Source organism: Actinomyces radicidentis, from assembly GCF_001553565.1.
In the GTDB taxonomy this organism is placed as follows: Bacteria; Actinomycetota; Actinomycetes; order Actinomycetales; family Actinomycetaceae; genus Actinomyces; species Actinomyces radicidentis.
Window position 1 is genome coordinate 977,177 of the sequence record NZ_CP014228.1, and the last position, 57,671, is coordinate 1,034,847.

The following is a 57,671-nucleotide window of genomic DNA, read 5'->3' on the forward strand; positions in this document are numbered from 1 at the left end:
TGCGCCGTCGTCTCGCCCGCAGCGGAGTAGACGGTGATGCGGATGCCAGGGCGCTCGGGGATCTCGAGGTTGACGAAGGACAGGGCGAGCTCGCCGACCTGCTCGTGCCGGATGCCGCGGTCCCCGGAGCCCTGGTAGTGGACCTCGTAGGTGTCCCACGCGCGGCGGAACTCCTCGCTGGCCCCGTGGAGCTCGGCGATGACGGCGCTGACGGCGTCGTCCTCGGGGTAGCGGGCGCGGGAGGCCCGCAGGTACTGGACGCCCTCGTCGGCGGCGCTGCGCCAGTCGGTGTAGAAGTCGTGGGCGCGAGGGTCGGTGAAGATGAAGCGCAGGGTGTTGCCGCCGCCGGGCTCCTCGAGGACGGGGGCGTAGAGGGCGCGTCCGAGCGGGTTGATGGCGACGACGTCGCAGGCCGTGTTGAGGACGTAGGCGGGTGACGCGGTCAGCTGGTCGAGGACGCCGGAGAGCTGGCCCGCCAGCGAGCCGAGGTCGGCCTCGCCCTCCCGGGGCCCGGTCTCGCCGACGACGGTGACGAGGCTGGCGACGTAGGCGCGCTGCTCGTCGGTCAGGTGGAGGGCGGAGACGACGCCGTCGAGGATGGCGGCCGAGATGGTGCCGACGCGGCCGCGCTCGAGGCGCGTGTAGTAGGTCTCGGAGATCGCGGCGAGCTCGGCGACCTCCTCGCGGCGCAGACCGGGGACGCGGCGCAGCGACGCGCCGGCGGCCAGGGGCGTGTCGGCGACGTCGACCTGGGCGCGGCGGGTGCGCAGAAAGGCACCGAGCTCGGCGCGGGGGTCCACGGGTGCTCCTCGCCCGGGCCGCTCAGGCCCGCTCGGGGATGGCGCGGTAGGCGCGGAAGGGGGCCTCGTCGCGGACGGCGGACTCGAAGACGTGGGGGCGCACGCGCACGCCGTGGACCTTGCGGTGGGCGATGGCGCGCAGGACGTCGCGGTACTGGGCGGCGCGGTGCATGCGGCCGGCGGAGTCGTTGACGGAGACCCGGTGGGTGATGTCGCAGGGCACCTCGATGACGGCGAGGCCGGCGACGAGCACGTCGATGGACAGGCCGACCTCGACGCCCCATCCGGGGGCGAGCGGGGCCGCGGCCTCGTAGGCGGCTCGGGTGAGGCAGCGCTGGCCGGACAGGGGCGCGACGGGCGCCCAGCCGGTGGCGGTGGCGATGGCGGCGCGGGCGGCGCGAACGACCCTCCCGCGGCCTCCGGCGCCGGCCTGCTTGGGCGGTGCGGCGATGGACATGTCGGCGACGCCGTCGAGGACGGGCGGGACGAGCTCGGCGCAGGCGGAGGCGGAGTCGCCGAGGTCGGCGTCGATGAAGAGGAGGAGCCGGGAGGGGCCGTCCACGTAGTCGCGCATGCCGACGACGCTGGCGCCGGTCTCCATGGCGGAGGCCTTGCCGCGGCTCACGGAGTGGCGGACGGTGACGGCGCCGGCGGCGCGGGCGTGGTCCTGGGTGCCGTCGGTGGAGCCGTCGTCGACGACGACGACGAGGTCGACGCGCGGGATGGCGCGGCAGGCGCGGACGGTGGCGCCGATGCGCTCGGCCTCGTCCTTGGCCGGGATGATGACGGCGACCTTCTGCTCGGAGGCCCGCGCCTGCTCCCGACCGGGCTTCCGGTCTCCGCTCTGGGGGGTGTCCGAAGCGTTCACCCGCCCAGGGTAATCACACAACCGGTCCACGTGACCGTGCCGGGCGGGGGTATTGCGGGTGCGTTCGGCCTTTCACCCGGATCAGTCGCGCGACGGCACCGCGTCGGCGTCGAGGGGCTCGTCGAGGAGACGGGTGACGGAGGCGTTGACGCCGAGCTCGGCGTCGACGGCGGCCGCCTCGGCCGCGCGGCGGGCGCTGGCCCGGATCGCGAGGCGCTCGGCGACGAAGGCGACGGCGACGACGGTCGCGATGATGATGAAGCAGATGGCGCCGCCGCGGGCGGAGGCGTCGGCGAAGGCGGCGGTCCCCTGCTGGGTGCCGGCCTGGTGCATGGCGAGGACCGTGGACAGGACCGTCATGGACATGGCGCCGAGGAACTGCTGGCAGGTGTTCATCAGAGCGGTGCCGTCGGCGGTGAGCGAGCGCTCGACACCGGACATGCCGAGCGTCTGCGTGTTCGTGTAGGTCAGGCCGAAGCCGAGCATGAAGGCGAACTACAGGCCGGCCATGAGCGCGGTCGTGAGGCCGGTACCGATGACGGCGAGGCCGACGGTCGCGGCGAGCGCGACGGTGCAGCCGATGGTGATCGGGACGGCGGGGCCGAAGCGGTCATAGAGGTTGCCGGCCACGGGGGCGAGGACGGCGCCGATGGCGGCGCCCGGCAGCACGAGCAGGCCGGCGGTCATGGTGCCGGTGCCGAGCGCGAGCTGGGAGAGGTTCGGGATGAGGTAGCCCAGGCCCAGGGCCACGAACTGGAAGGCGCAGAACGCGAGCAGGCCCTGGCGGTAGATCGGCGAGTAGAGCACCGACAGGTGGATGACCGGGTTGTCGCTGCGGCGCTCGAGGAGGAGGAAGACGAGGCCGGCGACGACGCCCGCGACGAGCAGCCCGACGGCGGTGGCGACGTCGGCGGTGGAGGCGGTACCGGCGGCGAGGAGGGCGCCGCCGCGCTCGAGGCCGAGGACGAGGCCGATGAAGCCGACGGCGAGGAGCGTGACGTGCCCGAGGTTGACGGAGACCTTCTCGGTCGGGGTCGCCTGCTCGATGGAGCGCACGCCCACGACGAGGGAGGCGAGCACGAAGGGCAGGATGATCGCGAAGACGGCGCGCCAGCTCGTCACCTGGCCGATGATGCCGCCGACGAGCGGGCCGACCGCCGGGGCGACGCCCAGCGTGAGGCCACCGACCCCCATGAGGGCGCCGAGCTTCGTGCGGGGCGCCTGGGTCAGGATGATCGTGAACATGAGCGGCGTGATGATGCCGGTGCCGACGCCCTGGAGGAGTCGGCCGACGAGCAGCACGGGCAAGACCGGGGCGCACATGGCGATGACGGCACCGGCGGCCACCGCGGTGACGGCGGTGAGGAAGAGGGCCTTGGTGCGGAAGCGCCGCTGGAGGAAGCTCGACAGCGGCATGATGATCGAGACGACGAGCAGGTATCCGCTGGTGAGCCACTGGACGTCGGAGGTGCCGACGTGGAAGGCGCTCATGAGGGCCGGGAAGAGCACGGAGACGACGGTCTCGAGGAAGAGGCCGAGGAAGGCCAGGACGGCGGTGGCGAAGATCGAGCCCTTGAGGGCGGGGCTGACGACGTCGGCGTCGCGGGGGTCGGTGGGGACGGGGGCGTGGGACACGCTGGGTTCTACCTTTCAGGGCACACCGACCAGCGCTTGCCCGCGCGAGGGGTCGGGTCGCCCGCCGCGCGTCATACGTCGGTGTGCGATCGCGCGGGTGACGTGACGGGGAGGGACCCTCGTCCCATAAGCGAGATCGGCTGTGGGATCGCACTCAGCGGGGTCGGGGAGGGACGGGTCGGCCCCTGACCTGCGCGGGAGCTGGCACGGAGGTTTTCACGAGGAATGGCGCGGAAAATTGCGGAGCCGCGCGCGACGCGCCGTGTGAATGGCAGGTTAACCGCGCCGTTGCTGGGCTTCGGGCCGCAGGATCCCGCACGCATGACTTAGGTCACCCGCGTGAGGCGCGGATCATGTCATCGTTGGGCGTGAGGACCCGTCAAAGGCGCCGGGCTCCTCCCCCTGCTTCTCGCGCCTCAGACCTCGGGGTGGCGCAGCGCGCGGGCCTCGTGCTCGCGCCAGTGGGCCAGCGTCGCCGCCGGGCCGATGGGGCCGAGGCCGATCGAGGACTCCGGGTCGTCGAACACGGGCACTCCGATGAGCGCGTCCGGCACGAACTCCCGACCCATGGACACGACCATCCGCAGGTCGCGCAGGACGCCGAGCCCCTCGCGCGGGTCCCCGCCCACGGCGATGAGGTCCGCGTCGAAGCCCTCAGCGAGGACGCCGGTGACGCCCGCCAGGCCGATGCCCGCGGCGGCGCGCGACGTGGCGGCGAGGATGACCTCGTTGCGCGGGATCCCGACCCACTCGAGGGCCTCGAGGCCGCCGACGTAGGCGCGGTGCGGGACGCCCGGGATGCCGGCGTCGTGCCCGGCCACGATCTTGACGCCGTGCTCCCACAGCTGGCGGGCGGGCGGGGCGAAGGAGTCGTCGCGGCGCAGCATGCGCGGCATGTCCGCGGTAACGGTGGCGTCGACGTAGACGCCCGCCTCGGCCATCTCGTCGGCGAGGCGCGGGTCGAACTGGGACCGGCCGGCAGCGGTGATGAAGGAGGCGTGGGCGACATAGTCGACGCCGGCGCGCACGGCGTTGGCGATGCCGTCGACGCCGTGGGCGTGCGCGGCCGTCCACTTGCCCAGGCGGTGGGCCTCCCCGAAGAGGGCCTCGAGCTCGGCCTGGCTGAACTGGGCGTTCCACGGGGCGGAGCCGCCGGTCATGAAGCCGCCGGTGGACATGACCTTGACGGTCTCCACCCCCATCTTGTGGTGGAGGCGGACCTGGTGGCGGATGTCGTCGAGGGAGTCGACCTCGGCGCCGGCGTGGAAGGAGTGCCCGCCCGTCGTCGTGATCTGGGGGCCGGCGGGGACGACGCGCGGGCCGCGGACGTCGCCGTTGCGGATGGCGTCGCGCACGGCGACGTCGACGTAGTGGCGGGCGCCGAGGCTCTGGACGCTCGTGACGCCGACGGAGAGGAGCTCGCGGGCGGCGCGGGTCGCGTTGAGGGTGAGGCGGGCGACCTCGTGCGCGCCGTAGTCGGGGTACTCGAGGGCCGTGCCGGAGGTGGGCAGGTGGTCGTGGGTCTCGATGAGGCCCGGCATGAGGGTGGTGCCGGGCAGGTCGACGCGGGGGACGTCGTCGGCCAGGAGGTCGGCGCGCTCGCGCAGGTGGGTCTCGGCCTCGGCGGCGGTGCCGACGAAGAGGATGCGGTGGCGGCGCAGCAGAACCGCTCCCCCGGCGCCGGCCATCCGCGCGTCGTCGTCGGGGGCGTCGCCGACGACCTCGAGGGAGCCGGCGGCGTCGCCGCGGCGGCCGGTGAGGACGCGGTCGGCGGTGAGGAGGACGGTGCCGCGTCCGTCGAGGCGCTCGCCGCCGGTGGTGGCGGGGGTGATCCAGCCGGTGGTCTCGCCGGGGGCGGGGCGGGTGAGGTCGGCGGGGGTCTGGGCGGTCACGGGGGTCCTTCCGGCGCGGGGCGGGCGGCGGGCGCGGCTCGCGGGCCCGGGGTTCTGGGGCCAGTGTCCCGCAGCGGGCGACGACCACGGGCGGCGGGCCAGTGTGCGATCCGCCGCGCCGGCTGACCGCGAGCGCGGCGCTTCCGCACTGAGGTCGGCCCTCGGAGCACCGCGGTCGGCGCGAAAGGCCCGCGCTCGACGGACGCTGATCCCGGGCGCACCCTGCCGGGCCGGGGCGCCCCGAGGGGCTCAGGCCCGCTTCATCGGGCCGGTGCCGGGGAAGCCGCGCAGATCGCGCTCGCGCTCGTCCTCGGTGAGCTCGCGCAGGACCCTCCCCGGCACCCCGGCGACGAGGCTGCGCGGCGGGACGTCGCGGTTGACGAGCGCGCCGGAGGCGATGACGCTCCCCTCGCCGATCATGACGCCCGGCAGGACGGTGACGTTGGCGCCGAGCCAGCAGTCGTCGCCGATGGTGATGGGCGCGGAGTACTGGGCCCAGGTGCGGCGCACCGCGGCGTCGAGCGGGCGGCCCGCGGTCGTGAGGGTGACGTGGGGTCCGAGGAGGACGCGGTCGCCGATGGTGAGGGTGGCGTCGTCGATGATCGTGGTGCCCGTGTTGAACCAGCACTCGTCGCCGATGCTCGTATGGCCCTGGTAGGCGAGGTAGATCGGGGCCTCGAGCCAGGAGTCGCCGAAGGAGGCGAAGAGCTCGCGGGCGATGGCGGTGCGGCCGTCGGCGTCGGCGGCGGAGGTGGCGTTGAAGCGCTCGGCGAGGACCTTGCCGCGGGTGCGCTGGGCGTCGAGGTCCTCCAGGCCGGGACCGAAGTCGACGTAGAGCTCGCCGGAGCCGAGGCGGCGGCGGGTCTCGGCGTCGTCGAACTGGAAGTCGACGGTCCGGGGCTCGGCTGCGGAGGCGGGGCGGGACGCGTCATCGGGCGTGGTGCTCACGCACCCATGCTCGCAGACGCCGGACGGGGCGGGGCCGAGGCGGCCAGGCACCGGGGGACGCGGGCACCGGCCGGATCCCGCCGCGCCCGCACGACCCCCGCAGCGGGGAGCGCGGGAACGGCGGCTCGGCGTCGCGGACCCCGTGCACTCCGCTTCACCCCCGCACTCTTATGGTCCCCACAGGCTCGTCGGGGGCGTCCTCCCAGAGACGGCGAGTTACCTGGGTCCTGCCGCTGGACGGACGGACCGCGAGGGTTGGGGAACCCGATGACCGGCCCGGTCCGAGGGAGCACGGGTCTTAGGGAGCCCGCTGCTCCCGTTCCGGCGAAGGAGGCAGGTGCTCTTCCTGGTCTGGGAGCCCGGGAGCGCGCCGACCTCATCGACGAAGGTCCTCGGGCCGGGTGGGACAACCCAGCCCGGGGGCCTCGTCCTTCGTTTGGGGGGGGGCTCAGACAGCGCGAACTGTCCAGAACTCGTCAGTTCTGGCTAGCCCCTTGCCCCTGCCGGAAGGGCATCCGCGGAACTCCACGGTTCACCGCGGCCACCGCCCGGCGGCCGCACCGAAAGTGACGAGTCCTGGACAGTGCGCCCGATTCCCCACCCGGACCACGCCCACCTCACACCGGCAACCCTCTTGACCTTGACGCCAACGTCAAGCCCTAGCGTCGACGCGAACGGATCGTCCACCGAGGAGCACCCGTGAGTCACGTCGTCATCCTGTCCGCCAGCCCCACCGCGCCGTCGCGCACCGACGTCCTGGCCGCGTGCGTGGCCGAGCAGCTCGAGGCCGCCGGGCACACGACGCGCACGATCACCCTGCGCGACCTGTCCGCCGAGCCTCTGCTGCGCGCCCGGGCGAGCGACCCGGCGATCGCCGAGGCCCTCGAGGCGGTGACCTCGACGGAGGCCGTCGTGGTCGCCTCGCCGACCTTCAAGGCCTCCTACTCGGGGCTGCTCAAGGTCTTCGTCGACCTGCTGCCCATGGACACGCTCATCGGCACGCCCGTGCTGCCGCTGCTCCAGGGCGGGTCGGCGGCGCACGTCCTGGCGCTGGCGACCGGCCTCAAGCCACTGCTGGCGACCATCGGCGCGACGCACATCGCCGCCGCGCGATTCGCCCTCTCCTCCGGGATCCGCCCGGCGGCGCCCACGGCTACACGGACTACCCGACCGCGCGCTGAGGTCGGCCGCCCGCGACCGAGCGGCTGCCTCGGTCAGCGGGCCGCCGGGACCTCCCGCCGCCCAGGGATGGTCGGTTCTCGCACTTTCAGAGGTCTTTCTGCGCCGCAGCCGCGACAGGTTCCGCAGAATTCCGCGGATCACCGCCGGGGCGAGCGCCTGAGGTGGTTCAGAAAGTGCGAGAACCGACCACGCTGCCGACGCCCAGCAGCCCGGCCAGACCCCGCGCCTCAGCCGTCGAGTCTCCGAGCCCTCTGGCCGCGCCCCGCACGCCCACCGCGGCGCGCACGCCCGCGCCCGGGCAGCCGCGGCCGGCGGCGCACCACCGGGCCGGGCCGGGCCTGCGCGGCGGCGAGGGCGTCGTCGTCGAGGAGCCGGGACCGCACGCGCAGGTAGGAGGGCAGGAGGAGGGCGACGGCGCCGGCCCAGGCGAGGGGGGAGGCGGCGGCCACTCCCATGAAGCCGATGATCCCGCCGAGCCAGACGGCGGCGAGGACGCGCAGGACGAGCTCGACCGAGCCGGACCAGAAGGGGGCGCGCATGCGGCCGAGGCCCTGGAGGGCGCCGCGGGCGACGAAGAGGACGCCGAGGATCCAGTAGGTCAGCGCCCACAGCTCGACGGCGTGGGCGGACAGGTCGACGACGGTGGGGTCGGCGTCGCCGATGGAGAGGTGGACGAGGGGCCTGTTGGCCAGGACGAGCAGAATGCCGAGGATGACGGCCTCGGTGATGACCATGCGGAAGGCCTGGCTGACACCGGCGCGGACGCGCGCGAGGTCGCGGGCGCCCCAGTTCTGGGCGACGTAGGTGGAGACGGCCACCTCCATGCCGATGAGGAAGGTGACGGCGAGGCCGTCGACGCGGGAGGCGGTGGTGAAGGCGGCGACGGACTCGGAGCCGAGGGTGTTGAGCCGGATCTGGACGGCGACGCCGCCGAGGGCGGTGATGGAGGCCTGGAAGCCGAGGGGGACGCCAAGGCCGAGGTGGTGGCTGAGCTGCTCGCGGGTGACGCGCCAGTCGTCACGGCTCAGGTGGAAGATCGGGAAGCGTCTGCTGATCCACCACAGGCACAGGAGGGCGGAGACGGTCTGGGCGGCGGCGGTCGCGAATCCGGCGCCGGCGACGCCCATGCGGAGGGCGCCGATGAGCACGAAGTCCAGGACGATGTTGAGGGCGGCGGAGACGGCGAGGAAGTAGAGCGGGGTGCGGGAGTCGCCGACGGCTCGGAGGATCACCGAGAGGTAGTTGAAGGCGATGACGGCGACCATGAACAGGAAGCTGATGAAGCCGAAGGTGGCGGCGTCGTCCATGAGCTCGGCCGGGGTGCGCAGGAGCGTGAGGAGGTGCCGGATGAGGAGGGTGCCGATGAGGGTGAGGATGACGGTGAGGCCGAGGCTGATCCAGGCGCCGACGCCGACGGAGCGTCGGACGGCGGCCTCGTCCTTGGCGCCGTAGGCCTGGGCGATGGGGATGGCGAGGCCGGCGGTCATGCCCCAGGAGAAGCCGGTGATGAGCCAGACGAGGACGCCGGTGGCGCCGACGGCGGCGAGCGGGAGGACGCCGACGAAGCGGCCGACGACGACGGTGTCGGCGAGCTGGTAGCCCTGCTGGACCATGTTGCCCAGGACCAGGGGGATGGAGAAGGCGAGGATGGCGCGCCAGGGCGAGCCCTGGGTGAGCGTGTTGGGCATGGTTCCTGTGAGAGACGGGTGCGGGGTGCGGTCGGCCGACGACGGCGGTGGCGTCAGTGCGGCGGGGCTGATTTTACGGGGCGGTCGGTTCGGCGGGTAAAGGGCCGACGAGGTGTGCCGGGACATGCGGCGGGACGAAGGCTGACGGCGACTCAGCGGGAGATCTGGGCGCGCCTCCACTGGCATCCGAATTTCCAGGTCATCATGTGCCTCCACCCTCAAGGAAGAAGGACCTCATGCCCGCAGAACTCGACGCCGTCGCCAGTTGGATCTTCCAGGCGGAGTGCCCGATCCCGAATGACGTCGGCCCGCTCCTGGTCCAGGGAGAGCGCCCCGTCACCGCCTACAAGACCTTCCGCGACTCGGCGATCTTCACGGACCGTCGACTCATCGTCCGCGACGCGCAGGGGATCACCGGCAAGAAGGTGGAGCTCTACTCGCTTCCGTACTCCGCCATCAACATGTGGTCGAGCGAGAACGCGGGCACGTTCGACCTCGACGCCGAGCTCGAGCTGTGGACGCGCGCCGGCCACATCAAGATCAAGCTCGGCCGAGGCGTCGACGTGCGCCGGCTCGACCTGCTCATCTCGACGATGGTCCTCGGCCGCGTCTGAACAGCCGGCGCCGTACAGGCACCTCTCGCCACCACCGACCACCACATGGCCGCTTCACAGGTTCACCCCGGGCGACCTCCCAGGGGCGGTGGCTTACATAGTTCCTGCCGCCGGACGGAACAGGCAGCGAGGGTTGGGGAACCCGATGACCTGTCCAGACCGAGAGGGCACGGGTCCTAGGGAGCTCGGGCTCCTCGCTCTGGCGAAGGAGACAGGCACCTGCCGGGTCTGGGAGCCCCGCAGCGAGTCGCCCCGACGACGAAGGCCCGCGGGCCCGGAGAGACAACCGGGCACGCGGGCCGCGTCATGTCTGAGGCAGTACCGACTCATCCCCTGATGCTGTCAGGGCGCGAGGAGGTAGCGGCGGTTCTTGCTCTGCGGTGGCGCGGTCGCCTGGATGAGTCCCGCCGCGACGAGGTCGCGGAGGACTGGACGGAGGGCCGACACCGACTTTCCCGTCAGTTCGGCGATCTCACGGACGGAACGCGGGACGACGGCGTCGAGCACCGCGAGGACGGAGTGCTGCGCGCTCGTCATCACGATCGTCCGCTCGAGGTCCGCGAGAACGTACGGTCCGTCGTTGATCCCGATCAGGAGCCCGTCACCGAGCAGACGGCCGAGGACGTCTCGGCAGTCGTCTGAGTCGAGCCCGAGGTTGCTGCGCAGATCTGCGACCGTGACGTGGCCCGTCGTCTTCGCGAGGGCGAGCGCCGACCGCTCCTCTGGCCTCCGGTCAACGTCGCCGGGCAGACCCTCGAGCCAGGTCTCCATCTCGGGGTCGAGGAGTCCGAAGCGGTCCAGCCGCACGATCACGTGACCGATGGTCGAGGAGGCGTAGCTCGGAGCCGGGAGCCCATGCTGGCGCATCGCGTGGATCATCCGTGGGATACCGGATCCCTGCGTCTCGGCCAGGCTTGAGCGGCTACCAGGGATCCGGGCGTCCCCGAGGAGCTTTGCGAGGACCTCGTTGCGCTTCGCGGAGCGCCCCTCGGCGACGTTGTCCTTGGTGCGGTCACCCCAGAAGCCGCCTGGGTTGATGACCTCGACACGGTCGGGGTAGACGTCGACGGCGACCTGCTGCCCGCGCACGGCAGCGGAGTAGTCCCTGTGCATGACGGCGTTGACGATGGCTTCGCGGAGGACCTCCGCGGGGATCTCTGGGACGTCCGTACCTCCGAGCCCGTCGACGACGCGCCGGGTGCGCAGGTTCTTGAGGACCGTGTCGACGGCGTCGCGGACGGCGACCGGGAGGGGGCCGTCGCAGACGCGGCGGTCGAGGAACCGTGTGGTGCCATCGAGGGACTTCTCCGCACCCGGGTGCACGGTGACGTCGATGGTGAGCTGGGGATAGTCCTGCTGCGGATAGGCGGCGAGGGCGAGGCATCCCGCGAGGGTGAGTCGGTGGTCCTCCGCCAGGACGTTGAGGCGACGGAGGGCACCGGTGCGGTCTGTCGGCGCGATGCCGTCGAGCGCCCGGGAGGAGCGTTCTCTGAGCGCGCTCACGAGGTCGGCGACGAGTGCCTCGTCCAGGTCGTCGGCGGTGAGGCTCGGGACGGTGCCCCGGTCCGTGTCGTCTGGCTGAAGGCGGCTGGACAGAAGGTAGATCTCGTAGGCGGTGAGGTGCCTGTCCGCGTCGCCGACGCGGGTGTAGCTGCCGGCGGTGACGCCCTGGGCGAGGACGTAGCAGGGCAGGTGGACGCCGGGCTTCTCCCTGAGCGGGTGGATGCGGAGGAGGACGACGTCGGCGCCGTCGACATGCCGTCGTTCAAGGTCGACGTCTGGGAGGGGCTGCACCTTGGGGTGCGCCCCTGGGGCCTCGTCGAGGCCTGAGCGCACCTCGTCGAGGATCTTGGTGGCGTCGAAGCCCTCGGCGGGAGCGAAGTGGTCCTTCTCGGCGAGGCCGAGGATGACGAGGCCGCCCTCCGTGTTGGCGAATGCCGACACTGAGGGCCAGAGGTCCTTGGGCACCTTGGTCGCGGCGGACTTGACCTCGACGAGGTGGTCGTCAGCGCCTTGGCGCCGCAACCGGCGCACGATCTCCTCGAGCTCACTATCAGTCACGCACTCACTATATGTCAGTGACGGAGTCACTTTCTACAGTGACTGCATCACTTCATATAGTGAGGCGTAAGTAATGTTCAGTGACTCCGGAGTGACGAGAATGCCCGCAGCAGCCGCCGCCGCCGGCAACGGCTGAGCGCACACGCTCTTCACAGGTTCGCCCCGGGTGACCTCTCAGGGGCGGTGGCTTACATAGTTCCTGCCGCCGGACGGAACAGGCAGCGAGGGTTGGGGAACCCGATGAGCTGTCCAGACCGAGAGGGCACGGGTCCTAGGGAGCCCGGGTTCCTCGCTCTGGCGAAGGAGGCAGGCACCTGCCGGGTTTGGGAGCTTCGCAGCCAGTCGCCCCGACGACGAAGGCCCGCGGGCCCGGAGAGACAACCGGGCACGCGGGCTTCGTCATGCCTAGCGACCGTCAGTGCACGCTCGCCGCTGCGAACACCTCAGCCGGCATCGGCACGCGTAACTGCCAGTCGAACTCGATGGGCCGGCTGCCCTCATGGCGGAGGTAGTCAACGGACCCAAGGCAGAGGTACGGCGCCGCGGTCCCCATGTCACTGCGCTTCTCATCGCGCACGAAGAGCAGGACCTCGCTTTCCCGCTCCCGGTGATGGATGTACCGCTGCCCGACAGGCGAGTCCGCAGCGGTCGTGGACTGGGACTCCCAGTGGAAGACCTCCGGTGAGATCGCGACGTCGTGGTACATGGTCGTCGGCGAGTAGTTCTTCTCGTTCTTCTTGAGGGTCACGAGGAAGACGTCGGTCTGAAGCGACTCACTGAAGAACACTCCCTCACGGAGGGAGTCCGGCCGGCGATCGAAGCCTGCGTAGTGCATGCCGACGACAATCTCCTCGCGCGAGTAGTGCGCGTGCGCACGAAGCACCTCACGACCAAGTCGACCAGCGATAGGGACCGAGACACGTTCGATCTGACTTTCCGCTACGTCGAGGACGTCGAGGAACTCCATGCAGGCGCCAGGCTCTTCGCGCAGGGCAGCCAGCGCCTCCTCGACTGTCGTGAACCCGCCACCCGACGGCCAGATGGAGAAGACCAGCATCAGCACCAACGTCTGCTCCTCAGGAGTCAACGACTCGTAGGGCGGGAGCGATCCATCGAGGGCAGCACGGTAGATCCGGAGCCGCTCAGGATCATCGACGCACGCCAGAGCACGGGAGCGATGAATGATGTCGCGATGCCGCGGTCCCTCCTCAACGGTGACGACGTCGGCGTCACGCTGCACGTCGAACCACGACCACTTCGCGTTCTTCAGCACCACAGACAGGTCCCACTGCGTCTCCTCCAGGAAGCGCACCAGCGTAGGCCGTCCACTCCGCTCCACCATCGTTCGAAGCTCAGCGACGACCGTCGCGCGCCTGGGCGAGATCTGTTCCTTGAGGTTCGCGAGGACTGCCTGCTGCGAAGCCTCGTCGAGCTCGATCTCCGTGCCGGGCGGCAGATACGAGAAGCCATGGCGAACACCGTCGTCCAGTGCGCGACGCGAGGCCCCGGTCAGCGCGCGGTACTTCGCCTCAAACTTGAACCTCGTGTTCTGCAAACCGACAAAGTCGAGGGCAGTCAGCACGGCCTTGTCGGCCGCCTTCCGCAGGCCCCGCCCCAACTGCTGGAGGAAGATCGTCGCGGACTCCGTGGGACGGAGGAAGAGAACGGTGTCGATTTCAGGCAGGTCGACGCCTTCGTTGTAGAGGTCCACTGTGAAGATCGCGGCCAGCTCGTGCCGACCAAGCCGCGCGAGCGCATCCTCACGAACAGCATCAGGCGACTGCCCCGTGACGGCGATAGCAGGAAGGCCTGCCGCAGTGAAGACCTCGGCCATGTACGCGGCGTGCTGGACGCTGACGCAGAAACCGAGCGCTCGCATCTGCCGAGGGTTAAGGATCTTCTGGCGCACCTGTTCGAGAATCAGGCCACTGCGGGCACGATTGTTGACGTAGAGCTGCGTCAGTTCACGCTCGTCATACCGCCCTCGCGACCAGGTCAGCCTCCGCAGGTCAGTGTTGTCAGAGATTGCGAAGTAGTGGAAGGGCGTGAGGAGGTCGGCCTCAAGGGCATCCCAGAGACGGATCTCCGCGGCAGTGTGCCCGTCGAAGAACTCGTCACGGACATTGATGCCATCGGTGCGCTCAGGCGTCGCCGTCATACCGACGAGTTCGGCAGGAAGGAAGTAGTCGAGGATTCGCCGATAGGTCGCGGCCTCGGCATGATGGAACTCGTCGACGACGATGATCGAGAACTGCGTCGGATCGAACTGGTCTAGGTTGCGCGACAGCGTCTGGACCGTCGCGAAGACATGGTTCCAGTGCGTCGGCTTGAAGCCGTTGACGTACTTCTCACCGAAGCTTCCCTCCTTGAGGACAGCGCGGAAGGTGGCCCGAGCGTGGTTGAGGATCTCCTCACGGTGGGCGAGGAAGAGAAACGTCGGCTGCGAACCCCCATTGGCCCGGACCGCGTTGCGGTAGTCGAAGGCCGCGATGACCGTCTTGCCGGTTCCCGTCGCCGCCACGATCAGATTGCGATGCCGGCCGTGCAGCGTCCGCTCGACCTCGAGCTGCTCCAGCACCTTCACCTGGTGCGGGTACGGCTCCACATCGAGACCAGACACCGAGGCGACACCGCTGTCGGTCCGCCCCCGATTGCGACCACGTGCGAGCGCGGCGTCGACCTTCGCAGCGTCACGCTCAGGGTCGTAGTCGACGTAACTCGGATCGTTCCAGTAGGACTCGAAGGTGCGCTCAAACTTGGTGAGGAGCGAGCCGGTCTGCTGCTTCGAAAGCCGGACATTCCACTCGACGCCGTCGAGCATCGCCGGCACCGAGAGGTTCGAGGAGCCGACGTAGGCCGTGTTCCATCCGCTCGCGCGGTGGAAGTACCACGACTTGGCGTGGAGTCGCGTGCGATCGACGTCGTACTGAATCTTGACCTCGGCACCGAACTCGCGGACAAGCCGGTCGAGGGCAGGACGCTCCGTAGCGCCGATGTACGTCGTCGTGATGACTCGGAACCTGCCACCGCGGCGCTTGAGAGCGCGAAGTTCCTCGTCGAGGAGTCGTAGGCCGCTCCACTTCACGAAGGCGCAGAGCAGGTCGACGGAATCGGCCGAGGCAAGTTCCGCGCGGATCTCGCTCGCCAGGGACGGGTCATGCCGCGCATTCGTCAACAAGGCAGCGTCGTTGAGCGGGGTCTGCGGGCGCGTCCTCACGTACGACTCGTCAATGACGGCGCGCGTGGGCGTGACGGCAAGGACCTCGGAAGGCTTGCCTGCTGGCACTTCCCCAGGCTCACCGATGACCTCGAGGATCCGGCGGACCGACTCAACGCGCGCCTCATCCTTGAGACCGTCCAGATGACGGGCCACGAGCGTACCGACATGCCGCGAGAGCCGTTCGGGCACCTCGGCGTCGTCGATCTGGGCCACCAGCGGCGTGACGTCGTCGCCATACCGAGCGAGTTCGCGCTCCAGGGCGGTGGTGAGCACTCGCTGTGTCACGCCAATGGGAACGCCACTGGCCGAATTGCTCGTCATGCCGGGCAAGCTACCAGCGAGCTACGACGCGATTGGGAGGCTCAAGCCATGACCTCCTTCCTCCAGAAGCCACTGCTCGACCCCACCCGGCGCGCGATGCTCGACCGCGCTCGGGAACTCTCACGAATGCTCGAGGACGCGTGGAACCCCGCGCCGATCCAGGATGACGTGACCCTCCTGGCCGCGGATCTTCTCGATGCACACGCGGACACGGGGATCGAACTCGATTCCTGGCCGCGCGCTCTGGAGGTCGTGAACAATGCGGTGCTCGCGGACACCCGCGCCGCTCGTCTGCTTCCAACCAGCCTTCGCACGCAGGCCGGCTTCACCATCCTCGGCACCTGGGCGGACTCCCCACCCAGCCTCTCGCCGTCGTCGCCGGACGCCAGGCCGTCGACACCGCCGTCGGCGTTTGGCAGCGGCAGGTCAGCGCCGCCAACGCAGCCGAAGCGGCGCGGATCGCCCTCACCTGAACGCACACCGGCCGCCGTCGGAGCTCCCGATCCGACGGCGGCCGTTCGTGCGGCGCTGCACCACTGACCCGGCGTACCACCCGGGGGTCTTACGGTCTGCCGGTCAGACGATGCTGGCCCGGTAGATCTCCTCGACGGAGGCGTCGAGCGTGGCGTGGAACTCCTCGTCGCTCTGCTGGTCGGTGAGCCCCTCGAGCAGGGCGCGCGAGAAGCTGGCGATGAGCCCGGGGTTGCGGGCGAGGCGCGCGTTGGCGTCGTCGCGCTCGTAGCCGCCGGACAGGGCGACGATCCGCACCACGTGCGGGTTCTCCATGAGCTCGGAGTAGAAGCCGTCGACGCTCGGGATCGTCAGCTTGAGCATGACGTTGAAACCCTCGGGCAGGGCGTGCAGGTGGCGGGTGATCTCCTCCAGGAGCAGCCGCTCAGCCTCCTCCTTGTGCGGCGCGTGGATGTCGACCTCGGGCTCGATGATCGGCACGAGCCCCGCGGCCACCACCTTCCACGCGAGCTCGAACTGCTGGTCGACGACGGCGCGCACGCCAGCGGGGTCGGCGTCGAGGATGACGGAACGCTCCTTCGTCCCGAAGATCCCCTTGCCGCGGGCCTCCTCCAGGGTGAGGGCGAGCCCCGGGATGGGCTTCATGAGGCGTGCGTGGTCGCGCTCCTCCTCGAGGCCCTTGTCGATCTTGAGGAAGGGGACGACGCCCTTCTCCTCCCACAGGTACTCGGCGGTGGGCCGGCCCTCGACGCGGCTGTTCATGGTCCGCTCGAAGAGGATGGCGCCGAGGATCCGGTCCTTGGTGAAGGCCGGGTCGGTGATGACGCGGGTGCGCATGGCGTGCACGAGGTCGAACATCTCGGACTCGCTGGAGTACCGGTCCTCGCCGACGCCGTAGGCCGCGAGTGCCTTGGGGGTGGAGCCGCCCGACTGGTCGAGGGCCGCGATGAAACCCTTCCCGTTCCGCATCCGCTCGAGCTGCTGCTCGTTCATGGTCGCTCCTTCACTGTGACGGCCGCGGGTCTCCCCCGCGGGGGCCGGACTGGCCGGCCCGTCACCCACGAGTATAGATGCGAACGGTTCTCATTTGGCAAGTTTGGGACGACTCCACCCGATCGAGGCCCGGCCCGACGGCGTCGTCCCCGTCAGCCGTCACCACCTTCGACATGCACCCAGGGAGCCGTGACTGAGACGTCAAATCACTGCAGATGTTACATTCGGAAGCAACATCTGCAGTGTCACGAGACGCACCGAGAGGAGAGTTCATGAAGACCGCAAACACCCTCCGCCTTCTCACCGAGTACACGCCGAGCCAGCGCGGCCTCATCTCGGCCGCCCAAGCGGACCGGCTCGGCATCGACCGCGTCACCCTCACGCGTCTCACAAAGGGCGGCACCCTCACCCGCGTCAGGCGGGGCGTCTACGCGCTCCCCGAGTCCGACCTGGACTCCCACCAGGAGATCCGCGCAGCATGGATCGCCACTGATCCCAGCCGCTTCGCCGACGAGCGCGCGGAAATGAGTGACTCGCCCGTGGCTGCGCTCAGCACCGCCGCACTCATCCACGGCACGGGGAACCTTGTCCCTCAGCAGCACATCTTCATCTCGTCGCAACGGAAGCAGAGCCGTCAGTCCGACATCCGCTACCTCCAGCGGGACCTCGACCCGGAGGACCGCAGCGTCGTCGACGGCATCACCACCACCGGCGTCACCCGCACCATCGCCGACCTCGCCGCCGCCCGACTGGACGGCGACCACCTCGCCGACGTCGTGCGCGATGCCGCGGCGAAGGACCTCGCGCCGTCTGAGGCACTGGCCGCCGCGCTCGAGGTCGACGCGCATGCTTACGGCTTCGCCGACGGCGGCGCGGCTCTCACCAAGTTTCTTGCGTCGTCCTACCCCGGACTGCCCGCAGCGATCGAGTCCCTGACACGAGCTGCTCGCATCTGGGAGGCCTACGAGCCGACCATCAAGGCGGCAGTGCGCACTCTCGAGTCCAGCCAGTTGCAGCAGGTTTCGAAGACAGCTGCAACCGCTGCCGCCAGATCAGTGGCCGGGCTGCCCAGGTACGACCTGCGCCCACTCACGGACGCGTTGTCACAGATTCGGGTGTCTCCCGTGGTCCTCCCTGAGCAGACCCGGAAGAGTCTCACAGAGCTCGCCCAGACCGTCGCCCGCATGCAGGCCCCGCCCCCGGGAGTGAGCACCGACCCGCCCATCCAATCTGAGGAGTAGCCGTGACAAGTTCACCGCCGCGCAGCACAGTCGCGCTCCGTTCATCTCTCAACGCGCGCCTCAAGGCCGAGGCCCGCCGTCGCGGTCGCACACCCCAGGCCACTCGTCTCCAGTACTGCTTCGAGGTGCTCTACAAGCGGCTCTTTCACGACGGTGACAACGGCTGGATGCTGCTGGGTGGCAACGCCCTCATCATCAGGACAGCGGGAGGACGATTCACCCAGGACATCGACCTCGCTCGCACAGCCTCCTGGGACAGCCTCGACTCGCTCCGTGACGAACTCAGCCACCTGATCACCCAGCCGGTCGAGAACGACCAATTCACCTTCGAACTCCTGAGTCTGCAGCCCAGGAGCGAGCCGGACTCCTTCGGTTACGGCGCCCGGACTGCCAAGGCCAAGATCGCGATGCGCCTTGGTGCCGACGTCTTCGAGACCATCTCCCTCGACCTCACGACCGGCCGGCACGTCGACGGCCCAGTCGACCTCGTCCCACCGGTACCTGTCATCGACGACCCCACGCTCGCCGACCTCCCAAGGATCCCGGTCGTCCCGATCGAGAACCACCTCGCCGACAAGGTCTGCGCGATGTACGAGCTCCACGGAGAGACGGGCACCCCGTCCACCCGCTACCGCGACCTCGCCGACGTCGTCCGCATCATTGCTCGACTCGAGCTCGACGCCGGAAGACTCGGCACCCTCCTCAACCACGAGGCCGCCCGCCGGCAGACGGAGCTCCCAACCACCCTGCGACTCCCCTCCCCCGAGTGGGCGCGCCGCTACGGGACGAACGCCGACGACGTCGTCGGCATCGACGACGACCTGCGGGACCTGGAGTCCTCCCTCGTCTTCGCCGGCGGCTGCCTCAACGAGATCCTAGACGGCACGCGAAGCACTGGGCGGTGGAACCCGATCCAGCACGCGTGGCAGGACTGAGTCGCACACCCCCGAACACGGCGGTGCCCGCCGTCGGACCTCCGACGGCGGGCACCGCTCCCGCTCCGGGCACTGCTCGGAGCACCGCCCGAGCCCGCACCGCTCAGCGCACCGCGCTCACGGCGTCACCAGACCGCCGTTGACGTTGAGGGTCTCCCCCACGACGTAGCTCGACTCGCTCGACGCGAGGAACACGAAGGCCGTCGCCAGCTCGGTCGGCTGACCGGCGCGCCCCAGCGGCGTCTTGTGCCCGAAGGTGGGGTGCTTCTTGGGCGGCTGACCGCCCGAGACCTGCAGCGGCGTCCAGATCGGGCCGGGCGCGACCGCGTTGACGCGGATGCCCTCCGGAGCGAGCTGCGCGGCGAGCCCCTTGGTGAAGTTGTTGATCGCCGCCTTCGTCGAGGCGTAGTCGATGAGGCTCTCCGAGGGGTCGTAGGCCTGGATCGACGTGCAGTTGACGATCGCCGAGCCCGCCGGCAGGTGCTTGACGGCCGCCCGGGTCACACGGAACATCGCGAGGATGTTGACGTCGTAGACCTCCTCGAGCTGCTCGTCCGTGATCGCCTCGAGCCCGCCCTCCTGGGCCACCTGGCGGCCGGCGTTGTTGACGAGGACGTCGAGCCCGCCTAGCTCGGCCACGGCCCGCTCGACGAGCTCCTTGCAGAACGCCTTGTCCCGCAGGTCGCCCGGGATGAGGACGACCCTGCGGCCCGTGTCGGCGACGGCGTCGCGGACGGCCTCGGCGTCGGACTGCTCCTCGGGCAGGTAGTTGAGGACGACGTCGGCGCCCTCGCGGGCGAAGGCGATCGCGGTGGCGCCGCCGATGCCGGAGTCGCCGCCGGTGATGAGCGCCTTGCGGCCCTGGAGGCGGCCGGTGCCGCGGTAGGACTCGGCGCCGAGGTCGGCGCGGGGCTCGAGCTCGGAGTCGAGGCCCGGGACCGGCTGCTCCTGCGGCTCGGGGCTGATGGCGGGGTAGCGGGTGACGGGGTTCTGGAAGACCAGCTGGTCAGTGGTCTCGCGGTCGGTGTCCTGGGAGCTCACGGGCCTCTCCTTCGTTCGGGAACGGCGTCCGTCATCGGTCGACGACGGCGCGGTGTGCTCCCCACGCTAGGGCCGCCGGCCCCGGCCCGCCCGCTGAGCCGCCCGATGCCGCTGGCAGCGGAAACCGGCCCCGAACAGGCACGACGGTGCCCGCCGTCGGGACTCCGACGACGGGCACCGCCCATGCTCAGCGCGCCTCAGCGCGCAGCGCTCAGAGGTTCACCTGACGGGAGATGATGCCGGCCTTCGCGCGGCGGGCGGCCGCGTCCAGCGGGGCGTCGTCGGCGAGGGCGGCGTCGAGACGCTCGCCCAGCCTCTGCAGGGGCTTGGTGAGCTCCTCGGCCTCGGTGCCGCGGTTGAGCTCCCACACGGGGATGGCGAGGCCCAGCGCGCGGAAGGCGCCGATGAAGTCCGCGCCCTCCTCGAGCGCCGACTCGCGGGCGGCGTGGACCTTCGCGAAGGCGTTGAAGAAGGAGTCCTCGTCCTCGCCGCGCACCCAGCGGACGAACTCCTTGCCGTTCATGCGGCACCAGTAGGCGTGCTCGACGCCCGGGACGGGGACGGTCGGGGCGATCTCGTCCTTGGCGTCCTCGATGGCCCTGACGGCGTTCGCGTCGTCCTTCTGGTCCTCGGAGAGCCAGAAGTCGAAGGACTCCCGCACGCTGACCTGCGGCTCGAAGTCGGGGTCGAGGACGTCCTGGAGGCGCTCGCCGGGCTCGGGCAGGCCCTCCATCATGAGGCCCTTGCCCTCCTCGAGCTCGAGGGTGGAGAGGAGCGCGGCGGCGACGTCGCGGCTGGCGTCGCCGGAGTGCATCGTCGTCTGCAGCGCGACGAGGACCTCGCCGTCGGCGCGCTTCATGCCCTGCGCGAGCTCGGGCAGGAGCGTGACGATCTGGACCTCCTGGCCGCCGTGCTCCTCGTTGAGGCGCACGCGGGCGGTGGCCGCCGGGATGATCTGGGCCATCGCGACGAGGTCCTCCTCCGCGGCCAGACCCGCGAAGGGACGGGGCACGAAGGGGATCGGCTTCTTCTCCGGGGCGCTGGAGGTCGCGGCCCCTGAGGCCGCCTTGCGCTGCTGGCGCTTCTTCTTCGACATGCGCGCCAGCGTACCGGCCCGCCCGACCCCGGCGAGGGCGGCCAGCTGTCCACGAGGGCGCCTCAGAGTCGCCAGCCCGTGACGGTGCGGCTGCAAGATCGGCGTGATCACGCCGATCCATGGTCGCCGGGCCGAGGCAGGACCAGCTGTGAGGCGCCCTCGTGGACACGAGCCGGCGCCAGCCGACGTCAGGCGCGGACGGCGACGGCCTCGATCTCGACGCCGGCGCCCCTGGGCAGGGCCGCGACCTGGAAGGCGGCGCGCGCCGGGAGGACCTCGCCGGTGAAGAAGCGGGCGTAGACCTCGTTGACGGCGACGAAGTCGTTGATGTCGGCGAGCAGGACGGTCGTCTTGACGACGTCGCCGTAGCCCAGGCCCGCGGCCTCAAGGATCGCACCGACGTTCTTCAGCGACTGCTCGGCCTGCGCCTCGATGCCGCCCTCCACGATCTGCCCGGTGGCGGGGACCAGCGGGATCTGGCCGGAGACGTAGACGGTCCCGCCGGCCTCGACGGCCTGCGAGTAGGGGCCGACGGCGGCGGGGGCGCTCTCGGTGGCGATGCGGGTGGCGGTCATGGCGGGTCCTTCCGGTGCGGGGTCGCCGGGGCGGCGACCGCCCCGTGCTGTGCTCGGGGCCACCTTAGGGCGTGCCGCCCGCACCGCTGTCCGCGCAGCGCATCCATCCCGTCCGTTTACTGGAGTCCCACCCGGCCGTCAGTGCCGCGTGCCACACTAGGGCCATGCACGCACGCGCAGGACAGCCTGCTCAGCCAGAAGACCTCATCGACGTCGACGAGGTCGTCAACGCCTACTACGAGCTCGTTCCGGACCCGGCCGTCCCCGAGCAGAAGGTCGTCTTCGGGACCTCGGGCCACCGCGGCTCTTCCCTGGACACAGCCTTCAACGAGGCCCACATCGTCGCCACCACCGCGGCCATCGTCGAGTACCGCCGCAGCCAGGGCACCGACGGCGTCCTTTACATCGGCCGCGACACCCACGCCCTGTCCGAGCCGGCGTGGCGCACCGCCATCGAGGTCCTCGCCGGCGCCGGCGTCACCACCGCGGTGGACGCGCGCGGCTCCTACACGCCCACCCCGGCCGTCTCCCACTCGATCCTCCTGGCCAATGGCGCCGGGACCGAGGCGGGCGTGCGGACCACGGGCCCGGACCTAGCCGACGGCATCGTCGTCACCCCGTCCCACAACCCGCCCCGCGACGGCGGCTTCAAGTACAACCCGCCGCACGGCGGCCCCGCCGACTCCGACGCCACGGCCTGGATCGCCGACCGCGCCAACGAACTCCTCGCGGACGGCTGGCGCGACGTCAAGCGCGTCCCGATCGCCGAGGCCCTCGACTCCAACTACGTCATCAAGCACGACTACCTCGAGACCTACGTCGCGGACCTCGAGAACGTCATCGACATGGACGCGATCCGCGAGGCGGGCGTGCGCATCGGCGCGGACCCGCTCGGCGGCGCCTCGGTGGACTACTGGGCCGCGATCGGCGAGCGCTACGGCCTCGAGCTCACCGTCGTGAACCCGGAGGTGGACCCCGCCTGGCACTTCATGACGCTGGACTGGGACGGCAAGATCCGCATGGACTGCTCCTCCCCCAACGCCATGGCCTCGCTCCGCAAGGCGATGACGCCGGACGCCGACGGGAACACCCCCTACGACGTCGCCACGGGCAACGACGCCGACTCCGACCGCCACGGCATCGTCACCCCCGACGGGCTCATGAACCCCAACCACTACCTGGCCGTCGCCATCGAGTACCTCTTCACGCACCGTCCCGGCTGGCCGGAGGCCGCCGCCGTCGGCAAGACCCTCGTGTCCTCCTCGCTCATCGACCGCGTCGTCGCGGACATGGGCCGGAAGCTCATCGAGGTGCCCGTCGGCTTCAAGCACTTCGTGCCGGGCCTCATCGACGGCTCCGTCGGCTTCGGCGGCGAGGAGTCCGCGGGAGCGTCCTTCCTCCGCAAGGACGGCTCCGTGTGGACCACGGACAAGGACGGCATCATCCTGGCGCTGCTCGCCAGCGAGATCATCGCCGTCACCGGCAAGACGCCGTCGCAGCTGCACGAGGAGCAGGTGGAGCACTTCGGCGCCTCGGCCTACGCCCGCATCGACGCCCCGGCCACGAAGCCGCAGAAGGCGAAGCTCGCAGCCCTCTCCCCCGAGGACGTGACCGCGACCGAGCTCGCCGGCGAGCCCATCACCGCCAAGTTCGTCCGCGCCCCGGGCAACGACGCGCCGATCGGCGGCCTCAAGGTGACGACTCAGAACGCCTGGTTCGCGGCGCGCCCGTCCGGCACCGAGGACGTCTACAAGATCTACGCCGAGTCCTTCAAGGGCGCCGAGCACCTCGCCGAGGTGCAGGAGGAGGCCAAGAAGGTCGTCGCCGCCGCGCTCGGCGAGTGACGCGCCGGCCGCGGAGCCGGCACTGACTCGGCGCAGCGGAACGACGGGCGCCGTCGGACCATGAGGTCCGACGGCGCCCGTCGTTCCGCTGCGCCTCGAGCACGCCTCGGGTGGCACGGTCGGCCCTAAGCTCAGGCACGTGAGTTGACTCTCTCCCCCCCCCCCCGTTATTTTTCACACACCCAATCCTTATCCAGAAGTGGAGACTCCCATGCGCCGTCCTCTCGCCATCCCCGTCATCGCGCTCGCACTCGCCGCCTCCCTGGCGGCATGCGGCTCCGACTCCCCCTCGGACACCAGCTCGTCATCCGCAAGCACCGCCGTCTCGACGTCCGTCGCCACGAGCGCGGCGACGCAGGCCGGCTCGGCCTCGGAGCAGAGCAGCCCGGTCGACGTCAGCTCCGTCCTCACCTTCACGGCGCCGGAGGGACTCACTAAGTCCGAGACGACGACCACCGAGGACACCTCCGCCAGCGTCTACACGAGCGCGGACGCGATGCGCACCGTCACGATCGCGGCGAACACGAGCCAGGAGGACGCCGACGCCGCCGTCGCCGCCCTGGCAGCATCAGGCGGGGTGACGAGCACGAGCCAGAACGGCGACACGACGATCTCGGTCACCCAGGCCGAGCCCGTCACGGTCGACGGCGAGAAGGGTACCTCCTACTCAGGCACGACGACGTCCTCGGCCGGGGGCGTCAACCTCTCGAGCGCCACGCGCGGCGCCTACGTCAGCCACAACGGCACCCTGGTCCAGATCACCCTCACCGTGACCTCCCTGACTGACCCTGCCGAGGTCAGCGAGGCGGACCTCGCCGAGATCCTGTCGGGCATCTCCTGGAAGTGAGCCACGCCTGGGGCCTCGCCCGGCCACAGGCAGGACGCTAAGACTGCGCAGCAACGACGCAGCACAAGACGGTGCTGCCGCCAGCCCCGGGCTGGCGGCAGCACCGCGGGGCCCGTCAACCCGGATGATGTCCTTGGTCGAACTCACTAGGGTGAAAGCGTGACCCAGCAGCGTCCCTCCCAGCCCTCGGACCGCCACGCCGAGTACGTCAGCGGCGACGCCACGCCGTCGTCTGCCTCCCACAGCACCCGCGCCATCCCGCACCAGCAGTCCCAGCCGGGCCCCGAGGACGACGTCATGCTCGCGACCGGGCGCCCGCGCGACGCCGGGACCGCCGTCGACGCCATCACCACCACCGCGAAGGGCGCCGTCAAGGAGCGCGTCGCCAAGGAGAGGGCCAAGCAGGAGCGGATCCGCCGCCAGCCCGGCCGCAAGGCCTGGGTCCCGAACCAGCACGGCGCCTGGGCGATGCTCGTCATGCCCGCGATCGTCGGCTGGGTGGTCGGCGGCTTCTCCTGGAAGAACCTCCTGCTCGTGCCCGCGTGGCTCGGCGCCTACCTCACGTACTGGGCCTGGTCGCAGTGGCTGCGCACCCGCTCGCCGCGGCGCCGCAAGCTCCTCATCCCACCGCTCGTCGTCTACACGGGCTTCACGGCGGTGCTCGGACTCATCACGATCCTCGTCGCCCCCTACCTGCTGCAGTGGGCCGTCGTCTTCCTGCCGCTCTTCCTCATCGCCGGCTGGGAGGTGTGGCGCGGACGCGAGCGCTCACTGCTCTCCGGCCTGTCGACGACGGCGGCCGCGAGCCTCATGGCGGCCGTGACCTACCAGCTCGCCGTCGGCGGCAAGGGCGGCTTCCTCGGGACCGGGGCCGGCGCGGAAGCGTTGCGCGGCACGAGCCCGAACGGGGCGCTCACCGGCTGGCCGTGGATGTGGCTCGTGACGGCGTCCGTGGTGGCGTACTTCTGCCTGTCGGTGCCGTACATCAAGCTCATGATCCGCGAGCGCTTCAACACGAGGCTGCTCGCGGGGACAGTGGGCGTGCACGCGGTGTGCGCCGCCGTGGCGGTGTGGCTGGCGACCGGCGGCTACCTCGGCTGGGGCCACGCGATCCTCTGGGTGGTGCTCGCCGTGCGGTCCTGGTGGATGCCGCGCAAGCAGTGGCAGCTCGTGCGCGAGACGCACAAGCCGCTGCGCCCGGGCACGATGGGCATCGTCGAGATGGTCCTCGAGGTCGTGTTCCTCCTGACGATCGCGACCTGGTAGGCCCGCCGCCACTCCCCGTGCGCGACCGGCAATGCACTGCTCGACCGTCTGCTTTCTAGAAATCAGACGGTCGAGCATTGCATTGCCGGTCGACCATGACAGGGGTCGCTCGTAGGAGACGCCGGCGCGCCAGGCGAGGCCAGCGGGCGCGAGCGGAGGCGCCGCAGCGCGTCAGGCGCGGGAGCCGGTCCAGGTCTCGAGCGCGGCGAGGAGGCGGTCGTCGTCCTCGGGCGTGCCCACGGAGACGCGCACGCCGTCGCCGACGAAGGGCCGCGCCAGGACGCCGGCGGCCGTGAGGTGCACGTTGAGGGCGGCGGTCTCCTCCCCCACGGCGAGCCAGTAGAAGTTGCCCTGCGCGTCCGGCACGCTCCAGCCGCGCTCGCGCAGCACCCCGACGACCCGGTCGCGCTCGGCGGCGACGACGCCGGCGCGGCGCGCGGTCTCCGCGAGGACCTCGGGCTCCAGGGCGGCGACGGCGGCCGCCTGGGCGGGCAGGGCGACGCCGAAGGGCGTGGCGACCGCGCGGATCGCGGTGATGATGCCGGGCTCGGCGATGAGGTAGCCGACGCGCATGCCGGCCAGGGCGTGGGCCTTGGAGAAGGTGCGCGAGACGACGAGGTTCGGGTGCTCGGCGAGGAGGTCGAGGGCGTCGCCGACGGCGGGGTCGGTGACGAAGTCGAGGTAGGCCTCGTCGACGAGCAGGAGCACGTCCTCGGGGACGCCGTCGGCGAGCTGACGCAGCTCGGCGGCCGTGAGGGCCGGGCCCGTGGGGTTGTTGGGCGAGCAGGCCATGACGACGCGGGTACGCGAGGTGATCGCGGCGAGCATCGCGGGGACGTCGTGGCGGCCGTCGGCGGTGACGGGGACCTTGACGGCGGTGGCACCGGCGACGGCGACGCAGATCGGGTAGGCCTCGAAGGAGCGCCAGGGCAGGACGACCTCGTCGCCCTCGTCGCAGACCGTGTCGAGGACGTGCTGGATGAGGGCGACCGAGCCGGTGCCGACGACGACCTGCTCGGGGCTGACGCCCTTGTCGGCATAGCGGGCGGCGAGGGCCTCGACGAGCGAGTCGCCGTCCATCTGCGGGTAGCGGTTGATCTCCGCGGCGGCACGGGCGACGGCCTCGACGACGGCGTCCTGCGCGGGGAAGGGCAGCTCGTTGCTGGAGAGCTTGGCGACGTCGTCGCTGCCGGGGCGGGCGCCGGGGACGTAGGCGGGCAGGGCGCGGATCGCGTCGCGGACTCGGATGGTCGAGGCGGTGGTGCCGGTGCTGCTCTGCGTGGCGGGCGTGCTCATGCGGGCAGTGTGGCACCCGGGCGCCGAGGGCGTCGGGCGCGGTCGCGTGCGGAGACGGCGCCGCCCCGCTCCCCCAGCCCCGTCCCAGGGACCGCTGCGAGAATGCGGGCATGGAGCTCCTCGCGCGCACGGTCGGGAACGCGGCCGGACTGTGGCTGGCGGTCGCCGTCGTCACCGGCCTGTCGATCCCCGGCAACCCGTCCCTCGGCCTCACGATCGTCAACCTGCTCGTCGTCGGCCTCGTGCTGGCGCTGGTCAACTCGATCGTGAAGCCGATCGCCAAGATCCTCGCCTTCCCGCTCTACCTCCTCACCTTCGGGCTCTTCGCGCTCGTCGTCAACGGCCTCATGCTGCTGCTGACGAGCAGGCTGACGGACGCGCTCGTCGGGGTCGGCAGCTCGGCCGGCGTGGCGCTCGGGCTGCACGCGGACACCTTCGGCGCGGCCGTCGTCGGCTCCGTCATCGTCTCGGTCATCTCCGCGATCGTCGTCGGCGTCATCGGGCCGCGCGAGGACTGACCACGCTCGGGCCGCCGGCGCACAGGTCCGGTGTCTCCCACCGCCCCGCGCCTCAGTCCCGCCACCGCTGCCCGCTGCCGTCCCAGCCGCGGTCGGCGTGCTCGCCGAGCCACGCGAGACCGTCCTTCGTCGCCCTCGCCGCGGTCCCTCCCAGGGCCGCGTACCCGGCGTCGCCCGCGATGACCGTCTCCCCGAGCCGCTCGTAGCCGTCCCAGCCGGCCTGGACGGTCTTGTCCACGACGTCGTCGGTCTTCTCCCAGGTGGTCTCGGGCGTGTCCCGCTCGACGTCGAAGACGAGCTCGGAGACCTCGGCCCCGTCCTCACCGGCGCCGGTGACGGCGTCGAGCCTCTCGTTCCAGGCGTCGACGGCGGGATCCCCGCCCAGTCCCTCGACGGCGGCGGCGTACTCGAGCGCCCCGTGCGGGTAGGCGCTGCGCCCGGCCTGCGTCGTGTCGAGGGTGACGGTCATGCGGGTCGGCGAGGAGGGGTTGTCGGCACCGTCGGTGCCGGGGACGGCGTCGCCCGCGTTCTCGAGGTGGAGGGCGTGGACACTCGCGGGGACGGCCGCCCCGGCGACGGGCCCGCCCGCGGTGAGCAGCGTGGTGACGTTGTACCGGTCGAGGACGGCGGGGTCGGCGGCGAGGTTCGCTGCGGTGATGGCGCCCTGGGAGTGGCCGTACAGGGCGACCTCCTCATCGGGTGCGATCCCGGCCTGCCGCATGGCGGTGACGACGGCGGTCTCCATGTCCGTCGGCATGCCGGCGACGGCCTCGAGGTTGGTGAGCATGTCCTGCGGGTTGGAGTCGCCGCCGTCCCAGTCGGTCGTGCCGGGCACGAGGACGGTCCAGGAGCGGTGGCCGTCGGCGTGGTCCGTGCGCAGGATCCCGACGACGCCGGTCGAGGGGTCGGTGTCGTCGTGCTTGAGGGAGTTGGAGGCGCGGATGGCGCCGGCCGCCCCGACGGGGACGGCGGCGTTGAGGACGGGCTCGGCGTCGGCGGCGACGGCGGTCCGCAGGCCGCGCGGGTCGGCGGCGTCGCGCGGGATGGTGGCAGTGGCACCGCTCCTGGACCTGACGGTGACGCCGGTGCGGGCGCCGTAGCGCAGGGACCCGCTCGTCGCCATGGTGGTGGCGAGGTAGGCGGCGACGCGCTGCACGGGCGTGAGCTCGTCGGTGTCGACAGTGCCGGAGCGGTGCGGGAGGGTGTCGGGGAGCCGGTCGCGGATCTCGGGGTCGAGGCGGGCGGCGGTCTGCGCGAGGTAGGTCTGGACGGCCTCGCCCTCCTCGCCGGTGCGCGCCCGCTGCGCCCAGAGACCGAGGACGGCGACGGCGAGGAGGTCCTGGCGGGCCCAGTCGGAGAGCCTCTCGTCGGCGAGGACACCGGACAGGCCGTGGAGGAGGTCGGCGGCCTCGTCGGGCAGGAGCATGCCGTCGAGGGTGAGGACCTCCGCGGCGGCGACGGTGGAGACGAGGTTCTCGGCGAGCTGGGTGCTCGCGGAGACGACGGCGGAGGTGCCGACCAGGAGCCCGAGGACGGCGTGCGTGGTCCAGCCCTGGGAGGCGGCGGTCTCGGCGCCGGCGTAGACCTCGGAGGTGGTGCCGAGGTCGGTCGCGAGGTCGCGCAGGCGGGAGGCGGCGTCGGCGAGCGATCCGGGGCCGACGGTGAGCGCGTCGAGGGCGTCGAGCGCGTCGGAGCGCAGGAGCTCGAAGGCGAAGGCTGCCGAGACGGCCGGTGCGGCGCCGGGGCCGTGCGGGGCGAGGACGGTCCACGAGGCACCCGACGGGGAGGCCGCGACAGCACCGCCGACGGCGGGCCCGAAGGCGGCGAGGGTGGCGTCGCCGTCGTACCAGGCGGAGAAGGGGGTGCGGCTGAGGTCGGCGTGGCCGCCGTCGGCAGAGCCGGTGGGCTCGGGCGGTGCGACGGCGGCGGAGACCTGGGCGGTAGCGGCCCGGACCTGGGTGAGGGCGTCGTCGAACCGGCCGGCGGCGGTCGTGAGGGCGGTGGCGAGGTCGTCGAGCTCCGCGGTGTCGACGGCGGTGTCGCCTCCGCGGACGCTCGCGGTGACGCCGGCGGCGATGCCGGGCCAGGTGAGAGGACGCGTGCCGGCGCCGGTGGGGGCGAGCGGCAGGCCGGTGGCGTCCGGGCCGGCGACGGCGGCGCTGGGGTCGGTCGGGTAGGGGGCGGTCCCGGCGACGGCGGTCGCGGCGGCGGGTGGGGCGGCGGGCTGCACCGCGGCCGACGTCGGGACGGGCTGCGAGGTGGGGACCGGGGCCCAGGTCGGGACGGGCCCCGCGGCGCCACCCGGGTCGGTGAGGGGCGAGGCCAGGGCGGTCACGGGGCCACCGCCGTGCACTGGGTGGTGGCGGTGTCCGCGGCGTCGAGGGCGGCGACGGCCGACTGCGCGGTGTCGAGGAGGCCGGAGAGCCCGGCGAGGACGGTGCGGACGTCGTCGAGGGCGGTCTGGCAGGCGGTGGCGGCGCTGCCGGTCCAGGAGGCGGGGACGGCGTCGGGGACGAGCGCGACGCCGTAGTCGACGTCGTCGCGGGCGAGGGCGACGTGGAGGGTGCTCATGCCTCGACGCTAGGAGCGGCGTGGCGGGCGACGGCGGGCCGGACGGTGCCCCTGGGGACGCACCCCTCACGGCGCGCGCTGTGCGGTCTGGCGCATCCCTCGCGCGGTCGACCGTCAACGCACTGCTCGACCGCCGAATTTCCAGAAATCAGACGGTCGACGGATGCATTGCCGGTCGACCAGCGTGAACGGGGCGGGACCAGGTGCTCAGCGCAGGTCGCGGCGCCCCACGAGCCACGCCCCCGCGCCGGCCAGCACCACGGCGAGCACGAGCATGACCGCCGCGCCCGTCCAGGAGACGCCGTCGGCACCGAGACCGAGAGCAAGGACCCGCGGCGAGTGCGTGAGCGGGGACAGGTCCCGCACCCACTGGGGCAGGTCGAGGGCGCCGGCGAGCGCCGCCACGCAGGCCGCCGCCGCGTACAGCGACCACCCCACCGCGCCGGCCGACCGGCCGACCCCGATGAGCAGCGCCGCCGCCCCGATGAGCACGAGGCAGGCGGGCCAGGCGCCGACGGCGGCGAGCAGGGCGTCACGGGCGAGGGCCCAGTCGCCGGCGGTCGCCGCGCCGGTCACCCCGAGGCAGGCGCCCCCGGCCACCAGCACGGCGAGGCTGCCGCCGGCCGCGACCACGACGCCGTCGACCAGCCGGGTCGCGCGGGACCGCGGTGCCGCCACGACGACGTCGGCCCGCCCGCCCCGCTCCTCGCGCCAGACGGAGAGCACGAGCCCGACGCCGGCCGCCGCGGCCAGGAGCACCACGTACAGGAGCACGGTGTCGAGGAAGGAGCGCGGGGTGAGGCGCCCGCCGAGGAAGGCCTGGAGGTACGGGGACTGCTCGAGCATCCGGCCGAGCGTGTCCTGCACCGAGCCCGTAAGGCTGCCGTACAGGAGCCCGACGACGACGCCCGCGACCACCCACCAGGCCAGCGCCGCGCCGCGGGTCCGCAGGGCGAGGGCGAGGTGGCCGCGCGGGCCGGGGCGGTCGGCGCCTGGGGCCTCGGGCAGCGGGAAGGACGGGACGCCGATCTCGCGGCGGACGGACAGGCGCAGCGCGACGAGCCCGACGACGTCGGCGACCACGACGGGCACGAGCAGCCACCACCAGCGGTCCACGGTCCACGGGCCGGTCGCCTGCGCCCAGCCGATCGGGGAGAGCAGGGAGATCCAGCCGCCGGGGCGGTCGGAGACGCGCAGGACGTCGCCGAGGGCACGCGTCTCGAAGGCGGCGAGCAGGGCGAGGAGCGCCAGGCCCCGGGCGGCGCGCGCGGACGGGGCGAGCTGGGCGAGGAGGAGAGTGGTCGTGCCCATGACGGCGCCGACGCCGACCGCCGCGCCCGCGAAGAGGAAGGAGCCGCCGACGCTCATCCCGCCGAGGATCAGCCCGACGAGGACGGCGATGCCGACGGCGGTGAGCTCCATGTCGAGGACGAGGAGGACGACGGCGCCCTCCCCGCCGCGTCGCAGGGCGCCCGCGCGGACGAGCTCGGCCTGGCCGGTCTCCTCGGTGGCACGGGTGTGCCGGATGACGGTGAGGATCGCGAGGACCGCGGCGCCGAGTGCCACGTAGAGGAGGACCTCGTTGGCGACGATCGCGGAGACCACAGGGGCGGTGGCCGGGTCCCCCGAGGCGGCGGCCTCCATCCCGAGGCCGGGGCCGGTGAAGGCGGCGACGCCGGGGGTGCGCTCGAGGGCGGCCGCGGCGGCGCGCAGGGTGGCGGTGGAGTAGGTGTCGCGCAGGGCGACGCAGGAGTACCAGGCGAGCAGGCCGAGGCCGGCCGCCCAGACGGCGAGCCCGCGGGCCTCACGGCGCAGGATCGCGCGGGCGAGCGAGGCGGCGGCGAGGAGCTCGGCGAAGCGGTCGGTGAGCTCGGGGGCGGGGCGAGCGGGGGCCGGCGCTGCGGCGGGACGGACAGGCGCCGTCGTCGAACCGGCTGCGGCGTCGGCGCACCGACCGGCCGCCCCGACGCCGTCGGCAGCCGTGCCGGCGTGACCGCGCCCGGCTTCGTCGGCCCCGGTCACCCCCCGCTGTCCCGCGACGCTCATGCGAGGCCCTCGCGCGCGTGGGCGAGGAAGACGGACTCGAGGTCCGTCCCCGACCTCAGGGCGACGTCGTCGACCGCCCGGCCGTGCAGGACGATCGTCGCGCGGGAGGCGAGCGCCTCCACCTCGCTCAGGACGTGGCTGGACAGGAGCACGGCGCTCCCGCGGCCGGCGGCCTCGCGGACGAGCTGGCGGAAGACCTCCTCCATGAGGGGGTCGAGTCCGGAGGTCGGCTCGTCGAGGACGAGGAGGTCGACGTCGACGCTGAAGGCGGCCGCGAGCGCGACCTTCTGCAGGTTGCCGGTGGAGTAGCTGCGGACCTTGCGGGAGGGGTCGAGGTCGAGGCGCTCGATGACCTCGTCGCGGCGGGCGGGGTGCTGGTAGAGACCGCGGAGTCCCTCGAGGGCGTCGAGGGCCTGGGCGCCGGTGAGGTTCGGCCACAGGGCCGCCCGAGCGGGGACGTGGGCGACGCGGCGGTGGAGGGCGACGGCGTCGTCCCAGGGGTCGAGGCCCAGGACGCGGGCGGTGCCGCCGTCGGCGCGCAGGAGGCCGAGGAGGGCGCGGATCGTCGTCGTCTTGCCGGCGCCGTTGGGGCCGAGGAAGCCGACGACCTCTCCGGGGGCGACGGTGAGGTCGAGGCCGGCGAGGGCCTGGACGGCGCGGCGGCCGCGGCCGAAGGTCTTGGTGAGGCCGCGGACCTCGACGGCGGGGGCGGCTGCGGCGGGGACGCTCATGGCGTCAGTCTGCCGCGACCGGCGTCGCCCCGTGCGCACGAGTCGCTACGGTGGCGCCTACCGCCCGTCCCCATCACAGGAGGCCCCGTGCGAGTCCTCAGCGCCCTCACGATCACTGCCTCAGCCCTGCTCGGACTCCTCACGCTCGGGCAGCTCATCCCGCTCCCGCTCGCGGACTTCGTCGGCGGCGTCGCCGTCGTCTACTGGGCCTGGGTCGCGCTGGCCGCGGCGGCGCTCCTGGTGACGGCAGTGCTCCTCTGGCGCCGACGCCGCACCGTCCCGCGGGCCGTCGCGGCGCTCCTCGCCTGCCTCGCCCTCGCCGTCTACGGCACCGCGGGCGCGCGGCAGGTCGCCTGGGCCCAGCAGCAGGGGGCGGAGGTGACCGCCGGCTCCGTACTCGGCGTCGCGCAGGTCGCCGACGTCCCGGACGCGACGATCAGCTGCGCCGACTCACGGGGGCGCACCCTCCCGGCCACCGTCTATACTCCTGCGAACCCCGGCGGCGCGCCGGTCCTCGTGTGGATTCACGGCGGCGCCTGGAACAGCGGCAGTCACACGGCCACGGTCCACAACCGGTGGCTCGCCGACCGCGGCTACCTCGTCTACTCCCTCGAGTACACGCTCGCGAGCAGCGAGGAGCACACCTGGGACCAGCTCGTCCCCCAGCTCCAGTGCGGCATCCAGACGATCGCCGACGACGCCGCTACCCGAGGCGCGAACACCTCCGCCGTCGGTCTGCTCGGGGAGTCCGCCGGCGGGCACCTCGCGCTGCTGCTCGGCACGACGATGCCGATCACGGGCGCCTGCGGCGGGGAGATGCCGGAGGTCGCCGCCGTCGCCGTCGAGTACCCGGCCGCGAACCCAGGGCTGACGGCCGGGCTCGACCCGCTCATGGCGGCCGTGACCCGGCAGCGCCAGACGCTCCTCGCCGGCTGCACGGCGACCGAGTGCCCGGAGCGCTTCACGGCGATCACGCCCGGGGAGCACGTGCGCGCCGACTCGGCGCCGTCGCTGCTCGTCGTGCCGGAGAAGGATCACGTCGTCCCGCCGCAGGGGGCCTTCGACCTCGTGGCGAGGCTCCAGGAGACCGGGGTCGACACCGAGGCGCTCGTCGTGCCCGCGGCCGACCACGGCTTCGACGGGAACACGGCGGACCTGCCGGCGCAGGTCTTCCGGTTGCGCGCAGTGGAGTGGCTCGAGCAGCACGGGCTGGAGCCCGTCGGCTGAGGCGGCCGGAGCCCCCGCACTCACCCCGTGGTCGACCGTCAACGCACCGCTCGACCGTCGGAATACTGGAAATCAGGCGGTCGACGGGTGCATTGCCGGTCGACCACGCAGAACGGAGGGGTCAGACCGGCCGGCGGAGGCAGAGGACAGCGTCGGAGCGGCGCCCACTCTCCCCCTCACGGGAGAGGACGTCGCGCCACCGCTCCTCGCAGACCACCGTCCCCCAGCCGACGACGGCCTCCCCGATCTCCTCGCGCAGCGCGCCCGGCTCGTAGGTGAGGGCGCAGTGGCGGTGCCACGGCGGGTTGACGCAGTGAACGGCGACGAGCAGCCGACCGCCCGGCGCGACGCGCGACGCCGCCTCGGCCAGGAGCGCGGGCAGCTGGATCGACTCGGGGCTCGGCCCGCCGTGCACGTAGAAGCTGGTGACGAGGTCGAAGGGGCCCGCCGGCAGGGGATCGGCCACGAGGTCGAGGACGACGCCGTGCACGCGCCCCTCCACTCCGGCGGCGCGGGCGCCGTCGAGCATGCGCCCGATCGCCGTGGCGGAGAGGTCCACCCCGGTGACGTCCCAGCCGCGGGCCACGAGCCAGAGGGCGTCGTCGCCCTCCCCGCACCCGAGGTCGAGGGCGCGGCCGGGAGCCCAGTCGGCGGCGAGCTGCGGCAGCCAGTCGTTGGGGCGGCCGGACCAGAGGCGGTCGACGGAGGCGTAGCGCTGCTCCCACTCAGTCTGCCGCGCGCTGCTCATGGTCCCGAGGGTAGTGGGGCTGTCCACGAGGGCGCCTCAGAACTGAGGAGGATCCCGACCGCCCCGGCGGCGCACCGCCCTGACCTGCGGCGATACCTCCGGCGGCTCCGCGAGACCTCCAGCACCAGCACTCTGAGGCGCCCTCGTGGACAGCCGACCCCGGAACACCGCCCCGAACCTCGCCCACCCCGACGCTACGCTCGCCCCATGACCACCCCGATCAGCACCACCTGGGCCGCGGAGCGCAACGCGGCCGTCCTGTCCGACACCGCCGCGCGCGTCGCCGGCAACGCCGTCGCCACCACCGACGTCGAGAAGCTGAGCCTGGACCGCCGGGTCGTCACCTCCATCGACACCTCGGTCTCCGACCTCATCCCCGACGCCTCGATCACCGACCAGAAGCACTCGGGCCGCTGCTGGGCCTTCGCCGGCCTCAACATGCTGCGCGCCCGCATCATCAAGGAGCTCGGCGTCGACTCCATCGAGCTCTCCCAGAACTTCGTCTACTTCTACGACAAGCTGGAGAAGGCCAACGGCTTCCTCGAGCGCGCCGAGCGCGACGCCCGCGAGGGCCTCGGCATCTACGAGCGCAACGTCTCCGACGACTTCGCCGAGCCGATCGGCGACGGCGGCTACTGGCCCGAGGTCGCCTTCCTCGTCGGCAAGTACGGCATCGTCCCCAAGTACGCCATGCCGGACACCGACTCCGCGACGAGCTCGGGCGCCATGAATGACCACCTCGCCACCGTCCTGCGCCGCGCCGGCCTCAAGGTCCGCGCCGCCGTCGAGGCCGGGGACGACGACGCCGTCGCCGCCGCCCGCGAGGCCGCCCTCACCGACGTGCACCGTCTCCTCGCCATCCACCTGGGCGTGCCGCCGACCTCCTTCACCTTCCAGTACCGGGACAAGGACAAGGAGTTCCACCGCGTCGGGGAGATGACGCCGGCCGAGTTCCGCGACCGCTACGTGCACGGGCTGGAGGACTTCGTCGTCGTCGCCCACGACCCGCGCAGCACCATCGAGCTCAACACCAAGTACGGGGTCGACCGCACCGACTTCATGGTGGAGCAGCCAACCCAGGAGCACGTCACCGCGACCATCGAGGTCCTCAAGGCCGCCGCCGTGGCCGCCATCCAGGACGGCGAGCCCGTCTGGTTCGCCTGCGACGTCGCCAAGCAGCGCGACCGCGAGGCCGGGATCTGGGACGCCGCGCTCCACGACTACGAAGGCCTTTACGGCGTCGACCTGTCCATGACGAAGGCGGAGCGGATGGAGTCCCGCGAGTCGATGCTCACGCACGCCATGTGCCTGACCGGCGTGGACCTCGTCGACGGCCAGCCGCGGCGCTGGCGCGTGGAGAACTCCTGGGGCGACAAGTTCGGGGAGAAGGGCTTCAACACGATGAACGACTCGTGGTTCGAGGAGTACGTCTACGAGGTCGTCGTGCGCAAGGACCGCCTGCCCGAGGAAGTCCGCGCGGCGCTGGAGACCGAGACGGTCATCCTCCCGCACTGGGACCCGATGCTCTGAGGCCGGGGCCGCTCAGCCCGACGCTCCGGCCGGGCAGGCCGGGGCCGCCCCGCGCGTCCAGCCGAGCCCGACGGCGCCGTCTCCTTCTGGAGACGGCGCCGTTCGTCGTCCTGGGCGCCGGGGCGTGCGGAGAACTGTCCAGAACTCGCCACCTCAACGCCCCGGCACCGAGCGACGGGCGACGGATCGTTGGAACGGCGCGGGCACCCGCCGGATCGCCTGCCGAAAGCTGCGAGTTCTGGACAGTTCTCCACTCGGCGACCAGCGGCGGACGCCCCGCGCCGCACTCATCCCCACCTGGCACAATCGGCGCCATGGTCGACCTCTCCACCGTCACCCCCGCCATCGCGCTGGGCCCCCTGGACGGGCGCTACCGCTCCGTCACCGCCCCCCTCGTCAACGACCTGTCCGAGGCCGCCCTCAACCGGGCCCGCCTCAAGGTCGAGGTCGAGTGGCTCATCCACCTCACCGACCAGGGCGTCCTGCCCGGCGCCCCCACCTTCTCCGACGCCGAGCGCTCCTACCTGCGCGGCGTCGTCGAGTCCTTCGGTGCCGAGGAGATCGCCGAGCTCGCCGAGATCGAGGCCGTCACCAAGCACGACGTCAAGGCCGTCGAGTACCTCCTCAAGCGCCGCCTCGACGCCGCCGCGGACGCGGACGTCACCGGCGCCGACGGCGGGGCCACCGTCCTGCCCACGGTCCACGAGATCGTCCACATCTTCTGCACCTCCGAGGACGTCAACAACCTGTCCTACGCGCTCACCGTGCGCGACGCCGTCCAGGCCGTCTGGCTGCCGGCCGCCCGCGGCCTCGTCGAGGACCTCAGCGCCATCGCGAAGGAGAACGCGGACGCCGCGATGCTCTCGCGCACCCACGGCCAGGCCGCGACGCCCACCACGCTCGGCAAGGAGATCGCGGTCCTCGCCTGGCGCCTGGGTCGCCAGGTCAAGCGGGTCGAGGGTGCCGAGTACCTCGGCAAGATCAACGGCGCGACCGGCACCTACGGCGCGCACGTCGTCTCCGTGCCCGGCGCGGACTGGCAGGAGGTCTCCCGGGGCTTCGTCGAGGACGTGCTCGGCCTGACCTGGAACCCGCTGACCACGCAGATCGAGTCCCACGACTGGCAGGCCGAGCTGTACTCCGACGTCGCGCGCTTCAACCGGATCGCGCACAACCTCGCGACCGACGTGTGGACCTACATCTCGCTGGGCTACTTCCACCAGCGCCTGTCCGCCCAGGGTTCGACCGGCTCCTCGACGATGCCGCACAAGGTCAACCCGATCCGCTTCGAGAACGGCGAGGCGAACCTCGAGATCTCCTGCTCCCTGCTGGACACGCTCGCGGCCACGCTCGTCACCTCCCGCATGCAGCGCGACCTCACGGACTCCACGACGCAGCGCAACATCGGCGTCGCCTTCGGGCACTCGCTGCTCGCCATCGACAACATCCGCCGGGGCCTCGCGGGTCTCGACGTCGACCGGGCCCGCCTCGCCGAGGACCTCGACGCCACGTGGGAGGTCCTGGGCGAGCCCGTCCAGCAGGCGATGCGCGCGGCCTCCGTGGCCGGGGCGACCGGCATGGCGGATCCCTACGAGCGCCTCAAGGAGCTGACGCGCGGCAAGAAGGTCACCCCGGAGGCCATGCGCGACTTCATCAAGGGCCTGGGCATGCCGGCCGAGGTCGAGGAGCGACTCCTCGCGCTGACCCCGGGCACGTACACGGGCATCGCGGAGCAGCTCGTCGCGCACCTGGAGGACTGACTTCGCGGGCGGTCGACACCGGCCCCCTGGTCGTCACCGCCCCAGCACGACGTCGTCGGGCCCCGTCACCACCACGGTGACGGGGCCCGACGGCGTCGGCGCTCCTCCGCCTCAGTGACTGAACATGGTGATGAGGACGATGAGGAAGATGATCCAGCCGACGACGTCGCCGAGCCGGGAGGAACCGCTCGAGCTCTTCGCGGTCGTCCCCTGGGCGGTCGGCGCACCGGTGCCGCCGGGCCGGTTGCGCCGCGCGTCCTGAGCCCACTGCGGGAGGGCGTCGCCAGACCGGGGCGCCGACGCCGCGCGGGCCGCCTGCGCTGAGCTCGTCCGCGCCGCGTAGGGGTCGCGCCCAGGACGCTGGGCGGACGGGCGGGCCTGCGCCTGGCGGGCGAGCCTCTCGGCGCGCTGCTCCTCGACGGCCCGGCGGCGAGCGCTGTAGGAGGCGCTCTGCGGGCGGGTCCGGGTCGCACCGTAGGTCGCGCCCGACGACGGCGGCCGGCCGTACGACTGAGCGGGAGCGCCGGTCTCCGGGCGGGCCAGTGCGCCGGGCCCGGGCCGGCCCTGCTGCTGGGCGGCGCGCTGTCGGAGGGCCGCCTGCTGACGCTCCATGTCGGCGCGCAGGCGGGAGGCGGCGTCGTCGGCCGCGGCGCGGGCGGTGCCGGAGCCGCCCGGGGCCTCGCTGAAGCCGCCGCCGGACGGGCTCACGCCGTAGGAGGCGATGCGTCGCGCGCGCTCCTCGGCGACGGCGGCCTCGTCGAAGAGGGGCGATCCCATGAGGGGGTCGCCGAGGACGGAGCCGAAGGGGGCGTCGTCGACCCAGCCGGAGTCCGAGGGCGTCCAGCCGAGCGGGGCCCAGTCGGAGTCGTCGGCACCGACGGCGGGGGCGGACTCGGGCCGCGACTGCGTGCGCTCGCTCATGGCCCCAGCATCGCACGGGCGAGCGATGGCGTCGTCGACGCGTCCCGACGCGATTCATGGCCAGTTCTCGCCGCTTCTGCGAGGCGGGCGAACCCGGCGCGACGGACGGCGCCCACGGGATCCGCACGATCCCGCCGATTCCGGCTGACCGCACCGACTCCTGCCGCCTCAGGTGCAGCCGGAGAGCGCGAGAACCGACCACGTCCTCGGCCCCGCCCCCATCCGAGTACTCCCTAGGGGTACTTGACACCCCTACCCCCCATGGGTACCTTGGTAGTCGTCAGGACGGCACGAGACGCAGGAGGCACCCATGGCCGGCTACACCGGGACCAAGGAGGACTACCTCAAGCGGCTGCGCCGCATCGAGGGCCAGATCCGCGGCATCGAGCGCATGGTCGAGGAGGACACCTACTGCATCGACATCCTCACGCAGGTGTCCGCCGCCACCAAGGCGCTGCAGGCCGTCAGCCTCGGCCTCCTCGAGGACCACATGAGCCACTGCGTCATCCACGCAGCCCAGTCCTCCGATGAGGAGGGCCAGGCCAAGATCCGCGAGGCCTCGGACGCGATCGCCCGCCTCGTGAGGTCCTGACGGGCCCGGGCAGCGCCCGCCCCACCGACCACCCGGCCCCGCCCCGACGGCGGCGCGCCGGCGCACCCAGCACCACCCACCACAGGAACCAAGGAGCACACCATGGCCGACTTCACCGCCGACGGCACCGACCGCACCACCACCCTCAAGATCTCCGGCATGACCTGCGGCCACTGCGTCGCCCACGTCACCGAGGAGCTCGAGGCCCTCGAGGGCGTCAAGAACGTCTCCGTCGTCCTCAACAAGGCCGGCCAGTCCGTCGCCACCGTCGTCTCCGACGTCGTCCTCGACGACGCGAAGCTCACCGAGGCCGTCGACGAGGCCGGCAGCTACACGGTCGACGCCATCGAGCGCGACGCCGCCTGAGAGCACCCCGCCCGAGCACCCCTCGGGCACGACTGACGACCACGTCACCGACGACGTCGGGCCGGACCGCACGCGCACCGCGCGCGACCGGCCCGTCGTCGTCCCCGGGGACCGCCGCACCGGCACGGCCGACGGCGCCCCGCCCCTGAACGCAGCACCTGATCCCAGGAGTCCGATCCACCCATGAGCCAGCCCACCGGCTCCCCCCTCTCCGGCACGCTCGACGCCACCGCCGACGCCCCGGTCGCGACCGTCGACCTCGCCGTCGGCGGCATGACCTGCGCGTCCTGCGTCGCGCGCGTCGAGAAGAAGCTCAACAAGCTCGACGGCGTCAACGCCTCCGTCAACCTCGCCACCGAGTCCGCGCACGTGACCCTCACGCGGGACGTCACCGACGACGAGCTCGTCGGCGCCGTCGCCCGGGCCGGCTACACCGCGCAGGTCACCGACCGCGAAGAGCTGGGGCGCGCCGCAGCCGAGGAGGCTCCTGCCCCGTCCGTCCCGGACATCGCCTCCTTCGGCGTGGCCGACGCGACGGGCGAGCGGGTCGTCGACCTGTCGGTCCAGGGCATGACCTGCGCGTCCTGCGTGGCGCGGGTGGAGAAGAAGCTCAACAAGCTCGACGGCGTCGACGCCTCCGTCAACCTCGCCACCGAGTCGGCCCGAGTCACTGCCCCCGCCTCCGTCTCCGACGACGACCTCCTCGGAGCCGTCGCCCGCGCCGGCTACTCCGCGACGGTGACCGGAACCTCCCAGCCTGAGGGCGCGGACGTGCTGGTGGACCCGACCGCCTCTGACACCTCCGCGGGCTCTGCGGCCGGCAGCGGTTCCAGCGAAGGCCCTGGGGGCCGCACCGAAGGCGTGGCGGGTACGGCCGGGGCGGGCACGGCGCAGTCCGCTGCAGGAGCCGAGCGAGGAACGAGCGAGGCGGGTGGTAGCCGAGGCGCGGCCCCCAGGGCCGAAGCGGCCCCGACCCCGGCCCGCAAGCCCGCCCCCCGCATCGGCGAGTCGCAGATCGCCCGCGCCGCCGACCTCAAGCACCGCCTCATCGTGAGCCTCATCCTGTCGGTCCCCGTCATGGTCATCTCCATGGCGCCGGCTCTGCAGTTCTACGGCTGGCAGTGGGCGGTCGCGGCGATGGCCCTGCCGGTGGCGACCTGGGGCGCCTGGCCCTTCCACAAGGCGGCGTGGGGCGCGATCAAGCACGGCGCCTTCACCATGGACACGCTCGTGTCGATGGGTGTCATCGCGGCGACGGGCTGGAGCCTGTGGGCCCTCATCTGGGGCGGCGCGGGCGAGCTCGGGATGCGCATGAGCATGGAGCTCATGCCGCGCTCCTCGGGCCACATGGCCCACATGTACTTCGAGTCGGCGGCCTGGGTGACGACCTTCCTCCTGGCGGGCCGCTTCGCGGAGGCGCGCGCCAAGTACCGCTCCGGCGACGCGCTGCGCGCCCTGCTCGAGCTGGGCGCCAAGGAGGTCACGGTCGTGACGCTCACCTCGCCGTCGGGCTCGACGGACGCCGTCGACGTCCTGGACGACGAGGGCGCCCCGCGCGCCGACGCGGTCCGCTCCGAGCGCCGCGCACCGGTGGACGAGCTGCGCGCCGGGGACCTGTTCTCCGTGCGCCCCGGCGAGAAGATCGCCACCGACGGCGTCGTCATCGAGGGCAGCTCCGCGGTGGACGCCTCGATGCTGACGGGCGAGTCGGTGCCGGTGGACGTCGCCGTGGGGGACGAGGTCACGGGTGCGACGGTCAACACCTCCGGCTCCCTGCTGGTGCGCGCGACGCGCGTCGGCGAGGGCACGACGCTGGCCCGCATCGGCAAGATGGTGACGGCCGCGCAGGCCGGCAAGGCCCCCGTCCAGCGCCTCGCGGACCGGATCTCCGGCGTCTTCGTCCCGACGGTCATCGGCCTGGCCGTCCTCACCTTCCTCGGATGGCTGGCGCTCGGCCACCCGCTGCAGCACGCCTTCATGGCGGGGGTCGCGGTGCTCGTCATCGCCTGCCCCTGCGCGCTGGGTCTGGCGACGCCGACGGCGCTGCTGGTCGGCTCGGGCCGTGCGGCGCAGCTCGGCGTCGTCATCAAGGGCCCCGAGGTCCTGGAGTCGACGCGCGCCCTGGACACGATCGTCCTGGACAAGACGGGCACGATCACCGAGGGCCGCATGAGCCTCGACGTCGAGCACGACGTCGCGGTCGTGGAGGCGGCCGGGGTCGGGAGCCCCGCCTCGGCTACCATCCGCGATCCTCGTTCCTCGGATCGCTCCCGCCAGGCCCACCACGCCTTCGACGAGGCTCCCAACCCCGTCCTCAGTGGACCGACGGCGACCGCACTCGCTCTCGCCGGAGCCGTGGAGCACGCCAGTGAGCACCCGGTGGCGCAGGCCATCGCGGTGTCGGCGCGCGACAACGTGGGTGAGCTCCCGCAGGTCGCGGACTTCTCGAACCACGAGGGCCGGGGGGTGTCCGGCCGGGTCGAGCTGGACGGCACCGTGCACGAGGTCGCCGTCGGCCGCCCGACCTGGCTCGCCGAGCAGGGCGTGAGCGTCCCCGACGCGATCACCACCGCCGTCGACGACGCCCAGGTGACCGGCGCGACCGCCGTCGTCCTGGCCGTCGACGGCGCCGCCACCGCCGTGCTCGCCGTGCGGGACACGGTCCGCGAGTCCTCCAAGGCCGCGATCGGGCAGCTGCGGGAGATGGGCATCCGCCCGGTCCTGCTCACCGGCGACAACGCCCGCGCCGCCCAGCACGTCGCGGACGAGGTCGGCATCCCCGCGCAGGACGTGCGCGCGGAGGTCCTCCCGGGGGACAAGCGCGACGTCGTCACCGAGCTGCAGTCGCAGGGGCACGACGTCGGCATGGTCGGCGACGGCGTCAACGACGCCGCGGCCCTGGCGCAGGCCGGCACGCAGGGCCTCGGCTTCGCGATGGGCTCGGGCACGGACGTGGCGATCGAGGCCGCGGACATCACCCTGGTGCGAGCGGACCTGGACGCGGCGGTGACCGCGATCCGGATCAGCCGCCAGACGCTGCGGATCATCAAGCAGAACCTGTTCTGGGCCTTCATCTACAACGTGCTCGGCATCCCGCTGGCGGCGCTGGGCCTGCTCAACCCGATGATCGCGGGCGGCGCGATGGCCTGCTCGAGCGTCATCGTGGTGACGAACTCCCTGCGCCTGCGCCGCGCCGGCTGAGCCCTCGCCGGCTCGAGCCCCTCACAGAGGCAGACATCCTCGGCACAGGACGACGCCGTCGGCGTCGTCCTGTGCCGAGGATGTCTGCCTCTGTGCGCTGGAGCCGCCCGAGCCGCACCTCACCCCGCCTCACCTCACCCCTCCTCACCGCGCCCCGCCGGGCAGCGGAACGGCCGCCGCCACCCGGCCCCGCCCTTACACTCGCGACCATGACCGACGAGGCCGCTCCCACCAGCCCGGACGCCCCCGACGTCCCGGCACCCGCGCCCGCGACGTCGCCCGTCGGCATCCCCCGCATCGGCGTCGCACCCGTCGCCCCGCCCCGGCCGCGCTCGGCGCCGGTGGTCCGCTCGCGCACGCTCCTCGTCGACGCCCCGCTGCAGCGCCTGCGCCGCACCGAGGACCTCCTCGACCTCGTCCTGTGCGTGCTCGGCGTCGGCTCCATGCTCATCCTCGCCGCCTACGCGCACGAGACCACCACCGGCGTCACCCAGGACGTCCAGAACGCCCTCGCCGTGGTGCTCCGCCAGATCCTCGTCTTCCCCCTGCAGGCCATCGAGGGCCTGGCCACCCTCATCCTCCCGATCGCCGTCCTCCTTGACCAGGTCCTCCACCGCGCCTGGCGCGGCGCCGCCCTGTCCGGCCTCGCCGCCGTCGGCGGCTGGCTCATCGGCGTCCTCGCGCACGCGGCCGTCGCTGCCTGGGCTCCGACAGCGCTCGTCTCCGGTCTCACGGTCACGGCCTCCGGCAGCGCCCAGATCGGCATCTCGGCGACCTTCGCCTCGCTGGCCGCCCTGCTGACCGCGGCGGGCGAGCGACGCTCCTCCTCGATGGTCCGCTACGGCTGGGCCGCGGTGTGGACCGTCGTCGGCCTCGCCGTCCTGCGCTCGGCCCTCAGCCTGCCGGGCGCCGTCCTGTCCGTCCTGCTGGGACGGCTCGTCGGCGTCGCCGTCCGCTACGCCTTCGGGGTGGAGGACCGCCGCGTCCACGGCATCAACCTGGTCCGGGCCCTGCGCCGCGCCGGGGTCGACGCCGTCAGGGTCGTCCGGATGGACCCGGCCCCGGAGTCCCGGGCCTGGACCGTCACGACCGACTCGCCCCTGGGCTACACCGAGCGCGTCCGCGAGAACCCGCTCACCGCGCCCGTCCCGGACGAGCAGCTCCCCGGCGTCGGGGACGACCTGCCCGACGAGGTCGCCGTCCCCGAGGACGCCCCCTCCCCCGACGCCGCGGGCGCTGCCCCCGACCGCGGCGGCGACGCCGTCCAGGGCTCCCTCTTCGGCTCCTCCCAGCACGACGACGGCGCGGTCGGCCTCGACGGGCAGCCCGAGGACGTCAACCGGATCGTCCCCGCCGACGACGTCGACCTGGCAGCCGTCCTCGCGGAGGCCCACTCCGGGGCGCTCGTCGAGGGCCGGCCCTCCGCCCACCGCCTCTACGCCGTCTGGGACTCCGAGGGCCGCCGCCGCGACGTCACCCTCCTCGACTCCGACCGCCAGGTCGCCGGCTTCCTCTCCACCGTCTGGGACCGCCTGCGCGTCAAGGGCCTCTCCCCCGACCGCGACCTGTCCGTGCGCCCCGCGGCCGAGCACGCCGCCCTCATGACCCTCGAGGCCCGCCGCGCCGGCGTGCGCACCCCGGGCCTGTTCGGCATGGCCGAGGCCGACGAGTCCGTCCTCCTCGTCACCGACCACATCGTCGGCGCCCGCTCGCTCGGGGACCTCGGCGACGAGGCCAGCGACGACGTCCTCGCCCAGCTGTGGGACCAGGTGCGCCGCGCCCACGCCGCCGGCCTCGCCCATCGCGCCATCGACGGCTCGAGCGTCATCGTCGACGCCACCGGCCGCGTCTGGCTCCTCGACTGGGACTCCGGCGAGACGATCTCCACCGAGCTGTCCCGCCGCGTCGACCTCGCCCAGACCCTCGCCCTCGTCGCCTCCGTCGCCGGGTTGGACCGGGCCATCGCGACCGCCTCCCGCTCCCTCACCACCGAGCAGCTCGCCTCGATCGCGCCGATGCTGCAGCGCGTCGTCCTCCCCGTGGCGACCCGTGAGGCGATGGGCCGCCGCGGCAAGGTGCTCCAGGAGCTGCGCGACGCCCTCGTCTCCCTCACGCCGACGGCGCACGCGGAGCCCGCCAAGCTCAACCGCTTCTCGGCGCGCACCGTCATCATGGCGGTCATCGCGCTCGTCGCCCTGTACACGCTGCTGGGCCGGATGAACTTCGAGGAGATCAGCTCCGCCGTCGCCGACGCGAACGTGTGGTGGATCCTCGGGGCCCTCGTCTTCTCCCTGGCCACCTACGTGGGCGCCGGCATCTCGCTCGTGGCCTTCTCCCCGGTGCGCCTGAGCCTGTGGAGGTCGACCGAGGTGCACCTGGCGAGCTCGGTGGTCTCCCTCGTCGCGCCGGCGGGAGTGGGCGGTGCGGCCATCAACCTGCGCTTCCTCAACCGCAAGGGCGTCCCGACGGCGATCGGCGTCGCCACCGTGGCCCTCGTCCAGGTCATCCAGTTCGGCGTCACCGTCGTGCTGCTGCTCATCCTCGCGGCGACGACCGGCCAGTCGACGGGGCTCACGCTGCCGTCCGGCTGGGTCATCGCCCTGGCGCTCGTGCTCGTCGCAGCCGTCGCGATCGCGCTCGTCATCCCCAAGGTCCGCACCTGGATCTGGGCGAAGATCGAGCCGACCTACCGCCAGGTGTGGCCGCGGCTCGTGTGGGTCGTGTCCAACCCGGTGCGTCTGGCCGCGGGCGTGGGCGGCACGATCATCCTGTCGCTCTCCTACATCCTGGCCTTCGGGGCGAGCCTGTGGGCCTTCGGCTACACCCTGTCCTTCTCGGTCCTCGCGATCACGTACCTCGCGTCCAACACGGTCGGCTCGATCGTGCCCTCCCCCGGTGGCATCGGCCCGGTGGAGCTGGCGCTGACGGCCGGTCTGGCGACGGCGGGCGTACCGAGCGGTGTGGCCCTGTCGACGGCGCTCGTGTACCGCCTCGTCACCTTCTGGATCCCGATCCCGGTGGGCTGGCTGAGCCTGCAGCGCCTCCAGAAGAAGGGCGACCTCTAGGTGTACTTCACCGGGAGGTTGTGAACGGTCGAGGTAGCGAGGACCTCCGGGCAGGATGTGGGTTACCGCACTCGCATCCTGACCACGGAGGTCCTCATGACTCACGCTAACGCGCCTTTGACGCCGGAGGGGCGTCGTCGCCTCGCTGTTCTCGTCGTCGATCAGGGCTGGTCCCTGCGGCGCGCCGCCGAACGGTTCCAGTGCTCGCCGGCGACGGCGAAGCGGTGGGTGGACAGGTACCGGTCCGGGCTGGAGCTGACCGACCGAAGCTCGAGGCCGAGTTCCTCCCCAGGGCGACTGCCTCGCAGGACGGAGCACCGGATCATCGCGCTGCGGTTCACACGTCGGTGGGGTCCCCACCGGATCGCCTATCACCTGCGGCTGCACCGCTCCACGGTCGGACGGGTACTGGCCCGCTATCACATGCCGAAGCTGGCCAACATCGACCAGTCCACCGGGCTGCCAGTGCGCAAGCCGGCACCGCGGCGGTACGAGGTCGCTGCGCCCGGCCTGCTGGTGCACGTTGACGTCAAGAAGCAAGGCCGCATCCCCGACGGCGGCGGCTGGCGGGTCCACGGTCGCGGATCCGTCCAGGACCGCACCGCGGGCGCTGTGCGCGATCGAGCCGCCAGGGCAGGGGCGCCGGGCTCGCGCGGCTACCGGTACCTGCACCACGCCGTCGACGACTACTCCAGGGTCGCGTACTCCGAGATCCTCGACGACGAGCGCAAGGAGACCGCGGCCGCCTTCTGGCAACGAGCGAACGCGTTCTTCTCCGGCCTCGGCGTCACCGTCACCGCCGTGATGACGGACAATGGCGCCTGCTACCGCTCGCGCGCCTTCGCTGATGCCCTCGGCCAGGCCGTCAAGCACAAGTGGACCAAGCCCTACCGGCCGCAGACCAACGGCAAGGTCGAGCGCTTCAACCGCACTCTCGCCGCCGAGTGGGCGTATGCCGCCGTCTACACCGACGAGGCAGAGCGAACCGCCGCCTACACGACCTGGCTGCACTACTACAATCACCACCGACCCCACACCGGAATCGGCGGCCAGACCCCCTCAGACCGCGTTCACAACCTCACGGGGAAGTACATCTAGGCAGCGCGCGGCGGACGCCCTCACCAGGGCTCGGCCGCGAGCACCACGACGACCTCATCGCCCCGGGCGGTCGGCTCCTCCGACCGGCCGGGGCGACGTCGTCGACGGCGGCTCCGGCGCCACCGCCTCACTGTCCGAACCATCCGATCGACCCCGTCGACCGGCCGATACCGTGCGTGACGCGGACGACTGGAATGGGCCTCGTCAACAACGACACCACGCTCACGACGGCGCGAGCACCCTCCACCCTGAAAGGAATCCCATGAACACCACGATCACCGAGCTCGAGACCCTGGAGGCGCCGGGCTGGCTGGAGTGGACGGTCGGCATCGGAGTCGGCGGCGTCGCCTCCGGCGGCCTCATCTACGGCGGCATCGCCATCGGCGTCGCCCTCACCTGAGCCCCCGCCCCAGACCCTCATCCAAGCCACGCACGTCAGGAGACAACCATGACCTCAACGCTCGACACCGACCTCGCCTTCGCCTCGATCATCGCGGACATCGAACCCCTCGAGTCCCTCGACGCCCCGTGGAACTGGGGCGAATTCTACGGCGGCGTCGCCATCGGGGTGGGCGCCGGCGGCGTCGTCGTCGGCGGCATCGCCGTCGGCGTCGCCCTCACCTGAGCGGCCACGGCATCGGGGTCGGCAGCCGCCGCACCGGCGGCTGCCGACCCCGCGGCCCACGAGCCGCGCCCCCACCCATCCCCCCCACGATCTGGAGCACCACCATGAACTCGACCACCACCAACCTGCTGCCCACCGTCCTGCTCAGCCTCACGGCCGTCCTGGGCGCCCTCACCGCGGTGCTCATCGCCGTCGGCACCGTCGGCCCGGCCGCCTACACCTGCCTCGGCCTCGCCGCCCTGTGCGCCCTCGGCGGCGGCATCGCCATCGGCCTCAACCGCTCCAAGCGGACGCCTCGGTGACCACGTCGACCAGGACGTCGGGGGAGGGCGGCGGTCCGGGCGGCCTGGACCCGGACCGCGCCCTCGTCTCGGTGATCTGCCCCGCCTACGACCGCGGGCCCGCCCTCACCCGCACGCTCGACTCCGTGCTCGGCCAGAGCCACGGCCGCCTCGAGCTCCTGGTCGGCGACGACGGATCCACCGACGACACCCGCGAGGTCGTCCGCGCAGCCGCCTCCGAGGACCCTCGCGTCCGCCTCCTCGAGCTCGCCCACCACGGCGACCCCGGACCGGTGCGCGCACGACTCCTGGCCGAGGCGCGCGGGAGCGTCATCGCCTACGTCGACCACGACGACACCTGGTCCCCCGACCACCTGGCCCGCTCACTGGAGTCGCTGGCCGAGCTCCCGCCCAACACCGTCCACGTCGCGGGCGCCTCCTACACCGAACCGACCGGTGGGCACGCCCTGAGCCGGCACGGCGGCACGTGGGACCGGACCAGCACCGTCCTCGACCCCCTCTTCGAACCCACCCGCGTCGTCCACCGGGCCGGCCTCCTGCGAGGCCGAGACGGCTGGCGGCCCTCGTACGGGGGCATGGAGGACTGGGACCTGTGGTGGCGGCTGTCAGGGCGGGGCACCCGCTTCCACCTCGACGACGCGGTCACCGTCACCATCCCCCTGGCCCCCACCACCCGGCGCAACCGCCTGCGATTCCTCCCCACCCTCACCCTCGCCACCGTGCCGGACCGAACCGAGGCGACCGAGGCCGTCGAGCGCTGGGCCCGAGCCCACGCGCAGCCCGGCACCGAGCTGCCCGCCTGGCTCAGCCTCCTCGCCCTGCCCACCCGCGAGGGCTGGACCCTCGGCTTCGGCGCACCCGTCGTCACACGCCGCCACGCCCAGGAGATCCGCCGGCTCCTGCCCACCCGCCTCCCCCACCTCGTCGCCGAGGCGACCGAGACGCTCACCACCGTACCCGCACCGACCACACGCCCTGGAGCCTGATCGCCATGTCCGACACCACCGTCCTGCCCCCGCCCCTGCGCCTGCGCCCGGGCGTCGAGGTCATCCCTCCCCAGGCGGAGCGGACGCGCTGGATCGTGCGCGACGCACGCGGCCGCCTCCTCCAGGTCGGCCCCGACCTGGGACCGCTCCTGCTCCTGCTCGCGGGCTCCCCGGGCGGACTCACCGCGCAGGAGCTCGCCGACCGAGCCCGGGCCCCCTGGACCCCGCAGCTCGTGCGCGACGTCGCCGGAGCGCCTGCGCTCCACCAGCTGCTCACGGAGGACGGCACCGCCGACGCCGAGCAGCGCCCCCGGGCGCTCAGCGTGGACCACGACGGCGCCCTCGTCCTCAAGCTCTGCCTCAACCGGGTCGAACCCTTCTTCGCGGCCTGCCGCCCCGTGCTCGAGCGGCTCCGCCGCAGCCACGCGGGCTGGCTCGCCGTCCTCACGTCCCTGCTCGGCGTCCTCCCCCTCCTGCAGGCGATCGCCGACCCCCTCGGTCCCCTCTACCGGGTCATGCCCACGGGCTCCTACCTCGTGGTCGTCGTCGCCCTCCTCGCGACCACCGTCGTGCACGAGCTCGCCCACGGACTGACGCTCTCCGCCCTCGGGGGCCTCCCCCACCGCGTCGGCCTCATGGTGTTCTACCTCGCGCCCGCCGCCTTCTGCGACGTCACGGACGCCTGGCTGCTCCCGCGCCGCCACCGCGTCGCCGTGGCCTCCGCCGGCGTCGTCGCCCAGACCTGCCTGGGCGCGGAAGCCCTCCTGGGCTCAGAGCTCACCGACGGCGCGGTCTCCGGCGTCCTCGCCTGGTACGGGGCGGCGACCTACCTCACCGCCCTCATCAACCTCCTGCCCCTCCTCAAGCTCGACGGCTACGTCGCCCTCGCCGGCTGGCTGGACCGCCCCAACCTGCGTCGCGACGCCATCGCCGCGACGCGCTCGCGCCTGGCCGGCGCGCCCGGCGCGGAGGGCGCCCCGCGATGGGTCCTCGCCCTCGGCCTGGGCTGCGTCCTCGCCCCCGTCGTCGCCGTGTGGGCGGGCCTCCTCGTCCTCCTGCCCCAGCTCCTCCGGCTCGGCCTGCCCGGCCTCGTGGTGGCGGTCGGCCTCGTCCTGGCCGCCGCGGCCTGCCTGCTGACCGGCGGGGCACGGGTGCTGCGCGAGCTCCCCGCGTCCAACCGTCGCCGGCTGGCGCTGGTCAGCACCGCCCTCGTCGCCCTCACCCTCCTCGTACCCGTGTCCGCCTCCACCTCGATGGGCTTCGAGGTCCAGGACGACGGCACCGTGCTCGCCTACGGCAGCACGGAGGTCATCGCCGCCTCCGGCGCGAGCGACGACGGCGCCGAGGTCGCGCTCCACCGGGCCGGCCTCCTCACCGGCCCGACCCTCACCGACGGGACCGTCACGGGGACGCGCACCTGCTCCCTGCCCCGCCAGGCGGTCTCCCCCGTCCGCACAACCGGCACGCTGTCCCCGTCCCAGTGCCTGCTCATCGTCCCCGGCGCCGGCGCCGACCGGGCCCTCGCCTCCGGCACGACCGGCCGCGTCACCATCACCGGCCCCGCACGCCCGCTGGCCGTCCTGCTCCGCCAGCAAGCCGCTCTCGCCCTGTCCGCGCTCTGACAGCGCTCCGACAGCCCTCCGTCCGCACACCGACCCCACCACCACGAAGGACCACCATGACCACCCCCTCCCCCGCGCTCTCCGACCTCCACGCCTTCCTCACCGGCGCCCCCACGAGCCGCCCCGTCGTCTGGGTCGCCGCCGGGCTGCGTCCCGCCCCCGACGACCTGCCCGAGGACGCCCTCGTCATCGCCGCCGAGGAGCTGGAGACCGCTCCCGGCCAGGAGCTCCTCCTGCGCGAGGGCGAGCTCGACGCCGACTGCGAGCAGATCGTCGTCGACGACGCCCTCGAGATCAGCGTCATGGACTACGTCCTCGCCTCCTACCTGCCGTGCACCGGACCGACCCTCCTGCGCCTGGCCGGCGACGCCGACTGGGACGCCTTCCTCGAGGACGCCGACGACGCTGTCGCCACCGGCTACGTCCCGGACCACCTCCTCAGCCCCCTCGTCCTCCTCGAGGACGCCTGGCCCCTCGCCTCCGGCGACCTGCCCGCGGGCCGGTGCACCCTCACCGCCGACGGCGCCTCCCCCTGCCTGCCCGGCGCCCCGAGCCCCCTCGGGCGCGACACGGGCGGCCGGCCCTGGCTGCCCCGCTACCTCACCCTGGTCGCCGCCCTGCGCAGCGTGCGGACCCGGGACGCCCGCGACGTCGTCGTCTCCGGCCTGGGCGCCCGCCTCGGCGAGCACGCCCCCGCCGAGCTCACCGAGGACGCCCGCACGGCCGTCATCCTGCGCACCCAGGACGGCTACCGCTGCCTCCTGCCAGACACGGGGCGCTTCCTCAGCCTCCCCGAGCAGCTCGCCCTCCTCCTCGAGCTCGTCCTCACCCTCGGCCCGGACACCGAGACCCTCGCCGAGCGCACCGGCCTCTCACCCGAGCAGGTGCGCGCGGCGATGAGCGCCCTGGAGGAGGCGGGGATCCTCGGCCAGGCGGCGCTCGTCTGAGAGCCCACGAGCGGAACGCGGGGCGGGGTGCACGGCTGACCGTGCACCCCGCCCCGCGTTCCGCCGCGGGAGCCTCCGACGTCCGGCGGGGCCTCGGCCGATCGGCGGACCCGGGCGCCGTCGCCGGGCCCCGCACGACTGACCCGGTCAGCGGATCCCACCCGGCCCGCCAGGACGTTGAGTAGAGGCACCCCCTCGAGAACCCCTCCACAGAAAGGACGGACCGGTGCCCACTCTCATCGACATCGACCACGTCACCAAGCGGTTCCGCTCGACGACGGCCGTCGACGACGTCACCTTCTCCCTCCTGCCCGGCCAGGCCCTCGGGCTCCTCGGCCCCAACGGGGCCGGCAAGACCACCACGATGCGTCTCCTCCAGGGTGCGCTGCGCCCCAGCTCCGGCGAGATCACGATCGCCGGGCACCGCCCGCTCGAGGTCCCCCGGGTCGACCACGTCGTCGGCTTCGCCTTCGACGGCACCGGGCTCCCCGCGGGCCAGACCGTCGGGGACCACCTCGCCGCCCACCGTCTGAGCACCGGGGTCGGAGAGCGCCGCATGCGCTCCCTCATCGAGGAGTTCGACCTGGGCCGCCTCCTGCGCCGCCGCGTCAAGCAGCTGTCCACCGGCGAGCGCAAGCGCGTCAGCCTCGCCACGGCGATGACCGCCGAGCCCCAGGTCCTCGTCCTGGACGAGCCCACCAACGGCCTCGACATCGAGGGCGCCCACTGGATCCGCGAGGTCCTCCTCGGGCACGTCGCCTCGGGCGGCTCCCTGCTCGTCTCCAGCCACATCCTCTCCGAGATCGAGCGGGTCGTCGACAGCGTCGTCGTCATCAAGCAGCACCAGGTCTTCAGCGGAACCCTCGACGAGCTCCGCCTCCACGGCTCCTCCCTCGAGGACGCCTACCTGTCCCTCGTCAGCCCGACCACCAGGAGCCTCGCAGCATGAGCACCACCGCAGCCACCCGTCCCGTCCCCGCCGCCCGGCGAAGCGCACGCCACCGCGCCGAGCCCGCCGCGCGCACGCGCCGAGCCCGCTCGACGGCCGGCACCCCGCACCCGCTCCTCAGCGTGCTCCGATCCGGCCTCACGGACCGCAGCTGGCTCGTGTTCCTCCTCGTCGGGGCGGTCCTCACCACCATCTCCGCCCTCGGCAACGGCACGACCCTCCTCAAGGACGTCGCCGGCGCCGACCAGGCCGCCGTCGATGACGTCGCCCTCCGGATGACCCGCCTCGGCTTCGCCCTCCTCCTGTTCGTCTCCATGTGGAGCGCCACCCGGGTCACGAGCGACTTCCACGACGGGACCGTCACCGGCCAGGTCGCTCGCTACGGCGGCGTCGCCCGGCTCATGGCCCGCCAGGCGCTGGCCGCCCTGCCCGGGGGACTCGCCTTCGGTGTCGTCGGCGTCCTGACCGGCGCCGGGACGGCCGCGGTCATGCTCCACAGCAGGGGCCTCACGATGAGCCTGGACGAGAGCTTCTGGCGGACCGTCCTCGGCGTGGTCCTCGTGTCCGTCCTCGCGGCCCCGTGGGGCACCTGCTTCGGCTGGCTCCTGCGACGCACCGTGTCCACCGTGCTCGTCCTCGTCGCCTGGACCACCTTCATCGAGCCGGTGCTCATCACCTGGGTCCCCGTCCGCGTGGGCACCTGGATGCCCGGGAACCTCCAGACGCGCCTGTGCCTGGACCCGACCGTCGTCGGAGACGCCGGGGCCGTCGCCTCCGGAGCGGCCCTCGTCGGCTGGGTCCTCCTCCTGGGAGCCGTCACCGTGCTCGTGACCCGGAGGCGCGACCTCCATGGCTGGCACCGCCCTCGCGAGCCTGTACACCGGCGCCGGAGCCCAGCACTACCACGACCTCTGCCTCCACGACACGACCGAGGTCCAGGACGTCCTCGAGGCCCTCGCCGAGATCGACGACCCGGCCCTGGACGACCTCAGGGTGCTGGAGATGGCCAGCGGCTCGGGCCGGGTCACCCTCCCGATGGCGGCCGCCGGGCACCGCGTCCTGGCCACCGACCTGAGCGAGGACATGCTGGACATCCTCCGGTCGCGCCTGACCGAGCGGGCCGCGCTCCACGCCGGCATCGCCCAGCGCGTCGAGGTGCGCTGCGCGGACATGACGACCTTCACGGCGCAGGAGCGGTTCAGGGCCGTGTGCCTGCCGACCGTCTCCATCACGCTCCTGCGCGCCGAGCAGCAGCGCCGTGCGCTCGAGCGCGCGGCCCACCACCTCGCCCCCGGCGGCCGCCTCGTCCTGTCCACGACGACCGTCTCCCCGCAGGCGCCCACGAGCATCACGACCGCCCTCGGCGACGGCGTCAGCCTCACCGAGGAGGTCGACCGCGCACGCGGCACCCGTCGGACGGTCCTCACCTGGGGCGGGGAGACCTTCGTCAGCGAGCTCCACCTCGCCCCCGCCCCCCGCATCACCGTCCAGCTCACCGCGCTGGGCCTGGAGATCCTGTCCCAGCGCCCCACCCGCGGGACGCCCCTGTCCGGCCACGGCAGCGTCCTCATCGTCGCCGAGCGCCCCCGCGGGCTCTGACCCGCGCCCCCACCTCATCCCCCCCCTCTCGAGAAAGCCCCGTCATGGCCACCGCAGACAGGACCGCCCCCACCGCCCGGGCACCGCGGGCCGCCCGCCCCACCACCCAGTTCTTCGTCCCGCCCTCCGCCTTCTCCACGACGCCGTACCCCGTCGCGGCCCACGGCACCCGGATCCGCTACGCGGACGGCAGCGAGGCCCTCGACGGCATCTCCGGCCTGTGGAACGTCCCCCTCGGCTACGGTCACACGGGCGTCGCCGACGCCGTCCACACGGCCCTCCTCGAGGCCTCCTACCTCACGAGCTTCCGCGGCAGCCACGCCTGGGCGGACCGCGCCAGCCGCGCCGTCCTCGAGGTCGCCGGCACCGACCGCTACGACCGGGTCCTCCACACCACCTCCGGCTCGGCCGCCCTGGACAGCGTCATCAAGCTGTGCCGCCAGTACCAGCTCCTGCGGGGCGAGCCCTCGCGCCAGGTCCTCGTCACCCTCAAGGGCTCCTACCACGGAACCACCATGGGGGCGATGGCCCTCACCGGCGACGACCTGTGCCAGAGCGCCTACGGCGTCGACCTGCGCACCGTCCGCCACGTCGACCACCGCCGCCCCCGCGACCTGGCACGGCTCCTCGAGCGGGAGAGCGAGCGCGTCGCCGCCGTCGTCATCGAGCCCGTGCAGGGCTCCGGGACGCACGTCGTCGGCCGGGACTTCCTCGAGCAGGTCCTCGCCGGCCGGCGCGAGCACGGCTACCTCGTCGTCGCCGACGAGGTGGCCACCGGCTTCGGTCGCACCGGCCCCATGTTCGCCTCGGAGCGGTGGCCGGAGGCCCCCGACGTCCTCGCGTCCTCCAAGGGGCTGACCAACGGCACCCAGGCCGCCTCCGTCGTCCTCCTCTCCCCGAAGGTCACCCGCGTCCTCGACGAGGCCGACTCCCCCGTCATGCACGGGGAGACGCAGGCGGGGTCCCCCGCCTCCTGCGCCGCGATCCTCGCCACCATCGAGGCCTTCCGCTCCGAGGACGTCCTGCGTCGCGGCGAGCGCGTCGCCGCCCAGCTCGACGCCCGCCTCCGCGAGCTGGCCGACGCCGTCCCCGGGGCGCGCACCACGGGGGCCGGCTGCTTCCGCTCGCTCACGGTGCCGGGCCTCGACGCCGCCGGCGTCACCGAGCTCATCACCCGCTGCCGGGCCGCCGGCGCCGTGGTCCAGCCGGGTCCCAGCTCCTTCCAGGTCGTGCCGGCCCTGGTCTACGAGGAGGCGGACCTCGACCTCCTCATGGACCGCGTCCACCAGGCCGTCACCGAGGTCCTCGGCCTCAGGGCGGTGAGCGCGGCATGAGCGCGCCCGCGGCTCCGCCGGTCCTCCTGCCTCCCGCCTCCGGCCTCTGCGTCGGCCCCTGGGCCTCCTGCCTGACCCGGCGACCCGAGCTCGTCCTCGTCGACGACGCCGTCCGCGAGGACGTCGCCTCCGCGCTCCCCGCCGGCGCGAGGGTCGTCGCCGTCCACGGCACCGCCGACCTCCCGACGGTCCGCTCCACCGCCGAGGCGATCGAGAAGCAGGACCCCTCCGGCGTCCTGGCGGTGGGCGGCGGCGCCACGATGGACCTGGCGAAGCTCGCCCTCCTCCTCGCCGAGCACCCCGGGACCGCCCCACGGATCGAGCGCACCTCCCAGCGCTGCGGCCTCGTCAGCCTGGGGCGCCTGCCCCGACGCCGGCACCTCACCCTCGTCCCCACGACGACCGGGACCGGGTCCGAGTCGAGCGCGGGCGCCTGCTTCGACCACCCCTGGGGCGCCGACGGCGAACGGGCCCGCAGCCTCGTCGCCTCTCCGGCCCTCGCCGCCGACCACGCCGTCATCGACCCGGCCCTCCTCACCACCCTGCCCGACCGGCTCGTCATCGAGGGGCTCGTCGAGGCCCTCAGCCGGGTCCTGGCCCCCGCGGTCACGACCCCCAGCGCCCTGGAGCCCTGCGAGTGGGAGGCCGAGGCCCTGGCCGCGCACCTCCTCGCGCTGCTCGACCGGCTGCGCTCGGGCCGCTGCCCCACCGAGGAGCTGTTACGGGCGGCCGCGCTCGCCTCCTCCCTCACCCACCGCGGCTCCTCGCTCGCCGGGCGGGGAAGCGCCCCCTCCCCCGTGTGGTTCGTCGCCACCGAGCTGTCCATGGTGCTGGGGACGAGGAAGAACGTCGCCCTCGCCGCCCTGCTCGAGCAATGGGTGGCGCTGGTCCGCGCCGGGCACGAGGAGTGGGGGGATGCGGAGCGCCTCAACCGGCTCCTCCCCTCGGCCTCCCTCGACCTGGGCGGGCTCGGCCTGCCGACGGCGCTCGACGCTCCCCCGCACGCCCTGGAGCGGACCACCGACCGCCTGCGCGCCCGCTGGGGCGGGAGGCTGCCCATGATGGGGCGCTTCGCCCCCGAGCAGCTGGATCGCCTCCTCGCCCCGGTCCTCGGGGAGGCGGGGAGCCGTGACTGACTCGACGGCACCGGTCCGCGCGGGGGCCGGCGGTCCCGGGCTCCGAGAGGAGGCCGACCCGGCCGCGGTCCTCGACCCGCGCAACGGGATGGTCTCCGCCCCGCTGCTCCTGCCGCCCGCCGCCGGACAGAGGCTCCTGTGGTCGCTCGGGGCGCTCCCCCTCGACCGCGCGGACACCGGGGACTGCGTCCTTAGCCCGAGCACCCCGGGCGGTGTCCCTTTCCGGTCGGACGGGGCCGGGGCCTGCGGCCCCACGCGCCGCGACGTCGTCGTGCGCGCCGCGGGCGAGATCGTCGAGCGCTGGGCGGTCGCGGCCCAGGAGCGCGCCGGCGCGCCGCTCCTCTTCCCCGACGCCGGCCCCTCCGGCGCCGCCGCGGGCCCCACCGCGGACTTCTGCCGCGCCCGCGGGCTGCGCGAGCTCCTCGAGCGCGACGCCGCCATGCGCGGGTGGTACGCACCCGGGTCGGTGAGGCTGCTCGACCCCGCCGAGAGCCTGCTCCGGCTGGGGTCGATGACACGTGTCCTCGAGCGCCTCGCGGACGCCGACGTGGAGCTGGTGCCGGTCCTCCTGCCGTCACGGTGCACGAGCACCGTGGTCACCATGTACGCGCTCCTCGACGTCCCGCGCGAGATCGTCGCCTGCGGCCTGGGGTGCGACGCGGACCTGGAGGCCGCGCTGCGCACCGCCTCGCGCGAGGCCTGCCAGGTCCACGACTTCTACACCGGCATGCGGCGGAGCGTCGGCCGGCCTTCGGCGCCGGGCGCGGTGCGCAGCGAGACCGACCGGGCACGGTGGTGGGGCGCGGACGGCAACGTGGAGGCCTTCCGCCGGTGGCTGGCGGCCGTCGCGGACGCCGATGGCGCCGAGGACCTCCCCGCGGTCCCCTGGCGCGACCTCGAGGCGGGCACCCGCTTCACCGACCTCACCGGCTCCCTGCCCGACGCCGTCGCAGCGGCCGGGTG

47 protein-coding genes and 1 pseudogene (2 of these 48 running past the window's edge) are annotated in these 57,671 nt (G+C 72.9%); 28 read left to right on the forward strand and 20 right to left on the reverse strand.

From position 1 onward, the window contains the following. From AXF14_RS04140 to AXF14_RS04165, 6 genes are all read right to left on the reverse strand, one after another. A protein-coding gene (locus AXF14_RS04140) for a helix-turn-helix transcriptional regulator (protein ID WP_067941074.1) crosses the window boundary here: on the reverse strand, nucleotides 1-800 show its 5' portion. 82 nt of this gene lie to the left of the window's left edge; only the first 800 of its 882 coding nucleotides appear in the window; the start codon lies at nucleotides 798-800; its stop codon lies off the left edge, out of view. A gap of 22 nt (nucleotides 801-822) precedes the next feature. Further along, on the reverse strand, nucleotides 823-1,584 hold the full coding sequence (locus tag AXF14_RS04145) for a glycosyltransferase (RefSeq protein ID WP_067943999.1): 762 nt from the start codon (nucleotides 1,582-1,584) through the stop codon (nucleotides 823-825). Nucleotides 1,585-1,749: 165 nt separating this feature from the next. Continuing rightward, the gene (locus AXF14_RS04150) at nucleotides 1,750-2,154 is read right to left on the reverse strand and encodes an MFS transporter (protein ID WP_067941076.1); all 405 of its coding nucleotides are present in this window, start codon (nucleotides 2,152-2,154) and stop codon (nucleotides 1,750-1,752) included. 9 nt (nucleotides 2,155-2,163) lie between these two features. Then, entirely contained in the window at nucleotides 2,164-3,303 is a 1,140-nt protein-coding gene (locus AXF14_RS04155) for an MFS transporter (RefSeq protein WP_067941078.1), read from the reverse strand. A 416-nt stretch (nucleotides 3,304-3,719) separates the two neighbouring features. Continuing rightward, the gene (locus AXF14_RS04160) at nucleotides 3,720-5,195 is read right to left on the reverse strand and encodes an amidohydrolase family protein (protein ID WP_067941080.1); all 1,476 of its coding nucleotides are present in this window, start codon (nucleotides 5,193-5,195) and stop codon (nucleotides 3,720-3,722) included. A gap of 249 nt (nucleotides 5,196-5,444) precedes the next feature. Continuing rightward, entirely contained in the window at nucleotides 5,445-6,143 is a 699-nt protein-coding gene (locus AXF14_RS04165) for a sugar O-acetyltransferase (RefSeq protein ID WP_084355342.1), read from the reverse strand. A gap of 699 nt (nucleotides 6,144-6,842) precedes the next feature. Between AXF14_RS04165 and AXF14_RS14870 the strand changes: the two are divergent. After that, nucleotides 6,843-7,211 (forward strand): annotated as a pseudogene (locus AXF14_RS14870) (NAD(P)H-dependent oxidoreductase); the annotation flags it as partial. Nucleotides 7,212-7,552: 341 nt separating this feature from the next. On the opposite strand, the gene AXF14_RS04175 reads toward AXF14_RS14870, so the two are convergent. Beyond that, nucleotides 7,553-9,013, reverse strand: a complete 1,461-nt coding sequence (locus tag AXF14_RS04175; protein WP_067941084.1) for an MATE family efflux transporter — start codon at nucleotides 9,011-9,013, stop codon at nucleotides 7,553-7,555. Nucleotides 9,014-9,249: 236 nt separating this feature from the next. Between AXF14_RS04175 and AXF14_RS04180 the strand changes: the two genes are divergently transcribed. Next, the gene (locus tag AXF14_RS04180; protein ID WP_067941086.1) at nucleotides 9,250-9,627 is read left to right on the forward strand and encodes a PH domain-containing protein; all 378 of its coding nucleotides are present in this window, start codon (nucleotides 9,250-9,252) and stop codon (nucleotides 9,625-9,627) included. 342 nt (nucleotides 9,628-9,969) lie between these two features. On the opposite strand, the gene AXF14_RS04185 is transcribed toward AXF14_RS04180, so the two are convergent. After that, complete coding sequence (locus tag AXF14_RS04185; protein ID WP_067941088.1) at nucleotides 9,970-11,688, reverse strand: ATP-binding protein; 1,719 nt, start codon at nucleotides 11,686-11,688, stop codon at nucleotides 9,970-9,972. A gap of 415 nt (nucleotides 11,689-12,103) precedes the next feature. After that, nucleotides 12,104-15,229 carry a DEAD/DEAH box helicase gene (locus AXF14_RS04190; RefSeq protein ID WP_067941091.1) on the reverse strand — a complete coding sequence of 1,042 codons (3,126 nt, stop codon included), beginning with the start codon at nucleotides 15,227-15,229 and terminating at the stop codon, nucleotides 12,104-12,106. 48 nt (nucleotides 15,230-15,277) lie between these two features. Between AXF14_RS04190 and AXF14_RS04195 the strand changes: the two genes are divergently transcribed. Further along, nucleotides 15,278-15,769: a hypothetical protein gene (locus AXF14_RS04195; RefSeq protein ID WP_067941093.1), complete on the forward strand. Its 492-nt coding sequence runs from the start codon at nucleotides 15,278-15,280 to the stop codon at nucleotides 15,767-15,769. A gap of 36 nt (nucleotides 15,770-15,805) precedes the next feature. Here AXF14_RS04195 and AXF14_RS04200 read toward each other — a convergent pair whose 3' ends face one another. Continuing rightward, the gene (locus AXF14_RS04200; protein ID WP_067941095.1) at nucleotides 15,806-16,693 is read right to left on the reverse strand and encodes a fructose bisphosphate aldolase; all 888 of its coding nucleotides are present in this window, start codon (nucleotides 16,691-16,693) and stop codon (nucleotides 15,806-15,808) included. A gap of 272 nt (nucleotides 16,694-16,965) precedes the next feature. Here AXF14_RS04200 and AXF14_RS04205 point away from each other — a divergent pair, with 272 nt between their 5' ends. Beyond that, nucleotides 16,966-17,934, forward strand: a complete 969-nt coding sequence (locus AXF14_RS04205) for a type IV toxin-antitoxin system AbiEi family antitoxin domain-containing protein (protein ID WP_067941097.1) — start codon at nucleotides 16,966-16,968, stop codon at nucleotides 17,932-17,934. 2 nt (nucleotides 17,935-17,936) lie between these two features. Next, nucleotides 17,937-18,869: a nucleotidyl transferase AbiEii/AbiGii toxin family protein gene (locus AXF14_RS04210; protein WP_150118415.1), complete on the forward strand. Its 933-nt coding sequence runs from the start codon at nucleotides 17,937-17,939 to the stop codon at nucleotides 18,867-18,869. A 117-nt stretch (nucleotides 18,870-18,986) separates the two neighbouring features. Here AXF14_RS04210 and AXF14_RS04215 read toward each other — a convergent pair whose 3' ends face one another. The 3 genes from AXF14_RS04215 to AXF14_RS04225 form a co-directional block, all read right to left on the reverse strand. Beyond that, nucleotides 18,987-19,910: an SDR family oxidoreductase gene (locus tag AXF14_RS04215; RefSeq protein ID WP_067941100.1), complete on the reverse strand. Its 924-nt coding sequence runs from the start codon at nucleotides 19,908-19,910 to the stop codon at nucleotides 18,987-18,989. 211 nt (nucleotides 19,911-20,121) lie between these two features. Beyond that, nucleotides 20,122-21,006, reverse strand: coding sequence for a DUF5926 family protein (locus AXF14_RS04220; protein WP_067941102.1), 885 nt, complete (start codon nucleotides 21,004-21,006; stop codon nucleotides 20,122-20,124). 188 nt (nucleotides 21,007-21,194) lie between these two features. Continuing rightward, nucleotides 21,195-21,581, reverse strand: a complete 387-nt coding sequence (locus AXF14_RS04225; protein ID WP_067941104.1) for a RidA family protein — start codon at nucleotides 21,579-21,581, stop codon at nucleotides 21,195-21,197. 164 nt (nucleotides 21,582-21,745) lie between these two features. On the opposite strand from AXF14_RS04225, the gene pgm reads away from it, so the two are divergent. From pgm to AXF14_RS04240, 3 genes are all read left to right on the forward strand, one after another. Next, nucleotides 21,746-23,425, forward strand: coding sequence for a phosphoglucomutase (alpha-D-glucose-1,6-bisphosphate-dependent) (gene pgm / locus AXF14_RS04230; protein WP_067941106.1), 1,680 nt, complete (start codon nucleotides 21,746-21,748; stop codon nucleotides 23,423-23,425). Between the two features lie 211 nt (nucleotides 23,426-23,636). Next, nucleotides 23,637-24,272: a hypothetical protein gene (locus AXF14_RS04235; protein WP_067941108.1), complete on the forward strand. Its 636-nt coding sequence runs from the start codon at nucleotides 23,637-23,639 to the stop codon at nucleotides 24,270-24,272. Nucleotides 24,273-24,431: 159 nt separating this feature from the next. Continuing rightward, entirely contained in the window at nucleotides 24,432-25,538 is a 1,107-nt protein-coding gene (locus tag AXF14_RS04240; RefSeq protein WP_211260133.1) for a YwiC-like family protein, read from the forward strand. 171 nt (nucleotides 25,539-25,709) lie between these two features. Here the strand turns inward: AXF14_RS04240 and hisC are convergent, their stop codons facing one another. Then, nucleotides 25,710-26,834 carry a histidinol-phosphate transaminase gene (hisC, locus tag AXF14_RS04245; protein ID WP_067941110.1) on the reverse strand — a complete coding sequence of 375 codons (1,125 nt, stop codon included), beginning with the start codon at nucleotides 26,832-26,834 and terminating at the stop codon, nucleotides 25,710-25,712. Nucleotides 26,835-26,944: 110 nt separating this feature from the next. On the opposite strand from hisC, the gene AXF14_RS04250 reads away from it, so the two are divergent. Further along, nucleotides 26,945-27,352: a phage holin family protein gene (locus AXF14_RS04250; protein ID WP_067941112.1), complete on the forward strand. Its 408-nt coding sequence runs from the start codon at nucleotides 26,945-26,947 to the stop codon at nucleotides 27,350-27,352. Between the two features lie 52 nt (nucleotides 27,353-27,404). Here the strand turns inward: AXF14_RS04250 and AXF14_RS14655 are convergent, their stop codons facing one another. The 4 genes from AXF14_RS14655 to AXF14_RS04270 all read right to left on the reverse strand — a co-directional run bounded on the left by AXF14_RS14655 (nucleotide 27,405) and on the right by AXF14_RS04270 (nucleotide 32,700). Next, complete coding sequence (locus AXF14_RS14655) at nucleotides 27,405-29,687, reverse strand: hypothetical protein (RefSeq protein ID WP_150118416.1); 2,283 nt, start codon at nucleotides 29,685-29,687, stop codon at nucleotides 27,405-27,407. Further along, complete coding sequence (locus AXF14_RS04260; protein WP_067941116.1) at nucleotides 29,684-29,923, reverse strand: hypothetical protein; 240 nt, start codon at nucleotides 29,921-29,923, stop codon at nucleotides 29,684-29,686. Before AXF14_RS04260 ends, AXF14_RS14655 begins: the two co-directional genes overlap by 4 nt. A 207-nt stretch (nucleotides 29,924-30,130) precedes the next feature. Further along, complete coding sequence (locus AXF14_RS04265) at nucleotides 30,131-31,969, reverse strand: hypothetical protein (protein WP_150118417.1); 1,839 nt, start codon at nucleotides 31,967-31,969, stop codon at nucleotides 30,131-30,133. Beyond that, complete coding sequence (locus tag AXF14_RS04270; RefSeq protein WP_067941120.1) at nucleotides 31,966-32,700, reverse strand: ABC transporter ATP-binding protein; 735 nt, start codon at nucleotides 32,698-32,700, stop codon at nucleotides 31,966-31,968. The genes AXF14_RS04265 and AXF14_RS04270 overlap by 4 nt, the downstream gene beginning before the upstream one ends. Before the next feature lie 87 nt (nucleotides 32,701-32,787). Between AXF14_RS04270 and AXF14_RS04275 the strand changes: the two genes are divergently transcribed. Beyond that, on the forward strand, nucleotides 32,788-33,927 hold the full coding sequence (locus AXF14_RS04275; protein WP_067941122.1) for an alpha/beta hydrolase: 1,140 nt from the start codon (nucleotides 32,788-32,790) through the stop codon (nucleotides 33,925-33,927). Nucleotides 33,928-34,048: 121 nt separating this feature from the next. On the opposite strand, the gene AXF14_RS04280 is transcribed toward AXF14_RS04275, so the two are convergent. After that, the gene (locus tag AXF14_RS04280; RefSeq protein ID WP_067941124.1) at nucleotides 34,049-34,675 is read right to left on the reverse strand and encodes a class I SAM-dependent methyltransferase; all 627 of its coding nucleotides are present in this window, start codon (nucleotides 34,673-34,675) and stop codon (nucleotides 34,049-34,051) included. Between the two features lie 207 nt (nucleotides 34,676-34,882). Between AXF14_RS04280 and AXF14_RS04285 the strand changes: the two genes are divergently transcribed. Continuing rightward, a complete protein-coding gene (locus AXF14_RS04285) occupies nucleotides 34,883-36,205 on the forward strand; it encodes a C1 family peptidase (protein ID WP_067941126.1) in 1,323 nt (440 codons plus the stop codon). Between the two features lie 314 nt (nucleotides 36,206-36,519). Beyond that, nucleotides 36,520-37,965: an adenylosuccinate lyase gene (purB, locus tag AXF14_RS04290; protein ID WP_067941128.1), complete on the forward strand. Its 1,446-nt coding sequence runs from the start codon at nucleotides 36,520-36,522 to the stop codon at nucleotides 37,963-37,965. Nucleotides 37,966-38,076: 111 nt separating this feature from the next. Here the strand turns inward: purB and AXF14_RS04295 are convergent, their stop codons facing one another. Next, nucleotides 38,077-38,886, reverse strand: coding sequence for a hypothetical protein (locus tag AXF14_RS04295; RefSeq protein ID WP_067941130.1), 810 nt, complete (start codon nucleotides 38,884-38,886; stop codon nucleotides 38,077-38,079). A 310-nt stretch (nucleotides 38,887-39,196) separates the two neighbouring features. Between AXF14_RS04295 and AXF14_RS04300 the strand changes: the two genes are divergently transcribed. From AXF14_RS04300 to AXF14_RS04375, 16 genes are all read left to right on the forward strand, one after another. Beyond that, on the forward strand, nucleotides 39,197-39,478 hold the full coding sequence (locus AXF14_RS04300; RefSeq protein WP_067941132.1) for a metal-sensitive transcriptional regulator: 282 nt from the start codon (nucleotides 39,197-39,199) through the stop codon (nucleotides 39,476-39,478). Between the two features lie 102 nt (nucleotides 39,479-39,580). Next, nucleotides 39,581-39,844: a heavy-metal-associated domain-containing protein gene (locus tag AXF14_RS04305; RefSeq protein WP_067941134.1), complete on the forward strand. Its 264-nt coding sequence runs from the start codon at nucleotides 39,581-39,583 to the stop codon at nucleotides 39,842-39,844. 183 nt (nucleotides 39,845-40,027) lie between these two features. After that, a complete protein-coding gene (locus AXF14_RS04310; RefSeq protein ID WP_084355346.1) occupies nucleotides 40,028-43,045 on the forward strand; it encodes a heavy metal translocating P-type ATPase in 3,018 nt (1,005 codons plus the stop codon). A gap of 209 nt (nucleotides 43,046-43,254) precedes the next feature. Continuing rightward, entirely contained in the window at nucleotides 43,255-46,110 is a 2,856-nt protein-coding gene (locus tag AXF14_RS04315) for a lysylphosphatidylglycerol synthase transmembrane domain-containing protein (RefSeq protein WP_067941136.1), read from the forward strand. 96 nt (nucleotides 46,111-46,206) lie between these two features. Next, nucleotides 46,207-47,208 (forward strand): IS481 family transposase, encoded by a 1,002-nt coding sequence (locus AXF14_RS04320; protein WP_067944005.1) that lies wholly within the window; start codon nucleotides 46,207-46,209, stop codon nucleotides 47,206-47,208. A 262-nt stretch (nucleotides 47,209-47,470) separates the two neighbouring features. Then, the gene (locus tag AXF14_RS13905) at nucleotides 47,471-47,608 is read left to right on the forward strand and encodes a hypothetical protein (RefSeq protein WP_169798248.1); all 138 of its coding nucleotides are present in this window, start codon (nucleotides 47,471-47,473) and stop codon (nucleotides 47,606-47,608) included. A 48-nt stretch (nucleotides 47,609-47,656) separates the two neighbouring features. Beyond that, nucleotides 47,657-47,833 carry a hypothetical protein gene (locus tag AXF14_RS13910; RefSeq protein ID WP_169798249.1) on the forward strand — a complete coding sequence of 59 codons (177 nt, stop codon included), beginning with the start codon at nucleotides 47,657-47,659 and terminating at the stop codon, nucleotides 47,831-47,833. A gap of 104 nt (nucleotides 47,834-47,937) precedes the next feature. Beyond that, on the forward strand, nucleotides 47,938-48,135 hold the full coding sequence (locus AXF14_RS13915; protein WP_067941138.1) for a hypothetical protein: 198 nt from the start codon (nucleotides 47,938-47,940) through the stop codon (nucleotides 48,133-48,135). Further along, nucleotides 48,132-49,121: a glycosyltransferase family 2 protein gene (locus tag AXF14_RS04330; protein ID WP_067941140.1), complete on the forward strand. Its 990-nt coding sequence runs from the start codon at nucleotides 48,132-48,134 to the stop codon at nucleotides 49,119-49,121. Before AXF14_RS13915 ends, AXF14_RS04330 begins: the two co-directional genes overlap by 4 nt. Nucleotides 49,122-49,126: 5 nt before the next feature. Further along, nucleotides 49,127-50,743 carry a daptide biosynthesis intramembrane metalloprotease gene (gene mpaP / locus AXF14_RS14715; RefSeq protein ID WP_067941142.1) on the forward strand — a complete coding sequence of 539 codons (1,617 nt, stop codon included), beginning with the start codon at nucleotides 49,127-49,129 and terminating at the stop codon, nucleotides 50,741-50,743. 56 nt (nucleotides 50,744-50,799) lie between these two features. Next, nucleotides 50,800-51,690: a helix-turn-helix domain-containing protein gene (locus AXF14_RS13920; RefSeq protein WP_067941144.1), complete on the forward strand. Its 891-nt coding sequence runs from the start codon at nucleotides 50,800-50,802 to the stop codon at nucleotides 51,688-51,690. Between the two features lie 226 nt (nucleotides 51,691-51,916). Further along, a complete protein-coding gene (locus AXF14_RS04345; RefSeq protein ID WP_067941146.1) occupies nucleotides 51,917-52,639 on the forward strand; it encodes an ABC transporter ATP-binding protein in 723 nt (240 codons plus the stop codon). An 849-nt stretch (nucleotides 52,640-53,488) separates the two neighbouring features. Then, complete coding sequence (gene mpaM, locus AXF14_RS04360) at nucleotides 53,489-54,238, forward strand: daptide-type RiPP biosynthesis methyltransferase (protein ID WP_067941152.1); 750 nt, start codon at nucleotides 53,489-53,491, stop codon at nucleotides 54,236-54,238. Between the two features lie 44 nt (nucleotides 54,239-54,282). Next, on the forward strand, nucleotides 54,283-55,572 hold the full coding sequence (gene mpaD / locus AXF14_RS04365; protein ID WP_067941154.1) for a daptide-type RiPP biosynthesis aminotransferase: 1,290 nt from the start codon (nucleotides 54,283-54,285) through the stop codon (nucleotides 55,570-55,572). Further along, nucleotides 55,569-56,708: an iron-containing alcohol dehydrogenase gene (locus AXF14_RS04370; RefSeq protein ID WP_067941156.1), complete on the forward strand. Its 1,140-nt coding sequence runs from the start codon at nucleotides 55,569-55,571 to the stop codon at nucleotides 56,706-56,708. Before mpaD ends, AXF14_RS04370 begins: the two co-directional genes overlap by 4 nt. Continuing rightward, nucleotides 56,701-57,671, forward strand: the 5' portion of a protein-coding gene (locus tag AXF14_RS04375) for a YcaO-like family protein (RefSeq protein ID WP_067941157.1). Its footprint extends 118 nt past the window's final position; only the first 971 of its 1,089 coding nucleotides appear in the window; the start codon lies at nucleotides 56,701-56,703; its stop codon lies beyond the right edge, outside the window. Before AXF14_RS04370 ends, AXF14_RS04375 begins: the two co-directional genes overlap by 8 nt.

Coding starts and splice junctions, on each gene's coding strand:
- AXF14_RS04150 (WP_067941076.1), bottom strand. CDS start 2,154: ATGCTCGGCTTCGGCCTGACCTACACGAACACGCAGACGCTCGGCATG.
- AXF14_RS04175 (WP_067941084.1), bottom strand. CDS start 9,013: ATGCCCAACACGCTCACCCAGGGCTCGCCCTGGCGCGCCATCCTCGCC.
- AXF14_RS04180 (WP_067941086.1), top strand. CDS start 9,250: ATGCCCGCAGAACTCGACGCCGTCGCCAGTTGGATCTTCCAGGCGGAG.
- AXF14_RS04190 (WP_067941091.1), bottom strand. CDS start 15,229: ATGACGAGCAATTCGGCCAGTGGCGTTCCCATTGGCGTGACACAGCGA.
- AXF14_RS04195 (WP_067941093.1), top strand. CDS start 15,278: ATGACCTCCTTCCTCCAGAAGCCACTGCTCGACCCCACCCGGCGCGCG.
- AXF14_RS04200 (WP_067941095.1), bottom strand. CDS start 16,693: ATGAACGAGCAGCAGCTCGAGCGGATGCGGAACGGGAAGGGTTTCATC.
- AXF14_RS04205 (WP_067941097.1), top strand. CDS start 16,966: ATGAAGACCGCAAACACCCTCCGCCTTCTCACCGAGTACACGCCGAGC.
- AXF14_RS04220 (WP_067941102.1), bottom strand. CDS start 21,006: ATGTCGAAGAAGAAGCGCCAGCAGCGCAAGGCGGCCTCAGGGGCCGCG.
- AXF14_RS04225 (WP_067941104.1), bottom strand. CDS start 21,581: ATGACCGCCACCCGCATCGCCACCGAGAGCGCCCCCGCCGCCGTCGGC.
- pgm (WP_067941106.1), top strand. CDS start 21,746: ATGCACGCACGCGCAGGACAGCCTGCTCAGCCAGAAGACCTCATCGAC.
- AXF14_RS04235 (WP_067941108.1), top strand. CDS start 23,637: ATGCGCCGTCCTCTCGCCATCCCCGTCATCGCGCTCGCACTCGCCGCC.
- hisC (WP_067941110.1), bottom strand. CDS start 26,834: ATGAGCACGCCCGCCACGCAGAGCAGCACCGGCACCACCGCCTCGACC.
- AXF14_RS04250 (WP_067941112.1), top strand. CDS start 26,945: ATGGAGCTCCTCGCGCGCACGGTCGGGAACGCGGCCGGACTGTGGCTG.
- AXF14_RS04260 (WP_067941116.1), bottom strand. CDS start 29,923: ATGAGCACCCTCCACGTCGCCCTCGCCCGCGACGACGTCGACTACGGC.
- AXF14_RS04265 (WP_150118417.1), bottom strand. CDS start 31,969: ATGAGCGTCGCGGGACAGCGGGGGGTGACCGGGGCCGACGAAGCCGGG.
- AXF14_RS04270 (WP_067941120.1), bottom strand. CDS start 32,700: ATGAGCGTCCCCGCCGCAGCCGCCCCCGCCGTCGAGGTCCGCGGCCTC.
- AXF14_RS04280 (WP_067941124.1), bottom strand. CDS start 34,675: ATGAGCAGCGCGCGGCAGACTGAGTGGGAGCAGCGCTACGCCTCCGTC.
- AXF14_RS04285 (WP_067941126.1), top strand. CDS start 34,883: ATGACCACCCCGATCAGCACCACCTGGGCCGCGGAGCGCAACGCGGCC.
- purB (WP_067941128.1), top strand. CDS start 36,520: ATGGTCGACCTCTCCACCGTCACCCCCGCCATCGCGCTGGGCCCCCTG.
- AXF14_RS04295 (WP_067941130.1), bottom strand. CDS start 38,886: ATGAGCGAGCGCACGCAGTCGCGGCCCGAGTCCGCCCCCGCCGTCGGT.
- AXF14_RS04300 (WP_067941132.1), top strand. CDS start 39,197: ATGGCCGGCTACACCGGGACCAAGGAGGACTACCTCAAGCGGCTGCGC.
- AXF14_RS04305 (WP_067941134.1), top strand. CDS start 39,581: ATGGCCGACTTCACCGCCGACGGCACCGACCGCACCACCACCCTCAAG.
- AXF14_RS04310 (WP_084355346.1), top strand. CDS start 40,028: ATGAGCCAGCCCACCGGCTCCCCCCTCTCCGGCACGCTCGACGCCACC.
- AXF14_RS04315 (WP_067941136.1), top strand. CDS start 43,255: ATGACCGACGAGGCCGCTCCCACCAGCCCGGACGCCCCCGACGTCCCG.
- AXF14_RS04320 (WP_067944005.1), top strand. CDS start 46,207: ATGACTCACGCTAACGCGCCTTTGACGCCGGAGGGGCGTCGTCGCCTC.
- AXF14_RS13905 (WP_169798248.1), top strand. CDS start 47,471: ATGAACACCACGATCACCGAGCTCGAGACCCTGGAGGCGCCGGGCTGG.
- AXF14_RS13910 (WP_169798249.1), top strand. CDS start 47,657: ATGACCTCAACGCTCGACACCGACCTCGCCTTCGCCTCGATCATCGCG.
- AXF14_RS13915 (WP_067941138.1), top strand. CDS start 47,938: ATGAACTCGACCACCACCAACCTGCTGCCCACCGTCCTGCTCAGCCTC.
- mpaP (WP_067941142.1), top strand. CDS start 49,127: ATGTCCGACACCACCGTCCTGCCCCCGCCCCTGCGCCTGCGCCCGGGC.
- AXF14_RS13920 (WP_067941144.1), top strand. CDS start 50,800: ATGACCACCCCCTCCCCCGCGCTCTCCGACCTCCACGCCTTCCTCACC.
- mpaM (WP_067941152.1), top strand. CDS start 53,489: ATGGCTGGCACCGCCCTCGCGAGCCTGTACACCGGCGCCGGAGCCCAG.
- mpaD (WP_067941154.1), top strand. CDS start 54,283: ATGGCCACCGCAGACAGGACCGCCCCCACCGCCCGGGCACCGCGGGCC.
- AXF14_RS04370 (WP_067941156.1), top strand. CDS start 55,569: ATGAGCGCGCCCGCGGCTCCGCCGGTCCTCCTGCCTCCCGCCTCCGGC.